This window comes from Streptomyces racemochromogenes, from assembly GCF_044129415.1.
Taxonomy (GTDB): domain Bacteria; phylum Actinomycetota; class Actinomycetes; order Streptomycetales; family Streptomycetaceae; genus Streptomyces; species Streptomyces racemochromogenes_A.
Genome location: NZ_JBBDHD010000062.1, coordinates 1 through 41,920, shown reverse-complemented (window position 1 = coordinate 41,920; position 41,920 = coordinate 1). Strand labels below are relative to the sequence as shown.

33 protein-coding genes and 1 riboswitch are annotated in these 41,920 nt (G+C 75.1%); of the genes, 18 read left to right on the top strand and 15 right to left on the bottom strand.

Going from position 1 to position 41,920, the window contains the following annotated elements:
- The first annotated feature begins 342 nt into the window (after positions 1-342).
- Together WDV06_RS22385 and WDV06_RS22380 are read left to right on the top strand one after the other, a co-directional pair.
- Positions 343-3,057, top strand: coding sequence for an alpha/beta fold hydrolase (locus WDV06_RS22385; RefSeq protein WP_395511548.1), 2,715 nt, complete (start codon positions 343-345; stop codon positions 3,055-3,057).
- Complete coding sequence (locus WDV06_RS22380) at positions 3,054-3,947, top strand: ABC transporter permease (RefSeq protein ID WP_395511547.1); 894 nt, start codon at positions 3,054-3,056, stop codon at positions 3,945-3,947. The genes WDV06_RS22385 and WDV06_RS22380 overlap by 4 nt, the downstream gene beginning before the upstream one ends.
- A 69-nt stretch (positions 3,948-4,016) precedes the next feature.
- Here the strand turns inward: WDV06_RS22380 and WDV06_RS22375 are convergent, their stop codons facing one another.
- The 3 genes from WDV06_RS22375 to WDV06_RS22365 all read right to left on the bottom strand — a co-directional run bounded on the left by WDV06_RS22375 (position 4,017) and on the right by WDV06_RS22365 (position 7,275).
- On the bottom strand, positions 4,017-4,988 hold the full coding sequence (locus tag WDV06_RS22375; RefSeq protein WP_395511546.1) for a D-2-hydroxyacid dehydrogenase family protein: 972 nt from the start codon (positions 4,986-4,988) through the stop codon (positions 4,017-4,019).
- Positions 4,985-5,935 carry an aldo/keto reductase gene (locus WDV06_RS22370; protein WP_395511545.1) on the bottom strand — a complete coding sequence of 317 codons (951 nt, stop codon included), beginning with the start codon at positions 5,933-5,935 and terminating at the stop codon, positions 4,985-4,987. Before WDV06_RS22370 ends, WDV06_RS22375 begins: the two co-directional genes overlap by 4 nt.
- Before the next feature lie 164 nt (positions 5,936-6,099).
- Complete coding sequence (locus WDV06_RS22365; RefSeq protein ID WP_395511544.1) at positions 6,100-7,275, bottom strand: UDP-N-acetylglucosamine--N-acetylmuramyl-(pentapeptide) pyrophosphoryl-undecaprenol N-acetylglucosamine transferase; 1,176 nt, start codon at positions 7,273-7,275, stop codon at positions 6,100-6,102.
- Positions 7,276-7,605: 330 nt separating this feature from the next.
- Between WDV06_RS22365 and WDV06_RS22360 the strand changes: the two genes are divergently transcribed.
- The 3 genes from WDV06_RS22360 (at position 7,606) to WDV06_RS22350 (ending at position 12,616) form a co-directional block, all read left to right on the top strand.
- Positions 7,606-10,809 carry an AfsR/SARP family transcriptional regulator gene (locus tag WDV06_RS22360; RefSeq protein ID WP_395511543.1) on the top strand — a complete coding sequence of 1,068 codons (3,204 nt, stop codon included), beginning with the start codon at positions 7,606-7,608 and terminating at the stop codon, positions 10,807-10,809.
- Positions 10,810-10,836: 27 nt separating this feature from the next.
- The gene (locus tag WDV06_RS22355) at positions 10,837-11,448 is read left to right on the top strand and encodes a class I SAM-dependent methyltransferase (protein WP_395511542.1); all 612 of its coding nucleotides are present in this window, start codon (positions 10,837-10,839) and stop codon (positions 11,446-11,448) included.
- Positions 11,449-11,629: 181 nt separating this feature from the next.
- A complete protein-coding gene (locus WDV06_RS22350) occupies positions 11,630-12,616 on the top strand; it encodes a hydroxyacid dehydrogenase (RefSeq protein WP_395511550.1) in 987 nt (328 codons plus the stop codon).
- Here WDV06_RS22350 and WDV06_RS22345 read toward each other — a convergent pair.
- Positions 12,604-13,404 (bottom strand): sugar phosphate isomerase/epimerase family protein, encoded by an 801-nt coding sequence (locus WDV06_RS22345; RefSeq protein WP_395511541.1) that lies wholly within the window; start codon positions 13,402-13,404, stop codon positions 12,604-12,606. The genes WDV06_RS22350 and WDV06_RS22345 overlap by 13 nt on opposite strands.
- A complete protein-coding gene (locus WDV06_RS22340; RefSeq protein ID WP_395511540.1) occupies positions 13,401-14,477 on the bottom strand; it encodes a LacI family DNA-binding transcriptional regulator in 1,077 nt (358 codons plus the stop codon). Before WDV06_RS22340 ends, WDV06_RS22345 begins: the two co-directional genes overlap by 4 nt.
- 206 nt (positions 14,478-14,683) lie before the next feature.
- Here WDV06_RS22340 and WDV06_RS22335 point away from each other — a divergent pair, with 206 nt between their 5' ends.
- The 5 genes from WDV06_RS22335 (at position 14,684) to WDV06_RS22315 (ending at position 20,060) form a co-directional block, all read left to right on the top strand.
- On the top strand, positions 14,684-15,835 hold the full coding sequence (locus tag WDV06_RS22335; protein WP_395511539.1) for a Gfo/Idh/MocA family protein: 1,152 nt from the start codon (positions 14,684-14,686) through the stop codon (positions 15,833-15,835).
- Positions 15,832-16,992, top strand: a complete 1,161-nt coding sequence (locus WDV06_RS22330) for a DUF993 family protein (RefSeq protein WP_395511538.1) — start codon at positions 15,832-15,834, stop codon at positions 16,990-16,992. Before WDV06_RS22335 ends, WDV06_RS22330 begins: the two co-directional genes overlap by 4 nt.
- Entirely contained in the window at positions 16,989-17,828 is an 840-nt protein-coding gene (locus WDV06_RS22325; RefSeq protein ID WP_395511537.1) for a sugar phosphate isomerase/epimerase family protein, read from the top strand. The genes WDV06_RS22330 and WDV06_RS22325 overlap by 4 nt, the downstream gene beginning before the upstream one ends.
- Before the next feature lie 98 nt (positions 17,829-17,926).
- The gene (locus WDV06_RS22320; protein WP_395511536.1) at positions 17,927-19,543 is read left to right on the top strand and encodes a N,N-dimethylformamidase beta subunit family domain-containing protein; all 1,617 of its coding nucleotides are present in this window, start codon (positions 17,927-17,929) and stop codon (positions 19,541-19,543) included.
- A gap of 136 nt (positions 19,544-19,679) precedes the next feature.
- Positions 19,680-20,060 carry a VOC family protein gene (locus tag WDV06_RS22315; RefSeq protein WP_395511535.1) on the top strand — a complete coding sequence of 127 codons (381 nt, stop codon included), beginning with the start codon at positions 19,680-19,682 and terminating at the stop codon, positions 20,058-20,060.
- Positions 20,061-20,156: 96 nt separating this feature from the next.
- Here the strand turns inward: WDV06_RS22315 and WDV06_RS22310 are convergent, their stop codons facing one another.
- From WDV06_RS22310 to WDV06_RS22300, 3 genes are read right to left on the bottom strand one after another with little or no spacing between them, the layout of a single operon-like run.
- Entirely contained in the window at positions 20,157-20,966 is an 810-nt protein-coding gene (locus WDV06_RS22310) for an ABC transporter ATP-binding protein (protein ID WP_395511534.1), read from the bottom strand.
- On the bottom strand, positions 20,963-21,988 hold the full coding sequence (locus WDV06_RS22305; protein WP_395511533.1) for a FecCD family ABC transporter permease: 1,026 nt from the start codon (positions 21,986-21,988) through the stop codon (positions 20,963-20,965). The genes WDV06_RS22310 and WDV06_RS22305 overlap by 4 nt, the downstream gene beginning before the upstream one ends.
- Positions 21,985-22,974, bottom strand: coding sequence for an ABC transporter substrate-binding protein (locus tag WDV06_RS22300; protein ID WP_395511532.1), 990 nt, complete (start codon positions 22,972-22,974; stop codon positions 21,985-21,987). The genes WDV06_RS22305 and WDV06_RS22300 overlap by 4 nt, the downstream gene beginning before the upstream one ends.
- A 35-nt stretch (positions 22,975-23,009) precedes the next feature.
- Positions 23,010-23,154, bottom strand: a riboswitch (cobalamin riboswitch).
- Positions 23,155-23,249: 95 nt separating this feature from the next.
- Between WDV06_RS22300 and WDV06_RS22295 the strand changes: the two genes are divergently transcribed.
- Together WDV06_RS22295 and WDV06_RS22290 are read left to right on the top strand one after the other, a co-directional pair.
- Complete coding sequence (locus WDV06_RS22295; RefSeq protein ID WP_395511531.1) at positions 23,250-23,777, top strand: hypothetical protein; 528 nt, start codon at positions 23,250-23,252, stop codon at positions 23,775-23,777.
- Positions 23,778-23,879: 102 nt separating this feature from the next.
- Positions 23,880-25,532, top strand: coding sequence for a GMC oxidoreductase (locus WDV06_RS22290; protein WP_395511530.1), 1,653 nt, complete (start codon positions 23,880-23,882; stop codon positions 25,530-25,532).
- Between the two features lie 60 nt (positions 25,533-25,592).
- Here the strand turns inward: WDV06_RS22290 and WDV06_RS22285 are convergent, their stop codons facing one another.
- The gene (locus tag WDV06_RS22285; protein WP_395511529.1) at positions 25,593-26,072 is read right to left on the bottom strand and encodes a carboxymuconolactone decarboxylase family protein; all 480 of its coding nucleotides are present in this window, start codon (positions 26,070-26,072) and stop codon (positions 25,593-25,595) included.
- Positions 26,069-27,151 carry an NAD(P)H-dependent amine dehydrogenase family protein gene (locus tag WDV06_RS22280; protein WP_395511528.1) on the bottom strand — a complete coding sequence of 361 codons (1,083 nt, stop codon included), beginning with the start codon at positions 27,149-27,151 and terminating at the stop codon, positions 26,069-26,071. Before WDV06_RS22280 ends, WDV06_RS22285 begins: the two co-directional genes overlap by 4 nt.
- A 135-nt stretch (positions 27,152-27,286) precedes the next feature.
- Here WDV06_RS22280 and WDV06_RS22275 point away from each other — a divergent pair, with 135 nt between their 5' ends.
- A complete protein-coding gene (locus WDV06_RS22275) occupies positions 27,287-28,549 on the top strand; it encodes a serpin family protein (protein WP_395511527.1) in 1,263 nt (420 codons plus the stop codon).
- On the opposite strand, the gene WDV06_RS22270 is transcribed toward WDV06_RS22275, so the two are convergent.
- Both WDV06_RS22270 and WDV06_RS22265 read right to left on the bottom strand, forming a co-directional pair.
- Positions 28,458-29,522 carry a PfkB family carbohydrate kinase gene (locus WDV06_RS22270; protein ID WP_395511526.1) on the bottom strand — a complete coding sequence of 355 codons (1,065 nt, stop codon included), beginning with the start codon at positions 29,520-29,522 and terminating at the stop codon, positions 28,458-28,460. The genes WDV06_RS22275 and WDV06_RS22270 overlap by 92 nt on opposite strands.
- A gap of 1 nt (position 29,523) precedes the next feature.
- Entirely contained in the window at positions 29,524-30,312 is a 789-nt protein-coding gene (locus tag WDV06_RS22265) for a bifunctional 4-hydroxy-2-oxoglutarate aldolase/2-dehydro-3-deoxy-phosphogluconate aldolase (RefSeq protein ID WP_395511525.1), read from the bottom strand.
- A gap of 210 nt (positions 30,313-30,522) precedes the next feature.
- On the opposite strand from WDV06_RS22265, the gene WDV06_RS22260 reads away from it, so the two are divergent.
- Positions 30,523-32,190 (top strand): sigma-70 family RNA polymerase sigma factor, encoded by a 1,668-nt coding sequence (locus tag WDV06_RS22260; protein ID WP_395511524.1) that lies wholly within the window; start codon positions 30,523-30,525, stop codon positions 32,188-32,190.
- A 95-nt stretch (positions 32,191-32,285) separates the two neighbouring features.
- A complete protein-coding gene (locus WDV06_RS22255) occupies positions 32,286-34,727 on the top strand; it encodes a DEAD/DEAH box helicase (protein WP_395511523.1) in 2,442 nt (813 codons plus the stop codon).
- A gap of 60 nt (positions 34,728-34,787) precedes the next feature.
- Here the strand turns inward: WDV06_RS22255 and WDV06_RS22250 are convergent, their stop codons facing one another.
- Positions 34,788-36,179 (bottom strand): glutamate decarboxylase, encoded by a 1,392-nt coding sequence (locus WDV06_RS22250; protein ID WP_395511522.1) that lies wholly within the window; start codon positions 36,177-36,179, stop codon positions 34,788-34,790.
- A gap of 297 nt (positions 36,180-36,476) precedes the next feature.
- Between WDV06_RS22250 and melC1 the strand changes: the two genes are divergently transcribed.
- Together melC1 and melC2 are read left to right on the top strand one after the other, a co-directional pair.
- A complete protein-coding gene (gene melC1, locus WDV06_RS22245; protein WP_395511521.1) occupies positions 36,477-36,869 on the top strand; it encodes an apotyrosinase chaperone MelC1 in 393 nt (130 codons plus the stop codon).
- Positions 36,869-37,717, top strand: a complete 849-nt coding sequence (melC2, locus tag WDV06_RS22240) for a tyrosinase MelC2 (RefSeq protein ID WP_395511520.1) — start codon at positions 36,869-36,871, stop codon at positions 37,715-37,717. The genes melC1 and melC2 overlap by 1 nt, the downstream gene beginning before the upstream one ends.
- Here the strand turns inward: melC2 and WDV06_RS22235 are convergent.
- A complete protein-coding gene (locus WDV06_RS22235; protein WP_395511519.1) occupies positions 37,672-38,373 on the bottom strand; it encodes a response regulator in 702 nt (233 codons plus the stop codon). The two genes, melC2 and WDV06_RS22235, sit on opposite strands and share 46 nt — an antisense overlap.
- Positions 38,370-40,289 carry a sensor histidine kinase gene (locus tag WDV06_RS22230; RefSeq protein ID WP_395511549.1) on the bottom strand — a complete coding sequence of 640 codons (1,920 nt, stop codon included), beginning with the start codon at positions 40,287-40,289 and terminating at the stop codon, positions 38,370-38,372. Before WDV06_RS22230 ends, WDV06_RS22235 begins: the two co-directional genes overlap by 4 nt.
- A gap of 155 nt (positions 40,290-40,444) precedes the next feature.
- Between WDV06_RS22230 and WDV06_RS22225 the strand changes: the two genes are divergently transcribed.
- Positions 40,445-41,812, top strand: a complete 1,368-nt coding sequence (locus WDV06_RS22225; protein WP_395511518.1) for a cation:dicarboxylate symporter family transporter — start codon at positions 40,445-40,447, stop codon at positions 41,810-41,812.
- Positions 41,813-41,920: the final 108 nt, after the last annotated feature.

Below are 41,920 nucleotides of genomic sequence, written 5' to 3'. Positions count from 1 at the left end.
GGCCAACACGGCCCCCCGCCGCCGCCCGGCGGCGCGGCCCGTAGGGGCAGGCGGCGGCCGGGCCGCGTCGGACGGCTCGGGAGGCAGTCCCGGGCCGCCGGCGGAACAGGGCGCCGGGGCCGGACGCCTGCGGGGCCGCGTCGGACGGGCCCGGGCGGGAGGCCCCGGGAGGGGGCCGGGGGGAGGTTCCGGGAGGGGGTCGGGGGGAGAGGTTCCGGGTTCGTGGGGGCGGTCGGATACCGCAGGTGCGGTACGCAGGGCCGCGCGGGTAGTCCTGGAGAAGGGGCGGGGCTCCCCCTGAGGGAGCTCGGGACGGGCGATCACGGGCCTTAGGGTTCCCCCATGAAGCTCCGACTGCCCCGGCGGCCCCGGGACCGCCTGCTCGCCGGCGCCGCCGCACTCGCGGTCCTCGCCGGTGCCGGAACCTGGACGGCCGCGGCCGCCTCCGGAGACGGGCCGGCCGTGCACCGCCAGGACCAGGTCCTGCGGATGCCCGGCACGGACGGAAACGGTTCCGCCGACATCGACACCTCCTTCTTCACCGCCGGGGAGGCCGCGAACCGCCGTCCGGCCGTCCTCCTCGGCCACGGCTTCGGCGGCAGCAAGGACGACGTGCGCGCCCAGGCCGAACGCCTCGCCCGCGACGGGTACGCCGTCATGACCTGGTCGGCCCGCGGGTTCGGCCGGTCCGGCGGGCGCATCGGACTGAACGACCCCGAGCACGAGGTCAAGGACGTCTCCGCGCTCATCGACTGGCTGGCCCACCGCCCCGAGGTGCGCCTCGACGCCGACGGCGACCCGCGCGTGGGCGTGGCCGGCGCCTCCTACGGCGGGGCCGTGGCGCTGCTGGCCGCCGGGTACGACCGGCGGGTGGACGCGATCGCCCCGCAGATCACGTACTGGAACCTCGCCGACTCCCTCTTCCCGCAGGGCGTGTTCAAGAAGCTCTGGGCCGGGATCTTCTTCACCGGCGGGGCGGCGGACGGCCTCCAGCCGGCCGGCCGCCCGGCCGGAGCCGCCGGTCCCCCGGAGGCTCCGGCCCCGGGCTGCGGCCGGTTCGAGCCGCGGCTGTGCGCCATGTACGAGCGGGTCGCGGTGGCCGGGAAGCCCGACGCCGAGGCGCGCGAGCTGCTGGAGCGGCGCAGCCCCTCGGCCGTGGGCGACCGCATCAGGGTGCCGGCGCTGATCGTGCAGGGGCAGGACGACTCCCTGTTCCCGCTGGACCAGGCCGACGCCATGGCGAAGGCCATCGCCGCCAACGGCGCCCCGGTCTCCGTGGACTGGGCGGCCGGCGGGCACGACGGCGGCATGCGCGAGTCCGCGCGGATCGAGACCCGGGTGACGGCCTGGTTCGACCGCTACCTCAAGGGGGACGGGAACGCGGACACCGGCCCGGCGTTCCGCGTCTCGCGCACCGGCGGCATCGACTCCACCGACGGGCGCGTCATGGTGCGCGGTGCGAGCGCCGACCGCTACCCCGGGCTCGACTCCGACCCGCGTGCGGTTCCCCTGGCCGGGCGGGAGCAGACCTTCGCGAACCCGGCCGGCGGCGCGCCGCCCGCCCTGTCGGCGCTGCCCGGGATCGGCGGGCAGCTCGCCTCCCTCGGGACCGGCTTCTCGCTGGACTTCCCCGGCCAGAACGCCCGCTTCGAGTCGGAGCCGCTGGCCGCGGAGGTCAGGGTCACCGGGACCCCGGCCATCACCCTGAACCTGAGGTCGACGGCCGCGGACGGCTCGGCCGTGCTGTTCGGCAAGCTGTACGACGTCGGGCCCGACGGGCGCCAGCAGGTCCTGCCGAGCCAGCTCGTCGCCCCCGTGCGGGTGACGGACGCCGGGCAGGGCCGGAGCGTGCGGCTGCGGCTCCCTGCCGTCGACCACGCCTTCCAGGCCGGGCACCGGCTGCGGCTGGTGGTCGCGGCCACCGACCTGGGCTACGCCTCCCCGGCCGAGCCGGCCTCGTACACCGTCTCGGTGCGCGAACCGCTGCTGGTGCCCGTCGCGGACGGGGTGCGGACCGCCACCGCCGGGCTGCCCGGCTGGATCTGGTGGCTGCCGCTGGGCGCGCTGGCGCTGGCGGCCGCCCTCCTCGGCATCCGACGCCCGGGCGGAAGCCCGGCGGCCGCGCCCGATCCCGCGCTGTCCGGGGTGCCGCTCGACATCACCGGACTGACGAAGCGCTACGCGAAGGCACGGGACCGGTACGCCGTGCGGGACCTGTCCTTCCGGGTGGAGCGGGGCCAGGTGCTGGGTCTGCTGGGGCCCAACGGGGCCGGGAAGACCACGACGCTGCGGATGCTGATGGGGCTGATCGCGCCGGACGCCGGGGAGATCCGGGTGTTCGGGCACGCGATCCGTCCCGGGGCGCCGGTGCTGTCGCGGGTCGGGGCGTTCGTGGAGGGCGCCGGCTTCCTGCCGCACCTGAGCGGACGGGCCAACCTGGAGCTGTACTGGCAGGCCACCGGCCGTCCCGCCGAGGACGCGCACCTGGCCGAGGCCCTGGAGATCGCCGGGCTCGGTGACGCCCTGGAGCGCGCGGTGCGCACGTACTCGCAGGGCATGCGCCAGCGCCTGGCCATCGCGCAGGCCATGCTGGGGCTTCCGGACCTCCTGATCCTCGACGAGCCGACGAACGGTCTGGACCCGCCGCAGATCAGGGAGATGCGCGACGTGATGATCCGCTACGCCGCCGGCGGCCGGACGGTGATCGTCTCCAGCCATCTGCTGTCGGAGGTGGAGCAGTCCTGCACCCACCTGGTGGTCATGGACCGCGGCCGGCTGGTGCAGGCCGGTCCGGTCGCCGAGATCACCGGCGGCGGGGACACCCTGCTCGTGGCGCTGGCGGAGCCGGTGGACGAGACGGCCGTCGGGAAGGTCGCGGCGCTGGAGGGCGTCGCGTCCGTGGTCCCCGCCGACGCGGGGCTCCTCGTCCGGCTCGACGGCGTGACGCCCGCCGCGCTGATCGCCGAACTCGTGCGGCTGGAGCTCCCGGTGTCGGCGGTGGGGCCGCACCGCCGGCTGGAAGACGCCTTCCTGACCCTGATCGGAGGTGCGGCATGAACGCCGTAGGGGCCCCGGCGCACGCCGGGGAGACCGCCCGGGAGACCGCGCCCGGCTACCGGCCGGGGCGGACGCTGCCGCTGCGCGTGGAGGCGCTGCGGCAGTGGCGCCGGCGGCGGACGCTGGTGATGGGCGGGGTGCTGGCCGCGCTCCCGTTCGTCATGATCATCGCCTTCGCGGTGGGCGGCGCGGACGACGGCCGGGGCGGGAGCGACGGCCGGGTCGGCTTCATCGACACGGCCACCGCCTCCGGCGCGAACTTCGCCGCGACCTGCCTGTTCGTGTCGGCCGGGTTCCTGCTGGTGGTGCCGGTGGCACTGTTCTGCGGGGACACCGTGGCCTCGGAGGCGAGCTGGTCCTCCCTGCGCTACCTGCTGGCCGCGCCGGTGCCGCGGGCCCGGCTGCTGTGGAGCAAGCTGGTGGTGGCGCTGGGCTTCAGCCTCGCCGCGATCGTGCTGCTGCCGGTGGTGGCGCTGGCCGCGGGCACGGCCGCGTACGGGTGGGGGCCGCTGAAGCTGCCGGCGGGCGGGGCGCTGCCCGCCGGGGACACCCTGGCGAGGCTGGCGCTGGCGGTGGCCTTCGTGTTCGTCTCGCAACTGGTGACGGCCGGGCTGGCGTTCTGGCTGTCGACGCGGACGGACGCGCCGCTGGGCGCGGTCGGCGGGGCGGTCGGGCTGACCATCGTGGGGAACGTGCTGGACGCGGTGACCGCGCTCGGGTCGTGGCGGGAGTTCCTGCCCGCGCACTGGCAGTTCGCCTGGGTGGACGCGCTGCAGCCGCAGCTGGAGTGGGGCGGGATGGCCAAGGGGGCGGTGGTGTCGGTCTCGTACGCGGTGGTGCTGTTCGCCCTCGCGTTCCGGGGTTTCTCCCGCAAGGACATCGTGTCCTGAGACCCCGCCGCGCCTCCGGGGCGGGGCCCTCCCGGCCGTCGGCGGGAGGGCCCCGGTGCGTCCGGTGCGTCAGGGCAGCACGCGTACGGGCGCGCCGTCGAGGAAGGCCAGGACGTCCTCGACCGCCTGGCCGTAGTACGTGGCGTAGTTGTCCCGGGTGACGTAGCCGAGGTGCGGGGTGGCGAGGAGGTTCGGGGCGGTGCGCAGCGGGTGGCCGGCGGGCAGCGGTTCGGTGTCGAAGACGTCGAGTCCGGCTCCCGCGATACGTCCCGTGCGCAGGGCGTCGAGCAGCGCCTCCTGGTCCACGATCGCGGACCGGGAGGTGTTGACCAGGTAGGCGGTCGGCCGCATCAGCGCGAGCTCGGCGGCGCCGATCAGCCCCCGGGTGCGCTCGCCGAGGGCGAGGTGGACGGAGACGAAGTCGCTGTCCGCGAGCAGCGCCTCCTTGGACGGGGCGAGTGCGACGCCCTCGGCTTCGGCCCGCTCCTTGGTCAGGTTGCGGCTCCAGGCCGTCACCTCCATGCCGAAGGCGAGCCCGACGCGGGCCACCCGGCTGCCCATCTTGCCGAGGCCCAGCAGGCCGAGGCGGCGGCCGTACAGGTCGGCGCCGACCGTCTGCTGCCAGGGGCCGCCCTCGCGCAGGGCGGTGTTCTCCGTGACGACGCCGCGCGCGAGGCCGAGCAGCAGCGCCCAGGTGAGCTCCACGGGCGGGGTGGAGGAGCTGGCGGTGCCGCACACCGTCACTCCGGCGCGCTCGGCGGCGGCGTAGTCGATGACGGAGTTGCGCATGCCGCTGGCCACGAGCAGCGTGAGGCGGGGCAACCGCTCCAGCAGGCTCGCGGGGAAGGGGACGCGCTCGCGCAGGGTGACGACGATGTCGTGGTCGGCCAGGCGGTCGGCGAGCGCGTCCTCGTCGTCGAGGTGGTCGGGGTAGGCGACCACCTCCACGCCCCGCGCGGTGACCGGCGACCAGTCGGCGAAGGCCGCGGCCGCGCCCTGGAAGTCGTCGAGCACCGCGCAGCGCAGGGAGGGGGTGCTCATACGGCGTGGGCTCCGGCGACGGCCTCGATCTCGGCCAGCAGCTCCGCTTCCAGCGGGCGGTCGGCGGTGGCCGCGTTGGCGCGCACCTGCGCGGCGGAGGTGGCGCCGGCGATGACGGAGGCGCAGCCGGGCTGGGCCGACAGCCAGCCGATGGCGAGCTCCAGCACGGTGCGGTCGTGCTTCTCGGCGATCGCGGCCAGCGCCTCGACGGTGTCGAGGCGCTCCTCGGTGAGGTAGGAGTCGCGGCCTTCGAGGCGCGAGCCGGACGGGACGGGCGCGCCCCGGCGGATCTTGCCCGTGAGCAGGCCGTTGGCGAGGGGGAAGTAGGGGAGGACGCCGAGGCCGTAGTGGCGGGCCGCGGGGACCAGTTCGCGTTCGGCGGACCGCTCCAGCAGCGACCATTCGTTCTGCGCCGACACGAAGGGCACCGCGCCGGTCTCGCGGGCGGTGTGGGCGGCTTCGGCCAGCTGCCAGCCGCTGAGGTTGGAGTGCCCGATGTAGCGGACCTTGCCCTCGGCGACGAGCTCGGTGAGCGCGGCGAGGGTTTCGGCGATCGGGGTGGCGGGGTCGGGGCTGTGGAGCTGGAGGAGGTCGATGTGGTCGGTCTCCAGCCGGCGCAGGGACTCCTCCACGGCGCGCCGGATGTAGCCGCGCCCGCCGCGGGAGCCGGCGGCGGGGCCGTAGCCCATGTCGACGCCGTCGTAGCCGAACTTGGTGGCCAGGACCACCTGGTCGCGGCGGCCCTTGAGGACCTGGCCGAGGTGGCGCTCGGAGCCGCCCTGGCCGCCGTAGATGTCGGCGGTGTCCAGGAGGGTGATCCCGGAGTCGAGGGCGGCGTCGACGACGGCCCGGGTGGCCTGGAGGTCGAGGCGGCCTCCGAAGTTGTTGCACCCGAGGCCCACGGCGGAGACCAGAAGACCTGAACTTCCCAGGGGCAGGTAACGCATGACGGACCGTCCTCCACTCGGTTGCATGATCGACGAGCGGTCAGTCTAGGCATACCGGCCGGTCGGGGAACACGGCCTGCGGCTCCTGGAGCGTGAACACCGTGCAACGAAGCGGAGGGCGCCGTCGGCCCGGTGCCGGCGACGCCCTCCGCATGTGTTCCGGATCAGCCGTTCGCGGCGGCCAGCAGCACGTCCACGAGCCGCTCGGCCGCGTCCGGCCGCCCGTAGGCCCGGGCCCGCTCGGCCATCTGGGCGCGGCGGCCGGCATCGGTGAGGAGCGGGCCGACCGCCTCGGCCAGGCCGTGCGCGGTGACCTCGCCGAGGAGGGCGACGGCCGCGCCGGCGTCGGCCAGGTACTGGGCGTTGTGCGCCTGCTCGTTGCCGGCCGAGGTGGCCAGGGGGACGAACACCGCGGGCTTGCCCAGCGCGGTCAGCTCGGCCAGGGTGCCCGCGCCGGAGCGGGAGATCACGATGTCGGCGAGGCCGAGCACGTCGGGCAGCTCCGGTCCGACGAAGCCGGTGACGTGGTAGCGGCCGGCGAGGACCGGGTCCAGTCCGGCCGCGGCGAAGCGGAGCTCGTCGACGTTGGCGGGACCGCACTGGTGGATCACGTTCGCGTGGCTCAGGAGCCACGGGAGCACCTCGCGCACCACGCCGTTGATCTGCTGGGCGCCCTGCGCGCCGCCGGTGACGTAGACGGTCGGCAGACGGCGGTCGAACCCGACGAGGTTCAGGGCCTGCACGGCCTTGTCCGGGTGTCCGGACAGCACCTCGGGGCGGACCGGGTTGCCGGTGACGACGGCGCGTTCGCGGACCTCGGCCGGCAGCAGCGGCAGCGAGGACTCCGAGGACACGGCGATGCGCGTCGCGGACCCGGCCAGCTTGCGGTTGGCCAGTCCGAGGCGCACGGTCTGCTCGTGCAGCACCAGCGGCCGCTTGCACAGGCGTGCGGCGAGCCCGGCGGGCACGGCGACGTAGCCGCCGGTGGCCAGGACGACGTCGGGCTCGAACTCGGACACGATCGCCCGCGCCTGGGCCACGCCGAGCGGGACGCGCGCCATGTCCTTCATGTTGGCGGCCGACAGCATCTTCAGCGGGTTCGCCGAGCGGCGGATCTTGCCCGTGGCGACGGTCTTGAACGCGATCCCCTCGGCCGGCGCGACCCGCGCCTCCAGACCGTCGGCGGTCCCGATCCACAACACGTCGAGCGTGCCGCCGGCGGCCGCGAGTCGGCCCTGGAGGGTACGGATCGCGGTCAGGGCGGGGTAGGTGTGACCACCGGTCCCCCCACCCGTGACGAGCAGCCGAAAGGAACGCGGAAGCGCGGAAGAAAGGTTCACCCGGCCCACCCTACTGTCCCCGGGGGAACACCTCCCTCCGGGGCCGTCCGCCCACGGACCGGCGGCTGCGCCCGGCCCCGGCGGGGCGCAGCACGGGACCGGAGCCGGCGCCGGACCCCGGGCACGCGCCCGGCCGGGGGGCCGGGGCCGGCGCACGCACGGTCGATCAGCGGCCGCCCCGCCCGCCGGTCGCGCGCGTGCGGGAGGCCCCCGTGCCGGCATGCCGACTCCCCCCTGCGCTCCGGGTCCCCCGCGCCGCGCCCGGTCGCCTTCCGGGGAGCGGGAGTTGACCCGTCGGTGCACGTCGTGCCCCCGTGACAGAATCGACGGGTGCAGATCGGGATGCTGGGCCCACTGGAGGTGCGCACGGAGGACGGCCATCCGGTCGACGTGCCGGGTGCGCGGTTGCGCGGGCTGCTGGTCGCCCTCGCGCTCAGGCCGGGACGCGTGGTCCCCCGGACGGCGCTCGTCGACTGGATCTGGGGGGAGCACCCGCCGGCCGACGCGGCGAACGCCCTGCAGCGCCTGGTGTCCCGGCTGCGCAAGCTGCTGCCCGGCGGGGCGATCGAGGGGCTGACGGACGGCTACCGGCTGGCGGTGGAGCCCGACGCCGTCGACGCCGTGCGCTTCGAGCGGCTCGTCGCCGCCGGCCAGGCCCGTACCGAGGACGTCTCCGGGCGGGTGCGGCTGCTGCGCGAGGCCCTCGGACTGTGGCGCGGTGCGGCCCTCCAGGACGTCGGCCTGCCGGACAGCGCCGCGCTCGACGCGGCGGTCGTGCGGTTCGAGGGGCTGCGCCTGACCGCGGCCGAGACCCGGGCCGAGGCGGACGTCGCCCTCGGGCGCGGCGCGGAGGTGGTCACGGAGCTGACCGATCTGGTGACCGCGCACCCGGTGCGGGAGCGGCTCGTCGCCGCGCTGATGCGGGCCCTCGCCGCAGCCGGCCGTGACAGCGAGGCGCTCCAGGTGTTCCAGCGGGCGCGCGAGGCCCTGGCCGACACCCTGGGGGCCGACCCGTCGCCCGAGCTGTCCGCCGTGCACACGGCGCTGCTGCGCGGCGAGCTCGGACGGCGCGAGGAGCTCCGCAGGACCAACCTGCGCGCCGAACTCACCAGCTTCGTCGGCAGGGACGCCGACGTCGCCGCCGTCCGCGGCCTGCTGGCCGAGCACCGGCTCACCACCGTGATCGGGCCGGGCGGCGCGGGGAAGACCCGGCTGGCCGCGGAGACCGCGCGCACGCTGCTCGACGACCTGCCGGACGGCGCCTGGCTGGTGGAGCTGGCCGCCGTCGGCGCGGACGGCGGCGGCGTGGCGCAGTCGGCGCTCGACGGACTGGGCCTGCGGGACGCCCTGCTCGGCGGGGCTCCGAACGCCGACCTGACGGACCGGCTCATCGCCGCGGTCCGTGAGCGTGAGGCGCTGCTCATCCTCGACAACTGCGAGCACGTCATCGAGGCGGCCGCGGTCTTCGCCCACCGGGTGCTCGGCGAGTGCCGGCGGCTGCGGATCCTGGCGACCAGCCGGGAGCCGCTCGGCATCACCGGTGAGGCCCTGTGGCCGGTCGAACCGCTGGCCCTGCCCCGGGGCGACGCGGACCCGGCCGAGCTGGCGTCCTCGCCGGCCGTCCGGCTGCTGCGCGACCGGGCCGGGGCGGTACGGCGGGACCTCGCGGCCGGCGCGGGCACCGACGCCCGGACGCTGGCGGTGATGGGGCGCGTGTGCCGGGCGCTGGACGGGATGCCGCTGGCGATCGAACTGGCCGCGGCCCGGCTGCGGACGATGACCGTCGACCAGCTCGCCAACCGGCTCGACGACCGTTTCCGGCTGCTGACCAGCGGCAGCCGCACCGCCCTGCCCCGGCACAAGACGCTGCGGGCGGTGGTCGACTGGAGCTGGGAGCTGCTCAGCGGGGCCGAGCGGACGGTGCTGCGCAGGCTCTCGGTGTTCTCCGGCGGGGCGAGCCTGGAGGCGGCCGAGCGGGTCTGCGCGGACGGTGTCGGGGGCGCGGACGGCGTCGGCGGCGCGGACGGTCCGGGAGCCGGCGTCGAGGCGGGCGACGTACTCGAACTGCTCACCGCCCTGACCGAGAAGTCCCTGCTGCGCGCGGAGGGCGATGGCGTCCCGCGCTACCGGATGCTGGGCACGATCAAGGAGTACGCCGCGCACCGGCTCGCCGAGGCCGGGGAGGCGGAGCGGGCGCGGCGGGCGCACCTGGCCCACTTCACCGGGCTCGCCGAGACCGCCGAGCCCCATCTGCGCCGCGCCGAGCAGCTGGAGTGGCTGGCGGTGCTCGGCGCCGAGCACGACAACATCGGCTCCGCGATGCGCGGCGCGCTCGCGGCGGGCGAGGCGGAGCCCGCGATGCGGCTCGCGGCGGCCGCCGGCTGGTACTGGTGGCTGAGCGGGCACCGCACCGAGGGCATGGAGCTGATCACCGCGGCCGTCGGCACGCCCGGTGAGGTGGCGGACGACGTGCGGGCCACCGCGTACGCGCTGGTCGTGCTGTTCGCGAGCGCCGGGCGGGGCGACGAGCACCAGGCCGCGGAGTGGATCCACGAGGCGTACCGGTTCAGCCTGCGCAGCCGGCGCCGCAATCCGCTGCTGGGGCTCGTCACCGCGCTGGAACGCATGCTGGAGGCACCGGACGCCTTCCTGCCGGCGTTCGAGCCGCTGCTCGACAGCGAGGACCCCTGGGTGCGGGCGCTGGGGCGGCTGCACCTGGGCAAGATGCGGATCATGCTGGGCCACACGGGGCGCGAGGCGGACGAGTACCTGGAGACGGCGCTCGCCGAGTTCCGGACGCTCGGCGAGCGGTTCGGGATCTCGTTCGCCCAGACGGAGCTGGCGGAGCGGATCGCCGTGCGCGGCGGGTTCGCCGGGGCGTGCGAGCACCTGGAGCAGGCGATCACGGTCGTCACCGAGGTCGGGGCGGTCGAGGACGTCATCCGGATGCGGTCCCGGCAGGCGCAGCTGTACTGGCTGCGGGGTGACGGGGACGCCTGCGCCGCCGCGCTCGCCGAGGCGCAGCGGTACGCGGAGCGGGTCACCTGGCCGGACGCCCTGGCCGAACTGGCGCTCGCGCGGGCGGAGCTCGCCCGGTGGGGCGGCGAGGCGGAGGAGGCGCGGCGGCACCTGGGCGTCGCGACGGCCCTGCTGGGCGGCGAGGCGCTGCAGCGCAACGTCCTCGCCGTGACGCACGATCTGCTGGGCTACCTGGCCGACGACCTCGGCGAGGCCCGGGCGCACCACGCCGCGGCCTGCGCGGCGGCGGCCGGGGCGGGGCACGCGCCGCTGATCGCCCAGGTGCTGGTGGGCGTCGCGGACCTGGCCCTGCGGCAGGGCGAGCACGCGCAGGCGGCACGGCTGCTCGCGGCGAGCACGGGCGTACGGGGGCTCCGCGACCGCTCCCACCCCGACGCCGCCCGTATCGAGCGGGCCGCGCGCCGAGCCCTCGGCGACGCGGGGTACGGTGAAGCGGCCCGGCAGGGGGCGGCGGCACACTGGCCCGAGCTGGCCGACACCACGCTCGCGCCCTGACCGCTGCCGGCAGCCCGGTTACGTGCCGTGCCGTGCCGTGCCTCACCATCCCTCACCTCCCTCACCGGTGCCGATCCAGGCCTGGCCGCCGGCGCCCGCAGGGTGCTCGAACCGGGGGCGGGGCACGGGCGCGACGCCCTGTACTTCGCCGGCGCCGGCTTCGACGTACTGGCCACCGACTTCAGCCCGGCCGATCTGGAGCAGCTGCGCCGGAGCGCCGCGGCCCGGGGGGCGGCCGGACACGTCACCACCGCGGTCCACGACGTCCGCAAACCGCTGCCCCTCCCGGACGGCTCGGGGGACGGCGTGTTCGCGCACCTGCTCCTGTGCACGGCGCTGTCCACGGAGGAGATCGCCGCCCTGGCAGGCGAGGTGCGCCGGGTGCTGGGGCCGGGCGGCACCTTCGTGACACCGTCCGCCACACCGGGGACGCCCACTACGGGACCGGCACCGCCCACGGCGACGACATCTGGAAGCACGGGGGCTTCGCTGTCCACTTCTTCCCTCGCGCGCCGGCCGACGCGCCGGCGGAGGGCTGGACCCTGCGCGAGGTCCACCCCTGCGAGGAGGGCGAGCTGCCGCGCCGCCTGTGGCGGATCACCCAGACCACCCCGCACTGACCGTCGGGCCTGCGGGTGAACCGCGGGCCCCGGCCACGTGTCGCCGCTCCCCGCCCGGCCGGACTCTGTGACCATCGTGGCGTCCACCGTGCCGCCGTGGGGAGCCGTCGGCTCCGACGCCTCCGGCGGCCGGGCTCCACCGCTGGAGGCGCCGCGTGACCCGACCCGTCGCCCACGCCCGGCCCGCCACGGTGCTCGCCATGAGTCCGGACACCCGGGCGGCCGTGCTCGGCGACCGGACCCTGGCCGCGCTCGTCCGGGTCGCGGACGTGGACCCCGACCTGCTGCTCACGGGCTTCGCCGGGCACGACGCGATCCTCGACGCCCGGCTCGCCCGCGCCGAGGTGCTGTTCACCGGCTGGGGCTGCCCGGTGCTGGACGCGGACGCCCTGCACCGGATGCCCCGGCTGCGCGCCGTCGTCCACGCCGCCGGAAGCGTCAAGGGGCATGTGACCGAGGCCTGCTGGGAACGCGGTCTGCTGGTCTCCAGCGCGGCGGCCGCCAACGCCCTGCCCGTCGCCGAGTACACGCTGGCCGCGATCCTCTTCGCCAACAAGCGGGTCCTGGAAGCCGCCCACGCCTACCGGGCCGCACGCGGACCCGTCGACCCGCTGGGCCGCTACCCGGCGGTGGGCAACTACGGGCGGACCGTCGGGCTCGTCGGCGCCTCCCGCGTCGGCCGGCGGGTACTGGAGCTGCTCCGGCCGTTCGACCTGCGGGTCCTGGTACACGACCCGTACGCCGACCCGGCCGAGATCACCTCCCTCGGTGGCGAGCCCTGCGGCCTGGACGAACTGCTCGGCCGCAGCCATGTGGTGAGCCTGCACGCCCCGGAGCTCCCCGGCACCCGTCGCCTGCTCGACGCGCCCCGGCTGGCCCTGATGCCGGACGGCGCCACGCTGGTCAACACGGCGCGCGGTGCCCTGGTCGACACGGCGGCGCTGACGCGGGAGCTGGTCGCCGGGCGGCTGCACGCGGTGCTCGACCACACCGAGCCGGAGGTGCTGCCCGCCGGATCCCCGCTGTACGACCTGCCGAACGTCCTGCTCACCCCCCATGTGGCGGGTTCACTGGGCCGGGAGCTGGACCGGCTGGCGGTCACCGCGGTCGAGGAGCTGGAGCGCTACGCACAGGGCGTCGGCTTCCGGTACCCGGTGGATCCGGGCCGTCTGGCCTACTCGGCCTGATCGCCATGGACCACCAGCCCCTCCAGGTACTCGCGCCCCCGTCTGAGCCGGTGCCCGGCCAGCTCGGCCGCCCCGGGGTACCAGCGTCTCTCGTACTCCCAGCACAGCCAGCCGTCGGCCGGTGCCGCGGCCACCGCCCCGGCGAGCGGCAGCACTCCCGCGCCCAGCGCGACAGGCGTCAGGTCGTCGGCCGACGCCACGTCCTTGACCTGCACGTAGCCCAGATGCGGGCCGAGCAGCCGTCTCGACTCCGCGGGCCGTTCACCGCCCAGCCAGGTGTGCAGTACGTCCCAGAGCGCACCGGCCGCCGGATGGCCGACCGCGTCGAGCACACGGCCGGCGTCGGCCGCCGTCCGGTGCGAATCGTGCGTCTCCAACAGGATCCGCACCCCGATGTCCTGCGCGTGGGGGGCGGCTTCCCCCATGCGGCGCACGGCGTTGGCGTCGGCTTCCGGCCCGGGCAGGCCGCCCCCGCCGGGAAAGACCCGCACGTACGGGGCTTCGAGGTCGGCTGCGAGCCGGACCAGCGACCGGAGCTCGTCGAGGACGGGCCCGTCGGGGCCGGGCGCCGCGACCCGGGCGTACCCCGCGACGCCGAGCACGCTCACCCCCGCCCGGGTGAGGGTCCTCAGTCCGACGGCCCGGTCCCCGGACGGGCTCCCCGGATGCAGGGGTTCCTCGGGATGGGCCCGCAGTTCGAGGGCGTCGTAGCCGTGGCGGGCGGCCAGGGCCGCGCTGCGGGCGAGCGGTGCGCCCGGCAGGCCGAGGGTGGAGAAGGCGTACCTCATGGCGCCCTCCTCGCGGTCGGGGGCGGTGCCGTGGAGCCGCGCACCATGAGTTCGGTGGGCAGGGTGGTGATGCCTCCCGGGGGCAGGGCCCGGCGGCCGGTCACCAGCTGGGCGGCGAGCACGCCCGCTTCCCGCAGCGGCAGCCGGACGGTGGTGAGGGCCGGGGCGGTGTCCTGGCTGAACGGCAGGTCGTCGAAACCGGCGACCGATACGTCCTCGGGTATGCGCAGGCCCGCTTCGCGCAGTGCGGCGGCGACGCCCGCGGCGACCGTGTCGCCGGCGGCGGCGACAGCTGTGAAGGGCTCTCCCCTGCGCAGCAGTTCCCGGGCGGCGTCATAGCCGGCGGAGCGCTCGGAAGCGGCGTGGACGGTGAGTGCGGCGCAGGCTTCGGGCAGGGCCGGGTCGTGCCGCCGGAGGGCCTCCCGGTGTCCGGCGAGGCGCTCGCGGGTGGCGCTCAGCCCGGGCGGGCCGGCGATGTGGGCGATGCGCCGGTGGCCGAGCGCCAGGAGGTGTTCGGCGAGACGGAAGGCTCCCCCTCGGTCGTCGAACACGAGGGTGGCGACGGGGAGCGCGGCGGGTACCTGCAGGGGCGGGCGTCCGCACAGCACGACCCGGGTTCCGGAGGCGGCCATGCGGGTGATCCGGGCGGTGAGTGCGGCGGTGTGCTCAGGGTCCTCCGCGGCGGCGCCGGTGAGGACGACGCCTCCGACGCGCTGGCCTTCGAGCAGGGCGAGGTAGGAGTTCTCGGCCGCGGGGGCGCCCTGGGTGTTGCAGACGACGGACAGGCGGCGGGCCTCCCCCTCTCCGGCGGGGTCGAGGGCGCCCTGCAGGGAGCCCCCGAGGATGCCGAACCAGGCGTCGGCGATGTCGTGCACCAGGATTCCGACGAGGTCGGAGGTGGCGGCCGCGAGCGCGCGGGCGGAGGCGTTGGCGACGTAGCCGAGTTCCTCCACGGCCCGCTCGACGCGGGTCCGGGTGCCGCCGGCCACCGGATAGCCGCCGTTCAGTACGCGCGAGACCGTGGCGGGCGAGACCCCCGCGCGGACCGCGACCTCTGCGAGCGTCACTGCCATCGAGATCCCCTCCCCCTGTGGCCCGCCGTTGCCGCGGGCCGTCTTCCGACTTCGGTGCGTGGACTTCATGATGCCCCATCCAGAAAGCGCTTTCTATCACCCGAACGGGTAATTGAAGGAGGCGGATTGCGAGCCCTAGCCTGATCGACAGAAAGCGCTTTCTATCGTCGGCGGACGGCGCCGACGGGACCGGAAGGGACGTCATCATGGAACGCAGGACGATCAGGATCGCGATGAACGGCGTGACCGGGCGGATGGGCTACCGCCAGCATCTGGTCCGGTCCGTCCTCGCCCTGCGCGAGCAGGGCGGGCTGGACCTGGGAGACGGCACGGTGCTGTGGCCGGAGCCGGTGCTGGTCGGGCGCCGCGAGGCGGCCCTGCGGGCCATCGCCGAACAACACGGCCTGGAACACGTCAGCACCGACCTGACGGCCGTCCTGGCCGACCCGAAGGTGGAGGTCTATTTCGACGCCCAGGTGACCGCCGCCCGCGAGGGGGCCGTGCGCCGGGCGGTGGCGGCCGGGAAGCACGTGTACTGCGAGAAGCCGACCGCACTGGACTTCCCCTCCGCCCTGGAGCTGGCCCGGCTGGCGGCGGCGGCCGGGGTCAAGCACGGCGTGGTGCAGGACAAGCTGTTCCTGCCGGGCCTGGTGAAGCTGAGGAGGCTGGCCGAGAGCGGGTTCTTCGGCCGGGTGCTGTCCGTCCGGGGGGAGTTCGGCTACTGGGTCTTCGAAGGTGACCGGCAGCCGGCTCAGCGCCCCTCCTGGAACTACCGGGCACAGGACGGCGGGGGCATCGTCGCCGACATGTTCCCGCACTGGGACTACCTGCTGCACGAGCTGTTCGGCCGGGTCCGTACGGTGCAGGCCCTGACCCGTACGCACGTAGGCCGCCGATGGGACGAGGAAGGCAGGCCGTACGAGGCGACGGCGGAGGACGCCGCCTACGGGATCTTCGAGCTGGAGGGCGGCGCCGTCGCCCAGATCAACTCCTCCTGGGCGGTCCGCGTGCACCGCGACGAACTGGTGGAGATCCAGGTGGACGGGACGCACGGCTCGGCCGTCGCCGGCCTGCGCAGCTGCCGGATCCAGCCGCGTGGGAGCACCCCGAGACCGGTGTGGGATCCGGATGTGCCGTCGGCCGGCTCGTTCCGCGCGCAGTGGCAGGAGGTGCCGGACGACGGGCCGGTGGCCAACGGCTTCAAAGCGCAGTGGGAGCTCTTCCTGCGCCATGTCGTGCGGGACGAGCCCTGGCGGTGGGACCTGGTCGCCGGGGCGCGGGGCGTACAGCTGGCTTCGCTGGGCCTGCGCTCCTGTGCCGAGGGGCGGCGGCTGCCGGTGCCGGAGGTGGTCCTGTGAAGGCGATCCGGCTCCCTTGCGCGGACGGGGGCTTCCGCGTGCACCGGCCCTCGGCCGCGGGGCTCGCGCCGTTCGCCCGCGGTCCGGCCCGCAGCCGCGTCTTCTACGCCGCCGCCCATGTGGCGGCCGCCCCGGCCGCCGGCCCGGGAGCGAGCGCGCCGGCGGTCGACTGGGAGGCCACCCTGGGCATCCGGCACCGTCTGTGGGAGTGGGGGCTCGGGGTCGCCGAGGCCATGGACACGGCCCAGCGGGGGGCCGGCCTGGGCTGGCCGGACGCGGCGGAGCTGATCCGCCGTTCGGCCCGGGAGGCCCGGGCGGTGGGCGGCCGCATCGTCTGCGGCGCCGGCACGGACCACCTGCCTCCGGGCCCGGCGCACTCGCTGGCGGCGATCACCGCGGCGTATGAAGAGCAACTGGCCCACGTCGAGGACTGCGGGGCGTCGGCGGTTCTGATGGCCTCGCGCCTGCTGGCCTCGGTGGCCCGCGGTCCGGAGGACTACCGGGAGGTGTACGGAGCGCTGTTGCGCCAGAGCTCCCGGCCGGTGGTGCTGCACTGGCTGGGCCCGGTCTTCGACCCGGCGCTCGCGGGGTACTGGGGCCACGACGAGCCGGACGAGGCCGCGGCCGTCCTGGTGAAGATCGTCGAGGAGCATCCGCGGAAGGTGGACGGCGTCAAGGTCTCCTTGCTGGACGCGGAGCTGGAGAAGGAGCTCAGACGTCGGCTGCCGCCGGGCGTACGGTGCTACACGGGCGACGACCTCCACTATCCGGAGCTGATCGCCGGGGACGGGGAGCGGGCCGGCGACGCCCTGCTGGGGATCTTCGGTCCGATCGCCCCGATCGCGGCGCGGGCGGCGCTCGCCCTCGACCGGGAGGATCCCGGCGGCTTCCGGGCCCTGCTGGATCCGACGGTCGCGCTGTCGCGGCACCTGTTCGCCCCTCCGACCCCGCTCTACAAGACGGGTGTGGTCCTGCTGGCCTGGCTGGCGGGGTACCAGGAGCACTTCACCATGCTGGCCGGGCTGGAGTCGGCCCGCCCGCTCCCGCATCTGGCGCGTGCCTACGAACTGGCCGACCGGCTGGGCCTGTTCCCCGACCCGGAGGGTGCAGCGGACCGGATGCGCCGGCTCCTGGCGGACCGGGGGGTGGGGGCGTGAACCGGGCGGCGGCCCCGGCCCGGTTCAGCCTGAACCAGGAGACGGTGCGGCAGTGGTCGGTGCCCGAGCTGGTGGACGGGTGCGGCGCCGCCGGAGTGGGGGCGGTGGGGCTGTGGCGGGATCCGGTGCGCGGGTTCGGGGTGCGGGAGACGGCCCGGCTGGTCGCCGCCGCCGGGCTGCGGGTGAGTTCGCTCTGCCGGGGCGGGTTCTTCACCGCCGTCGACCGGGCGGGCCGGGCGGCCGCCCTGGAGGACAACCGCCGGGCGGTCGAGGAGGCGGCCGAACTGGGCGCGGGTGTCCTGGTCCTGGTCTCGGGCGGACTCGCGGCCGGCGAGCGGGACCTGGCGGAGGCCCGGCGGCGGATCACCGGGTTCCTGGGGGACCTGGCGCCGTGGGCCGCCGGCCACGGGGTGCGGCTGGGCATCGAGCCGCTGCATCCGATGTTCGCGGCGGACCGCTGTGTGGTCTCCACTCTGGGGCAGGCCCTGGACATCGCCGAACAGTTCCCGGCGGAGCAGGTCGGGGTGGTGGCGGACTCCTACCACCTGTGGTGGGACGAACGGCTGGCCGCCGATCTCGGCCGGGCCGGTGCGGGTGGGCGGATCACGGCCGTCCAGCTGGCCGACTGGGTGACCCCGCTCCCCGAGGGCGTCCTGCTGGGGCGGGGACAGCTCGGTGACGGGTGCGTCGACCTGCGGGCCTTCCGGGAGCTGGCCGACGGCGCCGGTTACCGGGGGCCGGTGGAGGTGGAGATCTTCCATCCGGGCCTGTGGGCACGGGACGGCCGCGAGGTGCTCGGGGAGGTGATCGCCCGCTACCGCGAGCACGTCGAATGAACCGGACCGCGGGACCGGTACGGATCGGACCGGGGAGGGAGTGCGGACGGACCGCCGGTGGTGGAGCGAGGGGGCGGGGGGTGACGTAGCGTGCCCTCATGGATCAGGAGCACATACCCGGGGGCGCCGAGGGCGCGGGCAGGCGGCGTTTCCTCGCCCTCGCGACGGGCGCGGCCACCGCCGCGGGGCTCGGCTCGGCCGCCGGCTGCGCGGGCGGGGGGCGCGGCGACAGCGGGGCGGCGCTCAAGGGGAAGGGTGCGGGCAAGGAGTCGCCGGCGGCGCCCGGCGGCCGGGCCGGTTTCGATGTGAAGGCGGAGAACGACCGGCCGGGCAACGCCGACTGGCGGGTGACCAAGGCCGGTCCGGCCCGTGCGATCGAGGGGTTCGCGGACAGGGTCGGCGTCCTGCCCGGGGAGTCGTTCGGGCTGCACGTGTCCACCACCGCCCCGCGCTTCACGGTCTCCGCGTACCGGATGGGCTGGTACGGCGGGGCGCGCGCCCGGCTGGTGTGGCGCTCCGAGGCACTGCCCGGGGTCCGCCAGCCCGAGCCCACGGTGGACGCCGGCACCCGTATGGTGCGCACCCGGTGGCCGCGTACCGCCACGGTGGACACCAAGGGCTGGCCGGAGGGCTGCTACCTGCTGCGGCTCGACGCGCAGGGCGGGGAGGGGCAGCGGTTCGTGCCGCTGACCGTCCGCTCGGCGGCCACGGCGGGCCGGACGGTGCTCGTCAACGCCGTGGCGACCTGGCAGGCGTACAACCGCTGGGGCGGCTACGGCAGCTACGACGGTCCGAACGGCGGCTACGCCTCGCGTTCGCTGTCGGTGACCTTCGACCGGCCGTACGAGTACGACGACGGGGCGGGGCTGTTCCTCGTCTACGAGGCTCCGCTGGTGGCGCTCGCCGAGCGGCTCGGGATACCCCTCGCGTACGCCACGACCACCGATGTGGCGCGTGAACGGCACCTGCTGGAGGGGGCCGCGGCAGTGCTGTCGCTCGGCCACGACGAGTACTGGTCGCCGGAGCAGCGCGCGCACGTCACGGCGGCCCGGGACGCGGGCAGCAACCTCGCGGTACTGGGTGCCAACTGCTGCTTCCGCCGGATCCGGCTGGAGCCCTCCGAGTTGGGCCCGGACCGTACGGTGGTCTGCTACAAGTCCTCCTACGACCAGGACCCCGGCTTCAAGCGGGGGCATCCGGCGACCGTCGACTTCCGCTCGCCGCCCGCGGCCGACCCGGAGAGCTCGCTGCTCGGGGTGATCTACGACGGCTACCCGGTGGACGCCCCGTACGTGGTGACGAACCCGGGCCACTGGCTGTTCGAGGGGACGGGCGTGAAGGCCGGCGAGGGCTTCGCGCACCTGGTCGGGGTGGAGTACGACAAGGTGAACACCGCGTTCCCGACGCCGCGTCCGATCGAGATACTGGCCCACTCCCCGGTGGTGTGCGAGGGCCGGCCGAGCCACCACGACACGGCGTACTACACGGTGGCGAGCGGAGCCGGGGTCTTCGCGACCGGCACGATGCGCTGGGTCGAGGCCCTCGACGCGACCGGTGACGGACGCAGCGGGGCCAACCACGGCCTGGACGCCCGTTCCGGTGCGCTGACGACCCGGGTGACGGAGAACCTGCTGCGCGCGTTCGCCGCCGGACCGGCCGGACGGACGCACCCCGCGCGGGACAACGTCAAGGCGGTGTACGGCGACGGTTCGTGAGAGCGCCGGGCACCGGGTATTCCGGTGGACCCGGCGCGACCGGGGTGCTTAGGATCGGGGCGACGGCATCGCGTGCCGGTCACCGACCGGGTGAGGCATGGAGGTGCCGTGACATGCCTTGTGGAGGCATTCACACATGTCCGTGCAGTTGAACCACACGATCGTCCACTCCCGTGACAACCGGGAGTCCGCCGAGTTCCTGGCACACATCCTCGGCCTCGAAGTCGGCCCGGAGTGGGGCCCCTTCATCCCGGTGGAGACCGGCAACGGGGTGACCCTGGACTTCGCCACCATCCCTGTCGAGTCCATCACGCCGCAGCACTACGCGTTCCTCATCTCGGAGGAGGAGTTCGACTCCGCCTTCGAGAAGATCCGCGCGGGCGGCATCGAGTACTTCGCCGATCCGCACCGCAGGCACCCGGGCGAGATCAACCACAACGACGGCGGGCGCGGGGTCTACTTCCTCGACCCCGTCGGCCACGCCATGGAGATCATCACCCGCCCGTACGGCGGCTGACACCCTCCCGAGGGGGCCCCCCCCCCCCCCCCCCCCCGCCCCCCCCCCCCCCCCCCCCCCCCCCCCCCCCCCCTCGCGCACTCTCCCCCGCCGCGATCACGGCGGCGCGCCCCCGCCGCCCACCGGCCGCTCCGGGAGGTAGACGATGTGCGGAGCGCCCGTCGCGGGGTGGACGGCGACATGGGCGCGGACCCCGTAGACCTGCGCCAGCAGGTCCTCGGTGAGCACGTCCCGCGGCGGCCCCTGCGCCACGACCCGGCCGCCGGACAGCACGTACAGCCGGTCGCAGAAGGAGGCGGCCAGGTTGAGGTCGTGCAGCACGATCAGGCTCGTCACGGGAAGCCGCCGGACCAGCGCGAGGACCTCCAGCTGACAGCGGATGTCGAGGTGGTTGGTCGGCTCGTCCAGCGCCAGCAGCCCGGGCTCCTGGACGAGGGCGCGGGCGATGAGCGCCCGCTGGCGCTCACCGCCCGAGAGCCCGTCGAAGCGGCGCCCGGCGAAGGCGGACACGCCGACGCCCTCCAGGGCGTCGGCGACGCGCCGCCGGTCGTCGGGGCCGTCCTGTTCCCAGAACCGCTTGTGCGGACTGCGGCCCATGGACACGACCTCGCGGACCGTCAGCCCGAAGGTGCCCGCCGTGTCCTGCGGGACCACCGCCACCCGCCGGGCGCGCTCCTTCACGCCCAGCGCCGCGGCATCGGCCCCGTCGAGCAGCACCCGGCCGGCGGTGGGCCGCAGGGCGCCGTAGACGCAGCGCAACAGGGTCGTCTTGCCGCTGCCGTTCGGCCCGACGACCCCGACCGTCTCGCCCGGCCGGGCGGCGAGACCGACGTCGTCCAGCAGCGTCCGCCCGTCGACCTGGCACCGCAGGGCCTCGACCGCGAGTTCCACCGGACGGCCCGTCATCCGGCCACCCCCTCGCTCCGGGTGGACCTGCGCAGCATCCACAGGAAGAAGGGGCCGCCCACCAGCGCGGTGACCACCCCGACGGGTATCTCCTCGGGCGCGGCCACCGTACGGGCCAGCAGGTCGGCCAGGGTCAGGAAGACCGCCCCGGCGAGCGCGCAGACGGGCAGCAGCCTCCGGTGCCCGGCGCCCACCACCATGCGGGCGGCATGCGGAACCATCAGCCCGACGAAGCCGATCGCTCCGCTGTAGGCCACGAGCACCCCGATCACGAGGGAGGAGAGGACGAAGACGGCGGCCCGGAAGCGGCCGGTGTCCAGGCCGAGGGTCCGGGCCCCCTCCTCCCCGGCGAGCAGCAGGTCCAGCGGGCGCGCGAGGGCGACCAGCAGGCCGGTACCGGCCAGCAGCGCGCCGGCCGGCAGCGCGAGTTCCTCCCAGCGGGCCCCGCCCAGACCGCCCAGGGTCCAGAACAGGACGGACCGCATCTGGTCCGGGTGCGCCGACACCACGAGCACCAGGCTGGTCAGGGCGGACAGCACGTACTGCACCGCCACCCCGGCCAGGATCAGCCGGCCCGTGGTCATGGTGCCGCCACGCCGGGCCAGGGCGTAGACGGCGACGAGCGCGGCGAGGGAGCCGGCGAACGCGGCCAGCGGGAGCCCGACGGCGCTGCCCGCCCCCACGCCCAGCACGATGACGAGCACGGCCCCCGCCGAGGCTCCCGAGGAGGCCCCCAGCAGGAAGGGGTCCGCGAGCGCGTTGCGGACGAGGGCCTGGAGCACGGCGCCCGCGACCGCGAGACCGGCTCCGACCACGGCTCCGAGCAGGACCCGGGGCATCCGGACGTCCCACACGATGGAAGCGAAGGCTCCGCGCCGTCCCTCCGGCCCCGCCGACAGCACGTCGAGCACCTGCCCGGGAGCGATGCGTACGGGGCCCAGCGCCAGCCCCGCCACCGCCGAGCCCGCCAGCGCGGCGGCCAGGAGCGCCAGCACGGCCGCGGTGCGACGGCGGCCGGTCACGCGGCGTCGGGATGGAGCTGGCGGCTCAGGGACTCGACCGCGTCGGCGACGCGCACGCCGAGGACGGCCGAGGAGAGCGGCAGCACGGCGAACCGCCGGTTCTTCACCGCGGGAACCTCCGCCAGCGCCGGGTCGTTCAACAGGCGCTGCTTCTTGGTCTCCACGGCGGTGCCGCCGTAGTCGTAGATGAGGACGACCTCGGGCCTCCGCTCGATGACCTTCTCCCACGACACGTCGCCGAAGGTGTCGTCGAGGTCGGCGAAGACGTTCGTGCCCCCGGCGAGGGAGACGATCTCGTTGCCGATGCCGTTGCCGCCGGCGGTGAAGGCGGAGCCCTCGCCCGAGTCGTAGACGAAGACGGCCGGGCGGGCCCGGTCCTTGACCCGGGCGGTGACGGCGTCGATCCGGCGCTGCTCCTCCTCGATCAGGGCCGCGCCCCGCTCGGGCACGCCGAAGGTCCGGGCGACCTCGGTGATCTCGGTCTTCAGCTGCGCGAGCCCGACCCGGCCGGGGGTGCAGTACTCGATGCCGAGCCGGGTGCGGATGCCGGCCCGGGCCAGCCCCTCCCGGTCGCGGCCCTGCCCCTTGTCGAAGGCGCTGGCGTAGCCGCCGTACACGAAGTCCGGGTCGGCGCCGAGGAGGACCTCCTTCGAGGGGTACTCCTTCGCGAGCACCCTGACGCCCTCGTAGGCGCTCCGGTAGGCGGGCAGGACGGAGTCGTCGAGGTAGGCCGTGCCCGCCATCCGCTCCTGCAGGCCGAGGGCGAGCAGCATCTCGGTGGCGTGCTGGTTCATGGTGACGGCGCGCTCGGGCGGGGCCTGGTAGGTGGTGCTGACACCGCAGTTGGTGACGGTGTACGGGAACCCGGGCGCGGCCTGCGCGCCGGGCGCGGGCCGTTCCTGCCCGGACGGACCGCCGCACGCGGTCAGGGTCATCAGGAGCGCGAGCGCGGGGAGCGGGCGCAGGGCAGCGCGGAAACGCGGCATGGTGAGGCCTCTCCGGGGGATCCTCGTCCCCGGTCGAAGTGAAGAGGCGGTGCGTCAGTGTCTGACTCCCGGGACCCCCGTGGAGGGGGCCGCCGGTCACAGTGGCGGGACCGCACCGGATTCGCACCGGTTTCCTGTCCTGCACCGCCCGGGACAATGCCGCCAAGTCTGCCAGATGCGGTGTTTGCCCCACGAAGGGCCTGGAACGCCGCCGGTGGCGGGACCGGCCCGTACGGAGGATCGTGGGCGGCGAGGGGGGGTGGAGGAGGTCGGTCATGCGTCGCGGCAGCCACAGGGGCCACGGATCTCCGGGGCGTGCGGCCAGGACGGCCCGTGTCCTCCTGGCCCCCGTCCTCGCGGCGCTGCTGCTGGGCGCGGGCACCGACGGCTCCGGCGAGACCGTCTCGCTCGACGGCGACCACCCCGGGGAGCGCCTCGACGTCACCCTCACCCGGGTCGTCGACCCCGCGGGCCCGGCGCCGGCGCCCGGGGCCGACCGGCTGGTCGCCGTGGGGCTGCGCCTGGAGAACACGGGGACCGTGCCGTACGAGGACTCCCCCGCCCCGTCCGCGCACCTCCTCGACACCACCGGGCGGCGGTTCACCGGCCTCGGCGGTGCCGCGGACCTCGACGGTGCCGCCGACGCGGGCCCGGCCCTCCCGGACACCGTCACCCTCGCCCCGGGCCGGTCGGCCGCGGGTTACGTCGTCTTCCGGCTGCCGCGGGAAGCCCGCCCCGCGGCCGTGCAGTTCGCCCTGGACTCCGGGCTCGGAAGCGACGTCGCCCACTGGAGCCTCTCGTGACCCTGTGGGAACCGGCCGGAAATTACCTCGACGTATCTAGTGACTTAGCAGGCACTCGACAGTAGAACTTGTTCCCACTCCGTCGAGAGTGAGGAACACCACATGAGTGACAAATCCCTGCACAGCAAGGTGTCCAAGGGTGTGTCCCGGCGCGGATTCATCGCTGGAACCAGTTCTCTTCTGGGGGCCCTGGCGCTCTCGGTGAACAGCACCGCCGCCCACGCGCGTCCCGCCACCGGCTCCGCCGCCGACGCCCCCCTCACGTCCGGGGCCCGCGTCCCGGCCCTCGTCATCGGTACCGGGTACGGCGGCTCCGTCGCCGCGCTGCGGCTCGCCCAGGCCGGTGTCGACGTCCACATGGTCGAGATGGGCATGGCCTGGGACACCCCGGGCACCGACGGCAAGATCTTCGCCAACACCACCAGGCCCGACTACCGCTCCTTCTGGCTGCGCACCCGCACGAAGGCCCCGCTGAGCAACTTCCTCGGCTTCCCCATCGACAAGGACGTCCCGAAGTACACGGGCATCCTCGATGCCGAGGAGATGGGCGGGATCATCGTCTACCAGGGCCGCGGCGTGGGCGGCGGCTCGCTCGTCAACGGCGGCATGGCGGTGACCCCCAAGCGGCAGAACTTCGCCGCCATCCTGCCCACGGTGGACGCCGACGAGATGTACGGCACCTACTACCCGCGGGCCAACGCCGGGCTCGGGGTGGGGCTCATCGACCCGGCCTGGTTCGAGACGGTGGACTGCTACCAGTTCGCCCGTGTCGGCCGCAAGCACGCCCAGCGCTCCGGCTTCCCCTTCGTCTTCGTGCCCGACGTCTACGACTGGGACTACATGAAGCAGGAGGTGGCCGGCACCGTCCCCAAGTCCGCCGTGGACGGGGAGATCCTCTACGGCAACAACGCCGGCAAGAAGTCCCTCCAGAAGACCTACCTCGCCGCCGCCCGGGCGACCGGCAGGGTGGCCGTCTCCCCCCTGCACCGCGTCACCACCGTCGCCCCCTCGGACGGTGGCGGCTACACGGTCGCCATGGAGGAGCTGAACACCTCCGGCGACGTGGTCGGCGTCAAGACCGTCACCGCCGACCGGGTGTTCTTCGCCGCCGGCAGCGTCGGCACCAGCAAGCTGCTGGTCCGGCTGAAGGCCACCGGGGCGCTGCCGCTGCTCAACGACGAGATCGGCAAGGGCTGGGGCGACAACGGCAACGTCATGTGCGGCCGGGCGAACCACATGTGGGACCCGACGGGCAAGGTGCAGGCGTCCATCCCCTGCGGGGGCATCGACAACTGGGACGCGGGCGGCGCGTTCGCCGAAGTGGCGCCGCTGCCGACCGGCATCGAGACGTACGCCTCCTTCTACCTCTCCATCACCAAGAACCCCCACCGCGGCGAGTTCTCCTGGAACGCGGCGACGGGCAGGGTCGAGCTGAACTGGCAGACCGCCTGGAAGCAGCCGTCGATCGACATGGCGAAGACCATCTTCGACAAGATCAACGCAACGGAGGGGACGATCTACCGCAGCGACCTCTTCGGCACCAACAAGATCTGGGGCGACCACCTCACGTACCACCCGCTCGGCGGCGCGGTCCTGGGCAAGGCCACCGACAACTACGGCCGGCTGCACGGCCACCCGGGCCTGTACGTCATCGACGGGGCGCTGATCCCCGGCAACACCAGCGTCAACCCGTTCGTGACGATCACGGCCCTGGCCGAGCGGAACATCGAGAAGATCATCGCCACGGACCTCTGAGGCGGACGGTCACCGGGGCCGGCCGGGCGCAGCGCGCGCCCCGGCCGGCCCCGCCGCCGTTCAGCTCCCCGGCAGCACACAGACGCTGTCGAGGCCCAGGACGTGGTTGAGGCGGCCGAAGGCGAGCCAGGAGCCGATGCTCATGCTCAGCTCCACGATCTCCACCTGGGTGTAGTGCGCCGTCATCCGCTCCCAGAACTCCTCGTCGAGATGGTGGTGGTCCAGGGCGTAGCGCTCGGCGTACTCGGCGGCCAGGCGGGTGCGGTCGTCGAAGGCCTCGGTGGTGCGCCATGCGGTGACCGCGTCGGCGAAGTCCTCCTCGACCTTCTCCCCGTCCCGGTCGGTGCGCCAGTCCAGGCAGAAGACGCATCCGTTGATCTGCGCGATGCGCAGCCGCGCCGCCTCGAACTCGCGCAGCCCGAGGGTGGAGTGGGCGTAGACCGACAGGGAGAAGTTGGCCGCCGCCATGCCGATGCCGGGGACCAGGTCGCCCCAGACGTACTCGATGGGGTGCTGTCCGTCGGGAACGTCGATCCTCATGGCCGTTTCCTTCCGAGTTTGCCGACTGCGGGGCGCAGCGGGACGTCGAGGGCGTCGTAGAGCCCGGGTTCCGCCTCCACCAGCCAGTCGATGGCCCCGACCAGCCGGCCGACGGCGGTGGCGTTGCCGCCGGCCGAGCGGTTCTCGCCCTCGTCGGTGGCCTCGACGGTGACCTCGATGCGCGGACTGCCCTCGATGACGACCCGGTGGGCGCCGGCGCCGCCGTCGGGCGGGGAGGGCCAGTCGGGGGCGCAGGAGGCGTGGATGCGGGTGACGTGTTCGATGACGATGCGGGGTTCGCCGGCGACGATGCCCTGGACCTCGAAGCGGATGGCGCCCTGGGTGCCGGCCTCGAACACGCCCATGGCGGGGGTGGTGACGGTCGCGTCGAGGGCGCGCCGGTCGGAGGTCTCGCGGATCTCGTCGAGTTCGGCGCCGAGGGCGCGGGCCATCATCCGGATCTGCCCGCCCCACACCATGGTGGGGACGGAGGGCATGAGCATCATCGGCTCGTAGTCCATGGGCCGGCCCATGCCGACGAGGTGGCGGACGGAGTCGGGCTGGTCGTAGGTGGAGTAGTCGAAGATCTCCTGGCAGCGGATCGCCTCCACGGTCGTGCCCAGTCCGCTGAGCAGGAGCGGGAGCACGTCGTTGCCCCAGCCGGGGTCGACTCCGGAGGCGAAGAAGGAGCCGCCGCCCTGCGCCACCGCGGCGAGCACCGGGTCGCGGAACTCCGGCGGGGCGCTGCGGTGGTCGTAGAGCGGGTAGAGGGCGGGGCTGACGACGGCCGCGCCCGCCGCGACGGCCCGGGTGATGTCGGCGAGGGCGTCGTCGGGGCGGACGTCGCCGGACGCCGCGTAGACGACGGCGGCGGGGCGGGCGGCGAGCACCGCCCCGATGTCGTCGGTCGCGGCCACCCCGAGCCGCCGGTCGAGCCCGGCGAGTTCGCCCGCGTCGCGGCCGACCTTGGCGGGGTTGTGGACGATCACTGCCGTGAGGGCGAGCGCCGGGTGCGCCTCGACGGCGCGGATCGCCGCGCGGCCTACGTTGCCCGTGCCCCAGACCACCGTGGGAATCATGCGCGGAGGGTAGCGACGGGGCGCGGAGGAACCCAGGGGCGCGGCGGATGTTTTTCGGACCGGTCCGGACCTGGAACTCCGGTGGCGGAGAAAGCATTCGGCAGGGCCGCTTCCCGCCCCGTACGCTCCCCCGGCATGAGCATGAGGATTTCGACGGTACGGGCGGTCAACCGGCTGACGGCACGCTGGGCGGGGGCCCACGGGGGCGACACCGGTACGGTCTTCACGGCGGCCGGGGTCTGGCCGCTGCTCGCCCCCCTCGCGGACGGGGCGGCCGGCCCGGCCCGGGCGGAGCTGGCGGAGGCCCTGGGCCTGCCGGCCGACCGGGCGGCGGAGGCCGCTCGGGAACTGCTGGCCGCGCTGGACGGCGTACGGGGGCTGCGGGCGGCGACGGGCCTGTGGACGCGGGAGGACCTGCCGCTGGAGGCGGCCTGGCTGGAGCGCCTCGCGCCGGGGAGCCACGGCGCCCTGAGCGGCAGCGCGGAGGCCGACCACAAGGCACTGGACGCCTGGGCCGAGCGGCGGACGGACGGGCTCGTCAAGCGGATGCCGGTCACGCTGACCGAGGGTCCCGACGGGACGCGGCTGGTGCTGGCTTCGGCCCTGATGCTGCGGACGAAGTGGCTCCGGCCGTTCGGGGAATGGCCCGGTGAGCCGGACGCCGGGCCGTGGGCCGGCCGGCCGGTGCGGATGCTGCACCGCACGACGGCCCTGCCGGACCGGGTGCGGGTGGCGCAGGGGGCCGCCGGAGCGGTGACCCTGCTGGAGGTGGTCGGGGACGGCGGGGTGGACGTCCACCTCGTGCTGGGCGAGCCCGGTGCGCGGCCCGGCGGGGTTCTCGGCACGGGCGTCGAGGCCGTCACCCGGGTCCGGCCGGCCACGCCGGCGAGCCTGCTCCCGGTGGGCCGCCCCGGTCCCGGCCTGGCCGTGGCCGACGTCCTCGCGGTCTCGCCCGAGCCCCGACTGGTGGTCAAGACCCCCGCCTTCGAGGTGCGGGCGGAGCACGATCTCCTGGAGCGGGCCCACCTGTTCGGCCTGGAGCAGGCGTGCGACAGCAGCCGCGGCCACTTCCCCGGGATCAGTTCCGTACCACTGGCCATCGGTTCCGCCCGGCAGTCGGCGGTGGCGCGGTTCCACGCGGAGGGCTTCGAGGCCGCGGCCGTGACGGCCATGGGTGCGGTGGGCGGCTGTGGTGTGCCGCCCCGGGCCCGCTACCGCGTCCGCCGGGCCGAGGTGTCCTTCGACCGTCCCTTCGGCTTCCTGGCCGTGCACCGCACCTCACGGCTGGTCGTGGCGGCGGGCTGGGTCACGGATCCGCTCGCGTACGAGGAGCCGGCGGAGAAGACCCTGGAGGAGAAGCTGCGGGAGGAAGCGGAAGCCTGGGAGGCAGAGGAATAGGCGGCGTCAGCGTCGCGGCCAGGGCCGCCGTCTGCGCGAAGGCGGGGACACGGCCGGTTCCCCCGCGGCCCGAGACCGACAGCGAGGCCGCCGCGATGCCGTGCGCCACCGCCTCGGGGAGCGGGTCGCCCAGGGCGAGCCGGGCGGTGGCGGTGCCGGTGAAGCAGTCCCCGGCGCCGGTGGCGTCGACGGGGTGCGGGTCGACCGGGACGGGGTGGTAGGCCGCCCGGGCCCCCTCGTCCAGGAGCAGCCGGTCCGCCCCGGCGGTGACGGCGACGGCGCGGGCCCCGAGCGCGCGGTAGCGGGCGGCCGCCGTACGCGGGTCGTCGGTGTCGACCAGGGCGAGGGCGTCGGCGGGGCAGGAGGTCTTGAGCAGCCCGGTCAGTGGCGCGATCGCCGCCAGCAGGGAGCGGGCGTCGGCCCGCCCGGTGATCCGGGGGCGGAAGTTGGGGTCGTACGTGACGTGGCCGCCGGCCCCGTGGACCGTCCGGGCGGCGGCGAGCACCGCCGCGCGGCTGGAAGGGGAGAGCGCCCCGGCGATCCCGCCGGTGATCAGCGCCCCGGCGCCGGTCAGGAGCCCGCGCCAGGCCTCGACGTGCGCCGGGGAGAGGGTGGAACCGGCGCTGCGGGTGCGCCAGTAGACGAACTCGCGCTCGCCCTCGGTGTCCGCACTGAGCAGGTAGGCGCCGTTGGGGTACGGGGCGCGGTGGACGTGCGAGACGTCCACGCCCAGCTCGGCGGCCCGGCGCAGCAGCGGGACGCTCAGCTCGTCCTCCCCGACGACGGCGAGCAGGGCGGTACGGGCGCCGGCCGCGGCCGAGGCGGCCGCGGCGTTGAGGGCGTCGCCGGAGTAGGAGATCCGGGCGGCGGTCCCGTCGGCGGCGTCGCGCAGCGGGGTGTCGGCGTGGATCTCGACGAGCACCTCGCCGAGCACGAGGACGTCGTACGGCCCGCCGGCCGGCGAAGCGGCCACGTCAGCCCTCCCCGCCCGGCCCCGGGAACGGCTCCGGCGGCCCGCCGGGCGGGGTGCGGGCGTCGGCGCCCGGCGCGGAGGGGTCCGGGGCGCCGCGCACGGCGGCGCGGACCTCAGAGCCGCTGGGCCGGTCCCCTGGCCGGAGGGGGGCCGCGGGGGCCTTCGGGGGGCCGGGGGCGGCCGGGTCGGCCGCCAGGGAGGCGAACAGGGAGGCCAGTTCGGCCGGATCGGCCGGGAGGCCGCTGCCGACGCCGACCGCGGTCGCTCCCGCCGCGAGCCAGTCGCGGACCTCGCCGGGCGCGATGCCGCCCGTGGGGATCAGAACGGCGCCGGGGAGGACGGCCCGCAGGGAGCGGAGGAACGCCGGGCCGCCCACGTGGGCCGGGAAGACCTTCGCGGCACCCGAGCGCCGGACGGCGGCGGCGATCTCGCCGGGGGTGAAGCCGCCCTCCAGGAAGGCCGCTCCGCGCCGCTCGGCGACCTCGCGGACCTCGGGGGCCGGGTAGGGGGACACCAGGAAGCCCGCGCCCGCGTCGAGGGCCGCCTCGGCGTCGGCCGCGGTGGTGACGGTGCCCGTGCCGATCAGCGCCGGCCGGCCCAGCGCGTCGGACAGACCGGCGGTACGGGCCACGGCCCCGGCCCAGCCGGGCGTGGTCGTGGTGAGCTCCACGGCGCGGCAGCCCGCGGCCAGGAGGGCGACGGTGGCGCGGACGGCCCCGTCCGCGTCGCCGCTGCGCAGCACCGGGAGCAGGCGCTGGGCGGCCAGCACTTCGTACGGACGCAAGGACACGGGCGGGTCCCTCCCGGCCGTTCCCCGGGGGGAACTCGGCGTGGTGCACGGGAACTTATTGGTCCAGACCTTACACATCCCAGGGCCGGTCGGATCCGGAGAACCCCCTTCGGATAAAAATTTCTTCCGGATAAGTGTTATCGGTGCCGCCCTCGACGGTCTCCCAGTTGTCGGACATCATCGACCGCCGGTACGGACAGGGAAGTTCACATGAGTACACAGCACACGGCAGAGCTGGTGGCAGCGGCCCGCGCGGGCGATCCCCGCGCGCAGGACGAGCTGGTCGGTACCCACCTCCCGCTCGTCTACAACATCGTCGGCCGCGCCCTGAACGGCTCCGTCGACGTGGACGACGTGGTGCAGGACACCATGCTGCGGGCGCTCTACGGCCTGGGCGCCCTGCGCGCCGACGAGAACTTCCGCTCCTGGCTGGTGGCGATCACCATGAACCGGATACGGGCCCACTGGCAGTCCCGCAGCGGCGCCCAGGCCGCCGGCGGCCTGGAGGCGGCCCAGGACGTGGCCGACCCCGGCGCCGACTTCGCCGACCTGACGGTGGTCCGGCTCCAGTTGTCGGGGCAGCGCCGGGAGACGGCCCGCGCCACCCGCTGGCTGGAGCCCGACGACCGGGCGCTGCTGTCGCTGTGGTGGCTGGAGTGCGCCGGTGAGCTGACCCGCGCCGACGTGGCCGCGGCCCTGGAGCTGACCCCGCAGCACACGGCGGTGCGGGTGCAGCGGATGAAGGCGCAGCTGGAGTCGGCGCGGGTGGTGGAGCGGGCCCTGGAGGCGCAGCCGCCGTGCGAGCAGATCCGCGCGATGACGGGCACCTGGGACGGCCGCCCCTCGCCGCTGTGGCGCAAGCGCATAGCCCGGCACGCCCGCGAGTGCCTGCGCTGCTCCGGGCTGTGGAACGGGCTGATGCCCGCGGAGGGCCTGCTGGCCGGGCTGGCGCTGGTTCCGGTGGCGGCGGCGCTGACGGCGGGCGTACGGGCCGCCGTGACCGCGAGCGCCGCCCCCGTGGCCTTCGCCGACGCGGCGACGCAGCTGAGCCCGGTGGTGTCCGGCCCGGGCCGGGCCGCCCGGCGCAAGGGCGCGGACCACGGGGCCGGCGGCCCGGCCGACGGCCGCGGGGCGCAGCGCAAGCGGCGCCAGAACCGCCGCCGCGCGATCGGCGGTGCGGTGATCGCGGCGTGCGTGGCGGGGGGCGGCCTGGTCTACCTGACGGCCACCCCCGGCGATCGGGGCACCGAGGCCGGCGGCGCCCCCGCCTCCCCGCTGGCCGCGCTCTCCGCGCCCGACACGGCCTCGCCGCAGCCCTCCGGCTCCCCCTCCGCCTCGCCTTCCGGTTCGGCCTCGCCCTCGCCCTCCGCCTCGCCCTCCGGTTCGGCCTCGCCCTCGCCGTCCTCCAGCAGCTCCAAGGCCGCCGACCCGCGGCCCGAACCCACCCGGAGCAACCCGCCGAAGCCGGCTCCGCCCGCCCCGGCGCCCGCTCCGGCGGGGGTGGTCGGGCAGGTGATATCCCTGGTCAACTCCGAGCGCGCGGCGGCCGGCTGCGGCCCGCTCAAGGAGGACGCCCAGCTCGACAGGTCCGCGCAGGGCCAGTCCGACGACATGGCGCGCCGGGGCTTCTTCGACCACACCAACCCCGACGGCGCGGACCCGGGCGACCGCATCACGGCCGCCGGCTACCGCTGGTCCACCTACGGGGAGAACATCGCCAAGGGGCAGCAGACCGCCCAGGACGTGATGGACTCCTGGATGAAGAGCCCCGGGCACCGGGCGAACATCCTCAACTGCTCCTTCAAGGACATCGGGGTGGGCATGCACCCCGGCACCGGCGGCCCCTGGTGGACGCAGAACTTCGGGGCCCGTATGTGACGCGGCCCGCCCCGCATCCTCCTTTTCGATTCAGAATCCGGGCAAGATAGGAACTGGAGACCAAAGGACTGATCAGAACAGGCGGGGTGAGGTGCGTGCCGAGGAAGGAGTTGCGGCCCCATCAGCGCGAGGCCGTCGACGCCGTCGTGCGCGCCCTCCAGCTGCCCGCCGGCGGCCTGGTGCCACCGCAGGGCCTGCGGACCCAGGTGATCATGGCGACCGGGTCGGGGAAGTCCCTGGTCGCGGTGGGCTCCTCCGAGGAACTGCGGGCCGGCCGGGTGCTCGTCCTGGTGCCCTCCCTGGACCTGCTCGTGCAGACCGTCGCCGCCTGGCGGGAGGGCGGCCGCACCGGGCGGGCCCTGGCGGTGTGCTCGCTGCGCGGCGAGGACGTGGGGGTGCCGACCACCACGGACCCGCGCATCCTGGCCCGCTGGGGGGCCCTGCCGGTGGAACGGGTGACGGTGTTCGCCACGTACGCCTCGCTGGGCCTGGGCACCATCGAACGGGCGCACCTGGCGGGGCTGCCGTCCTGGGACCTGGTGGTGGTCGACGAGGCACACCGGACCTCGGGACGGATCGGCAAACCCTGGGCGGTGGTGCACGACAACGTGCGGATCCCGTCGCTGCGCCGGCTGTACATGACGGCCACGCCCCGGGTGTGGCGCGACGGCGAGGACGTGGAGGAGGAAGAGGAGGGCGGCGGCCGGGAGCCCCGGGGGCGGGGCGAGCTGGTCGCGTCGATGGAGGACGATCCGCAGGGGCCGTTCGGCTCCCGCTGTCACACCCTGTCGCTGTCCGAGGCCATCGACCGGGGCATCTGCGCCCCGTACCGGGTGGTGTGCGTGGACGTCAGCGACCCCGCGTTCCAGTCGGCGGTGCTGCTGGGGGCCGACGGCCGCTCGGACCGGGTGCGCGGGATGCGGCTGGCGGCGCTCCAGGCGGCGCTGGTGAAGGCGGCGGCGGACCAGGGCTTCCGGCGGACGCTGGTGTTCCACCACCTGACGAAGGAGGCCGAGGCGTTCGCGGCGGGCCTGCCCGCCGTCGCGGCCCGGCTGCGGGCGACGAGCCGGAGCCCGCAGCCGGTGTATCCGCGCACGGTGTGGGCGGACTGGCTGTGCGGGCAGCACACGGCGGCCCACCGGCGGCGGGTGCTGGAGGCGTTCGCCGCGGACCGGGTGGCGGACAAGGCCTTCCTGGGAAGCGTCCGGGTGCTGGGCGAGGGTGTGGACACCAAGGAGTGCGACTCGGTCTTCTGGGCCGACGTCCGCGGTTCCATGCCGGACCTGGTGCAGGCGGTGGGCCGGGCGCTGCGGATCCGGCCGGGTGAGGGGAAGGTGGCCTCGCTGGTGGTACCGGTGCTGCTGGGGCCGGGCGAGTCACCGGAGTCGATGCTGACCTCACGGGCGTACGGGGACCTCGCGCGGCTCCTGGAGGCGCTGCGGGCGCACGACGCCCGGCTGGTGGAGGACCTGGCGCAGCCCCAGGCCCCGAGCGCGGCGGCGAAGGCCCCGGCGGCGGCCGCGACGGAGTCGGGCCCCGGCGCGGGGGCACGGGCGCTGCTGAGCTTCTCCACCCCCCGCGACCCGGCGCTGCTGGCGGCGTTCATCCGGCTGCGGGTGCTCAATCCGGAGCACACGCGCTGGCGGCGGGGGGCGGAGGCGGCCCGGATCTACGCGGCGGCGGCCGGGGACCTGAGGGTGCCGTTCGCCTACCGGGTGCCGGCGGACCGCGAGGAGTGGCCGGCCGCCCTGGCGGGGTTCCCGCTGGGCCAGTGGATCGCGGACGCGCGGCGCACGTACCGGCGGGGCGCGCTGAGCCGGGAGCGGACGCGGGAGCTGGACGAACTCGGCATGGTGTGGAGCCATTTCGACGTGGCCTTCGAGGAGGGGCTCGCGGCGGCCCGCGCCTGGGCGGCGGAGCACGGCCACCTGCTGCCGCCCGTGGACGCCACCTGGCACGGGGTGCCGGTCGGGGTGTGGATGAAGAACAACCGCGCCGCCGCCCGCCGGGAGGGGCCGGGCGGGCTGCCGCAGGAGCGGCGGGAGGCCCTGGAGGAGATCGACCCGGCGTGGTGCCCGGCCTGGGACATCGGCTGGCAGCGGGGCTTCCGGCTGACCCGGGCCCATCTGGAGGCGGGCGGCGCGGTGCCGTCCGAGCCGGGGCGGGTGGTGGTGCAGGGCGAGGACCTGGGGGCGTGGGTACGGGCGCAGCGCCTCGGCTGGGACCGGCTGGCCTGGGCGCAGCGGTGGCTGCTGGAGCACGCGCTGGGGCTGGCCCCGGCGGCGGCGGAGGAGCGGCCGCCGCCGCGGCGCAGCCATGCCGACGCCTGGGCCGGACACCTGGAGGCGGCCCGGCAGTTCCACGCCCGCGAGGGGCACCTGAGGGTGCCGCGCACGCATGTGGAGCGGGTCGGCGGTCGGGAGCTGCGGCTGGGGTCGTGGATCGCCAACCAGCGCTCCCGGGCGGCGGGCCTGACCCCGGAGCGGGCGGCCGCGCTGACGGCCCTGGGGATGCGCTGGTCGGCGTCCTCGCGCTGAGGGCCGCCCGACGGCCGTGGACGCCCTCGGCGGTGAAGGCCCCTGCGTGGGGAAGGTCCCTCAGTGGTGGAAGCCCGAACGGCTCGGGGTGGCCGGGACGAGCTGGGGGACGGACCGCAGGTGGGCCACGGACCGGCGGATGTCCTCCACCAGCAGGGCGATCTGGTCGCGGGTGACCCCGTGCCGGATCAGGACGCGCTGGATGACGGTTTCCTCGCGGTCCGGCGGGAGCGGGTACGAGGGCACCTGCCAACCGCGCATCCGCAGCCGGTCGGAGAGGTCGTAGAGGCTGAAGCCGGCCCCGGCCGGGTCGGTGAGGGTGTAGGAGACGGCGGGCAGGGCGCCCCGGCCGTCGTAGAGCAGGGTGAAGGGGCCCAGGCCCTCGATCTCGCGGGCCAGGTACTGGGCGGTGTCCGCGCAGGCCTGCTGGACCCGGCGGTAGCCGGCCCGGCCCAGGCGCAGGAAGAGGTAGTACTGGGCGATGACCTCGCCACCGGGACGGGAGAAGTTGAGCGCGAAGGTGGGCATGTCGCCGCCGAGGTAGTCCACGTCGAAGACGAGCTCGGCGGGCAGCAGGTCGGCGGTGCGCCAGACGATCCAGCCGACGCCGAGCGGCGCGAGCCCGTACTTGTGACCCGAGGTGTTGATCGAGGCCACGCGCGGCAGCCGGAAGTCCCAGACCACGTCGGGGTGGAGGAAGGGGGCGACGAAGCCCCCGCTGGCGGCGTCGACGTGGAGGGGGACGTCCCAGCCGCGCTCCTCCTGGATCCGGTCGAGTGCGGCGGCGAGCTCGGCGACGGGCTCGTAGTCGCAGGTGTAGGTGACGCCGAGGATGGCGACGACGCCGATGGTGCTCTCGTCGACGTGCGCGGCGAGCTGGTGGGGGCGCAGCCCCGTCGCACCGGGCTCCAGGGGTACCTGGCGGAGCTCGACGTCGAAGTAGCGGGCGAACTTCTCCCAGCAGATCTGGACGGGGCCGCAGACCAGGTTGGGGCGGTCGGCGGGCTTGCCCTCGGCCGTGCGGCGGGCCCGCCAGCGCCATTTGAGGGCGAGCCCGCCGAGCATGGCCGCCTCGCTGGAGCCGGTGGTGGAGCAGCCGGTGCCGGTGGTGCCGGACGGGGCGTTCCAGAGGTCGGCCAGGATGTTGACGCAGCGGGCCTCGATCTCCGCGGTCTGCGGGTACTCGTCCTTGTCGATCATGTTCTTGTCGAGGCACTCGTTCATCAGCCGGTGCACGCCGTCGTCCGACCAGGTGGTGCAGAAGGTGGCCAGGTTCTGGGCGGCGTTGCCGTCGAGGAGGAGCTCGTTGTGCAGGAGCGAGTAGACCACCTCGGAGGAGGAGTGGTCGTCGGGGATCCGGTACTTGGGGAGGATCTGGCCGCTCAGGGCGGAGGCGAAGACGTCCGTGTCGGCGTCCTCGGGGCGCGTGTCCTTCGTCTGATGAAGAGCCATAACCGGACTATAGATGCTCAATCACCCCAAAACGGTCTTCAAGGGCCCTTGAGGACTGATCGGGAATGGCGGATTCCAGCACTGCTTCCGGCCGACTCCGGAGAGTGACGCCATCCACATACGTACCGCTGGACCGTAAAAATTACCGTCGGGTAGCATGAGTGCCGCAGATCTTCCCGTCCCGACCACCGGAGCCGGTCCGGACGGGAAGATCATTTAATTTGTTCTACATAGAACTTATCCGCCGATGTCCGGATTCCGGCCAACTGCCTTTCGGACGCTGATAGTTCTTCGGCCATGAACAAGATCACCCGCCGGCAGGCCCTGGGCGCCACCGCCGGCGCTCTCACCGTCCTCGGCATAGCGGGCGCCACCGCGCACGCCGCCGCAACCGACTCGCGGGCCGCCACCACCCCGGCCGGCACCGTCGACGAGGTGTACATGGGCCGCCGCATCCAGATATCCCCCGCCTCGGGCGGCGGGCACCACGGCGGGCACCACGGCGGCGCCGGCCTGCCCTCCGTCCGGATCGACGGCCGCGAGCTGCACGTCATGCAGAACGCGGACGGCACCTGGATCAGCGTGGTCAACCACTACGAGACGTACGCCGACCCGACCTCGCTGGCGCGGGCCGCCGTGCGCGAGCTCCAGGGCTCCCAGCTGGCGCCGATGCAGATGGGCGGCATGTGATGACCGTGCGCAAGAACCAGGCCGCGCTGACCGCCGAGGAGAAGCGCGCCTTCACCAACGCGCTGCTCGAACTCAAGCGCACCGGCCGCTACGACCGCTTCGTCACCACCCACAACGGGTTCATCATGGGCGACACCGACTCGGGCGACCGCGTCGGCCACCGCTCCCCCTCCTTCCTCCCCTGGCACCGCCGCTTTCTGCTGGAGTTCGAAGCGGCTCTTCAGGCGGTGGACAAGAGCGTTTCGCTCCCGTACTGGGACTGGACCGCGGACCGCACCACCCGCTCCTCCCTGTGGGCCGCCGACTTCCTCGGCGGCACCGGACGGGCCCGCGACGGACAGGTGACGGACGGCCCGTTCGCCTACGCCGCAGGCAAGTGGGAGGTCTCGGTCCGCGTGGACGGCCGCTCCTACCTGCGCCGGGCGCTCGGCGAGGGCGTCGCCCAGCTGCCGACCCGCGCCGAGGTGGACGCGGTGCTCGCGATGCCGGTCTACGACATGGCCCCGTGGAACAGCTCCTCGAACGGCTTCCGCAACCACCTGGAGGGCTGGCGCGGCGCCAACCTGCACAACCGGGTGCACGTCTGGGTCGGCGGCCAGATGGCCACCGGCGTCTCCCCGAACGACCCCGTGTTCTGGATGCACCACGCCTTCGTGGACAAGCTGTGGGCCGACTGGCAGGCGAAGAACCCGAACTCGCCGTACCTGCCGGCCGCCGGCACCCCCAACGTCGTCGACCTGCACGACACCATGCGCCCCTGGAACGACGTGACCCCGGCCGACATGCTCGACCACCGGAAGTTCTACACCTTCGACACCGAGCCCGCCTCCGCCGCCCGCCAGCGGTAGTGCAGCTCGGGGCGGCCGACCTGGCCGTACCGGGGAGCCCGGTCGGCGCGGCCGGTGTCCACCAGGTGCTCCAGGTACCTGCGGGCGGTGATCCGCGAGATCCCGGCCGCCCCGGCCGCCCCCGCCGCGGTCAGCCCCTCGGGGGCCTCCCGCAACAGCGCCGCGACCCGGTCCAGGGTCGGGGCGCTGAGCCCTTTGGGGAGCTGGGCGGCGGCGGGCGCGCGGAGCGCGGCGAGCGCCCGGTCGACGTCGTCCTGGCCCACGGCCTCCCCGGCCGCCGCCCGGAACTCGGCGTAGCGCAGCAGCCGTTCGCGCAGGGTGGGGAAGGCGAAGGGTTTCAGCACGTACTGGACGACGCCCAGGGACACGCTCTCGCGGACCACGGCCAGGTCCCGCGCCGAGGTCACCGCGATCACGTCGGCCGGATGGCCGGAGGCCCGCAGACCGCGTGCGAAGCGCAGCCCGTTGCCGTCGGGGAGGGTGAGGTCGAGCAGCAGCAGGTCGATCCGGGTGCGCTCCAGCACCCGGGTGGCGTCGGCGAGGGTGTGGACGGCCGCCACGGCGGTGAACCCGGGCACGCGTTCCACGTAGAGCGCGTGCGCGTCGGCGGCGACGGGGTCGTCCTCGACGACGAGGACCCGCACGGGCGCGCTCATGCGGTGCCGCCCGCGGCGGGCGTACCGGGCAGGGGAGGCTCCCCCGCCCGGGCGGCGCCATCGGCGGGCCGGCGTTCCGCATCGCGCGCCACAGGGGCAGCCCCACCGGCGCGGCCGGCCTCCGCGTACGGCGGGCCGCCGCCCGCCCCCGCAGACTCGGGCACCCCGGGGTCCGTACAGGACCACCCCGTGGCCCCCGGACCGGGACGGGCCGCGGCCGGGGCGGGCGGACCTGCGGCGACCGGGGCCGAGGCCGACGGGCCCCGGGCGGCCGGGGCCGGGACAAACGGACCCTGGGCAGGCGGGGCCGAGGCCGACGGGCCCCGGGCAGGCGGGGGCGCAGGGGCCGGGGCGGCGGTCGGCGGCGGTCCTTCCGGCGGAGGCGCCGGAAGGCGGGCCGTGAACGCCGCCCCGCCCTCCGGGGCCCCGGCGGCCTCCACCGAGCCGCCGTGCCGGTGGGCCACCTGGCGGACCAGGGCCAGGCCCAGGCCCCGCCCCGCCCCCTTGCCGGACCAGCCGCGCCGGAAGACGTCCACCCCCTCCGGCAGCCCCGGCCCGTTGTCCGCGACCCGCAGCAGCAGCCCGTCGGCGTCCCGGCGCACGGTGACGGCGATCCGCCCGCCCGGCACGCCGGTGAGGGCGTCGAGGGCGTTGTCGACGAGATTGCCCAGGACGGTGACCAGGTCCCGGGCGGGCGGCAGGCCCGGCCCGGCGTCGATCGCTCCGCTGTCCGGGGTGACGTACAGCTCGATGCCGCGCTCGTGCGCCTGGGCGGCCTTGCCGAGCAGCAGGGCGACCAGCACCGGCTCGCCGACGCCGGTGACCACCTCGTCGGTCAGGGCCTGGGCGAGTTCCAGTTCGGCGGTCGCGAACTCCACCGCCTCCTGGCTGCGGCCCAGCTCGATGAGGGAGACCACGGTGTGCAGCCGGTTGGCCGCCTCGTGGGCCTGGGAGCGCAGGGCCTGGGTGAAGCCGCGCTCGTGGTCCAGTTCCCCGGTGAGGGCCTGGAGTTCGGTGTGGTCCCGCAGGGTGACCACCGTTCCGCGGCGCCCGCCGCCGGCGACCGGCGCGCTGTTGACGACGAGGACCCGTTCCGCCGTCAGGTGCACCTCGTCGACCCGCGGCCGGTCGGCGAGGAGGGCCCCGGTGAGCGGGGCGGGCAGCCCCAGCGCGTCCGCGCCGGTACCGGCGACCTCGCCGGACAGGCCCAGGAGTTCCCGGCCCGCGTCGTTGATCAGGGTGATCCTGCGCCGGCCGTCGAGCAGCAGCAGCCCCTCGCGGACCCCGTGCAGGGCCGCCTGGTGGTAGTCGTACATGCGGCTGAGCCCGGCGGCGTCCAGCCCGTGGGTGTGGCGGCGCAGCCGGGCGTTGACCACGTACGTGCCCGCGCCGCCCAGGACCAGCGCCCCGGCCGCGACCCAGGCCAGGGCGGTCAGCTGCTGCGCGAGCCGGGCGCTGATGGCGCTGATGGTGATCCCGGCGCTGACCAGGCCGACGACCGCGCCGCCCGGCTCGGTGAGCGGGGTGACCACGCGGATGGACGGGCCGAGGGTGCCGGTGTAGGTCTCGCTGAAGGTCTCCCCGCGCAGCGCCCGGGCGGTGTTGCCGAGGTAGCGCTCGCCGATGCGCCGCGGGTCGGGGTGGGTCCAGCGCCGCCCGTCGGGCGCCATGATCGTCACGAAGTCCACCCCCGCGTCCGCCCGTACCCGTTCCGCGTACGGCTGGAGTGCGGCGGAGGGGTCCGCCCCGGCGCGCGCCGCGTCCCGTACCGCCTCGCGCACGGAAGGCGAGTCGGCGACGGCCCGGGCCACGGCCCCGGCCTGGCGCCGGGCGGCGTCCTCGGCCTGGCCGCGGGCCGTCACGTACGCGAAGACCGCGCAGCCGGCGACGACGAGGGCGACGAGCAGCACCTGCATGGCGAACAGCTGGCCGGCGAGGCTCCGGGGCGGGCGGGCGAAGCGGAACATGACGCTCAGTGTGCACCTGGCCATGAACTCAATGAACGCAAGGGTGACCGGGGTCACAGGGTGGGCGATGGTCTCCCGGAACGCATTCACCACCAGGAGGCGACGTGGCCGCCAGACCCGACAGAACGCACTACCTCTACATCGCGGTGATCGCCGCGGTGCTGCTCGGCATCGCCGTCGGCTTCGCCGCGCCCGGTACCGCGGTCGAGCTGAAGCCGCTGGGCACCGGCTTCGTCAACCTCATCAAGATGATGATCTCGCCGGTGATCTTCTGCACGATCGTGCTGGGGATCGGCTCGGTCCGCAAGGCCGCCAAGGTGGGCGCCGTCGGCGGTCTCGCCCTCGGCTACTTCATGGTCATGTCCACGGTCGCGCTGGCCATCGGGCTCGTCGTCGGCAACCTGCTGGAGCCCGGCAGCGGGCTCCACCTGACGGAGGCCGCCCGGCACGCCGGCGAGGCGCAGGCCAAGGCGGGCGGGGCGCAGAGCACGCCGGAGTTCCTGCTGGGGATCATCCCGACCACGCTGGTGTCGGCGTTCACCGGCGGCCAGGTGCTGCAGACGCTGCTGGTGGCGCTGCTGTGCGGGTTCGCGCTCCAGGCGATGGGCCCTGCGGGCGAGCCGGTGCTGCGCGGGATCGGGCACGTGCAGAAGCTGGTGTTCCGGGTGCTCGCGATGATCATGTGGGCGGCGCCGGTGGGCGCCTTCGGGGCGATCGCCGCGGTGGTCGGGGCGACCGGCATCGACGCGCTGAAGTCGCTGGCCGTGATCATGATCGGCTTCTACACCACCTGCCTGGTCTTCGTGGTCGTGGTGCTGGGCACGCTGCTGCGCCTGTGCTCGGGCGTGAGCGTCTTCGCGCTGCTGCGCTACCTGGGACGCGAGTTCCTGCTCATCCTGTCCACCTCCTCCTCGGAGTCGGCGCTGCCGCGGCTGATCGCGAAGATGGAACACCTGGGCGTCTCCCGGCCGGTCACCGGCATCACCGTGCCGACGGGCTACTCCTTCAACCTGGACGGCACGGCCATCTACCTGACGATGTCCTCGCTCTTCGTCGCGGAGGCCATGGGCAAGCCGCTGGCCCTGGGCGAGCAGATCTCGCTGCTGCTCTTCATGATCGTGGCCTCGAAGGGCGCGGCCGGGGTCACCGGGGCCGGACTGGCCACCCTGGCCGGGGGGCTCCAGTCGCACCGGCCGGAACTGGTCGACGGCGTCGGCCTGATCGTGGGCATCGACCGCTTCATGAGCGAGGCGCGGGCGCTGACGAACTTCGCGGGCAACGCGGTCGCGACGGTCCTCATCGGGACGTGGACCAAGGAGTTCGACCGCGAGCGGGCCGCCGAAGTCCTCGCGGGACGCCTTCCCTTCGACGAGGCCGTGCTCGTGGACGACGACCACGCCCCGGCCCCCGCCGGCCCCGCCGCTCCCCTCCCCGGCCCCTCGGCGGGCCCCAAGGACGGTGTGCCGGTGTAACCGGCGCACCCCGCGCCGGCGGGGGGGGGGGGGGCGCCCCCCGGCCCCCCCCCGCCCCCCCCCCCCCGCGCCGGCCCCCCCCCCCCGGGGCGGGCGGGGGGCGGCCGG

What these genes read in the sequence shown, in the direction of transcription:
- WDV06_RS22370 (WP_395511545.1), bottom strand. Translation starts at nt 5,935, where the DNA reads ATGCGTTACCTGCCCCTGGGAAGTTCAGGTCTTCTGGTCTCCGCCGTG.
- melC2 (WP_395511520.1), top strand. Translation starts at nt 36,869, where the DNA reads ATGACCGTGCGCAAGAACCAGGCCGCGCTGACCGCCGAGGAGAAGCGC.
- WDV06_RS22380 (WP_395511547.1), top strand. Translation starts at nt 3,054, where the DNA reads ATGAACGCCGTAGGGGCCCCGGCGCACGCCGGGGAGACCGCCCGGGAG.
- WDV06_RS22345 (WP_395511541.1), bottom strand. Translation starts at nt 13,404, where the DNA reads ATGAGGTACGCCTTCTCCACCCTCGGCCTGCCGGGCGCACCGCTCGCC.
- WDV06_RS22285 (WP_395511529.1), bottom strand. Translation starts at nt 26,072, where the DNA reads ATGAGGATCGACGTTCCCGACGGACAGCACCCCATCGAGTACGTCTGG.
- melC1 (WP_395511521.1), top strand. Translation starts at nt 36,477, where the DNA reads ATGAACAAGATCACCCGCCGGCAGGCCCTGGGCGCCACCGCCGGCGCT.
- WDV06_RS22250 (WP_395511522.1), bottom strand. Translation starts at nt 36,179, where the DNA reads ATGGCTCTTCATCAGACGAAGGACACGCGCCCCGAGGACGCCGACACG.
- WDV06_RS22315 (WP_395511535.1), top strand. Translation starts at nt 19,680, where the DNA reads ATGTCCGTGCAGTTGAACCACACGATCGTCCACTCCCGTGACAACCGG.
- WDV06_RS22300 (WP_395511532.1), bottom strand. Translation starts at nt 22,974, where the DNA reads ATGCCGCGTTTCCGCGCTGCCCTGCGCCCGCTCCCCGCGCTCGCGCTC.
- WDV06_RS22375 (WP_395511546.1), bottom strand. Translation starts at nt 4,988, where the DNA reads ATGAGCACCCCCTCCCTGCGCTGCGCGGTGCTCGACGACTTCCAGGGC.
- WDV06_RS22260 (WP_395511524.1), top strand. Translation starts at nt 30,523, where the DNA reads ATGAGTACACAGCACACGGCAGAGCTGGTGGCAGCGGCCCGCGCGGGC.
- WDV06_RS22335 (WP_395511539.1), top strand. Translation starts at nt 14,684, where the DNA reads ATGGAACGCAGGACGATCAGGATCGCGATGAACGGCGTGACCGGGCGG.
- WDV06_RS22385 (WP_395511548.1), top strand. Translation starts at nt 343, where the DNA reads ATGAAGCTCCGACTGCCCCGGCGGCCCCGGGACCGCCTGCTCGCCGGC.
- WDV06_RS22280 (WP_395511528.1), bottom strand. Translation starts at nt 27,151, where the DNA reads ATGATTCCCACGGTGGTCTGGGGCACGGGCAACGTAGGCCGCGCGGCG.
- WDV06_RS22295 (WP_395511531.1), top strand. Translation starts at nt 23,250, where the DNA reads ATGCGTCGCGGCAGCCACAGGGGCCACGGATCTCCGGGGCGTGCGGCC.
- WDV06_RS22275 (WP_395511527.1), top strand. Translation starts at nt 27,287, where the DNA reads ATGAGCATGAGGATTTCGACGGTACGGGCGGTCAACCGGCTGACGGCA.
- WDV06_RS22320 (WP_395511536.1), top strand. Translation starts at nt 17,927, where the DNA reads ATGGATCAGGAGCACATACCCGGGGGCGCCGAGGGCGCGGGCAGGCGG.
- WDV06_RS22350 (WP_395511550.1), top strand. Translation starts at nt 11,630, where the DNA reads ATGAGTCCGGACACCCGGGCGGCCGTGCTCGGCGACCGGACCCTGGCC.
- WDV06_RS22290 (WP_395511530.1), top strand. Translation starts at nt 23,880, where the DNA reads ATGAGTGACAAATCCCTGCACAGCAAGGTGTCCAAGGGTGTGTCCCGG.
- WDV06_RS22235 (WP_395511519.1), bottom strand. Translation starts at nt 38,373, where the DNA reads ATGAGCGCGCCCGTGCGGGTCCTCGTCGTCGAGGACGACCCCGTCGCC.
- WDV06_RS22340 (WP_395511540.1), bottom strand. Translation starts at nt 14,477, where the DNA reads ATGGCAGTGACGCTCGCAGAGGTCGCGGTCCGCGCGGGGGTCTCGCCC.
- WDV06_RS22230 (WP_395511549.1), bottom strand. Translation starts at nt 40,289, where the DNA reads ATGCAGGTGCTGCTCGTCGCCCTCGTCGTCGCCGGCTGCGCGGTCTTC.
- WDV06_RS22310 (WP_395511534.1), bottom strand. Translation starts at nt 20,966, where the DNA reads ATGACGGGCCGTCCGGTGGAACTCGCGGTCGAGGCCCTGCGGTGCCAG.